The organism is Lysobacter arseniciresistens ZS79 (genome assembly GCF_000768335.1).
Lineage (GTDB): Bacteria > Pseudomonadota > Gammaproteobacteria > Xanthomonadales > Xanthomonadaceae > Novilysobacter > Novilysobacter arseniciresistens.
Genome location: NZ_AVPT01000016.1, coordinates 1 through 57,671 on the forward strand (window position 1 = coordinate 1; position 57,671 = coordinate 57,671).

Below are 57,671 nucleotides of genomic sequence, written 5' to 3' on the forward strand. Positions count from 1 at the left end.
TGTTTTTTACATGAATCCCTGCCGACCCTCTATCCGTGTCTCGATACGGTGAACAGAACTGCTCGATGGGCACCCAATGTTCTTCCTGGCCAGGATGAACATACGCTTGGCAGTCATCTACAAGAAGAACAAGCGGCCATTGCACGCGCGGGATGACGCGAAGGTCCTTGGCAGGGCCACTCCAGTCAACATACTCCAGATCAGCGAACCAGGCTGGAACAAAACATTCATTGAGAAGCCCGCGAGCGATGTGTCGGAACAGAGGCTCGCGAACGGTCGTGAATATCACAATTCGGGGAAATAGCGCACGACATTCCGTGAGGAAGTCGGTCAAGCCGGGACGGGGAATTTGACTGACTGCGTTCGAAATCAAAGTCCCTTCCAGATCCAATGCAAGCACCGGGTGGGGGCTGCTCTGCGCGACTTCCGCTGATCGGTTCATCATGGTGTCTGCTCCGGATCGGTGCTGGGGTCCGCTCACTGCATGACGCATCGGTGGGGCCTACTCGGGCCACCCCAGCCGGATGTCATACGTCAGAGGGCCTTGAGAACAGCTAGCGGCCCACTCCGGGTAGGAAGCCGGATCCACTAAGTGAGGCCCCATCCTTGTCGGATATGAGGCGTCAGACATTCCCCCGAGCTGCTCGATTGTCGGAAAGTGCCTAGCGATCGACACAGCCCGCCGGCGCAGAGCGACCGGAAGCGACCGGTCACGAGCCACTTCGATAAGAAAGCCCCCCGCCCAGACGAGGGCTCGGGTACGTTCATCCGGCATCGTCATTCCGTTCTCCTTGAGCTCCGACTCATCAGGTCCGAAGTGAGCTTGCAGTTCCGCGGTCTCACGCAGCGAGATCGGAGTTGCTCTAGGAGCGAAAAACGCATCGAACGAGCGCGCAAGGCTAGGCTAGTCCGCGGGGGCAGTCACCCCGTTTTCGAAGGCGACTTGGCGCTTCTTGTTCGAGCGGGCGCTGTTCTAGAGGCTTTACGCGGCGTGGCCTTCGCTCGCTTCATCGCTGATTCCAGCGCTGCCGGCAGGTCCCGGAGGTGTACAAGCTGTGCTTCCAGCGCCTCGGCCTTGGCTCGCTGGGCTGCTGCGTCACGTCTTGCGTCGGTCGCCTCGGCGTGGAGCTTATCCAGCTGTTGTCGATGGTCAGCCTGCGAGGCAGCTCTCTCCCGAAGCTCTACGGCGAGTTGTCGTTTTAACTCCCGAGCCTCCTGTCGCGCCCCATCCACCTCCCGATGTGCGCGATCTTCCACTGCCTGGACATGACGGGTGAGGCTATCCCGCTCGGACGACATCTGTTCGTGGAGTGTCTGGGCCCGAACTTCCGCGGTGCGTCGCTCGTCTTCGGCACTGCGTGCCCTCGCGACGGCTGCTTCCAGTTGTCCTTTCAGTGTCTCGATCTGGACTTCCAGCTGGCCGACCTGCCGCTCCAGCTCGGACGCCCGTGCGATCGACACGTTGCGCGCTTGCAAGGCGTCAGCCCGCTGCGAACGCAGGGAGACCGCTTCTTCCGCGAAGGTATCCCGCTCCTGCTGCAGCGTCGCGCGATCTGCTTCCAAGACCTCACGCTGAGCAGCGAGCGCGGCCTCAGCTGCGATTTGCGCATGCTCGAGCGATAGCGCCCACCACCTGCCCGCCAACGCCGCAACTGCTTCAGGCGCGGCCGGAAGGTCCAGACGCAGTTCATGATCTTGGAGGCGCGATCCCAAGGCTTTCCACCACGTGTCCAGCCAACGGACTACGGTGTTCGGAGACCCTGTGCCCAAGTGCGCACGGATGCGTTCCACAGTGGGACGTTCACCCGAAGCGACGAGCGCGTCAGCCGCGGAATGAACGTCTTTTTCGCTGATCCCTCGAGCCATTCCCGGGTCTCCTTCTGACCGCCCTGCCCTGCAGTTGACGTACTGGCGATAAGTGATGATTATCACTAGTACACGCGCTGTTTCATAACTTACATTACATAGTATGAAACGAAATACCACACTTCCGGCCAACGCAGCTACGACCACCAGCCTGGTCCTGCCAGAACAATTGGCCCAGAACGCCGCCAATGCGGTACGCGAGCTGCTGGCCGAAGCTGCTGCCGAAAACACCACCCGCAGCTACGCGACGGCCCTGCGCTACTGGGCTGGCTGGCACCAGGGCCGCTACGGGGTCGAATTGACGCTACCCGTCAGCGAAGCCGTGGTGATTCAGTTCCTTGTCGATCACATCCAGCGCAAGCACAAGACCGGCCTGGTCAGCGAGCTGCCGCCGGCGCTGGATCAAGCACTGGTGGAAGCTGGTCTCAAGGCCAAGATCGGCGCGCTCAAGCTGTCTACCGTGACCCAGCGCGTAGCCGTGCTCTCCACGGCCCATAAGCTCAAGCGCCTAGACAACCCTTGTGAGTTGCCTAGCGTCAGGTTGCTGCTCAGTCGGGCCCGCCGTGCTGCGGTCAAGCGCGGCGAGCGAGCAACTAAGAAGACTGCGATCACCCGCGCTGAGCTCGAAGCCATGTTGGCGACCTGCGACGACAGCCTAGAAGGCCTCCGTGACCGCGCCCTACTCTGCTTTGGATTCGCCAGTGGCGGACGCCGCCGCAGCGAGATCGCTGCGGCCGACATGCGCGATCTGCGCAAGGCGGGTGAAGGCAGCTACATCTACCGTCTGGAATACTCAAAGACGCAGCAGGCGGGAGTAACGGCGGACTCAACACCTGACAAGCCGATCCTGGGGCGCAGCGCCGAGGCGTTGGCGGCGTGGCTCGAGGCCGCAGGAATCGAGGACGGGGCGATCTTTCGGCGGATCTGGAAGAACCGGGTCGGCCCTGCCCTCCTCCCGGGCTCAGTAGCGACCATTGTGAAGCGCCGGGCTCGGCTAGCGGGTCTTGAGGGGGACTTTGGGGCGCACAGTCTGAGATCGGGGTTCGTGACCGAGGCCGGCAAACAGGGGGTTCCGCTGCCATCGGTGATGGCGATGACCGAGCATCGTTCCGTGGCGAGCGTGATTGGGTACTTTCAAGCAGGTGCCGTAGAGGACAATCCGGCTGGCCGTCTTCTTAAATAGCGCCATCGGGAACCTATGGGTCTCGGACCGCTGTCATCCAGCTCGCAAACCAAACTCGGGGCACAACAACCCTCTTCAATAATCCATGGAAGACCATGAGCAAAGACGGAAGCGTTCACATTCAAGGACATTATGCACTCCAGCCGGATAGTCCCATCGCGCTGAAATCAGCCCTCTCCGTGCGCTACGAAAAGCATGATCCAACCTCACTCGACGTTGAGATATTGTTTCTCGGAGACGAAACTGAACGTAAAGAAGCTTACTCTGCAACCAGAGCCATCGATGTCAACCTGCTGAAGCTTCACCCAATGAATAAGGGGGAGGACTCCATTAACCTGCTTGGGATCGCAGGATGGCAGTCAAGCCTGACGAGCATGACGCTGGAGGTCAGCGCCATTGAAGTAGGCATCGATCGCGAAGCTGCGAACCGCCCTATCCAGGTTCACTTCTCAGTTGGGCTCCAGCCGAGCGGCATCCTCAAAAGCTACGGCTCGGTTGAGTTTCACTACAACGGAGACATCACTACCAAACGCGGTGAAGAAGGGGCGATCTTAGTGGAAACAAGTCTCGGGCAGATTGAGGCGATGGCTTCCTATGATTACCTAGATGGCGCTGCATTCGGAGACAAAGTTGTGCATCGGGTCGAGCGAGCTCGACTGTCCGGCATGGTCGAAATCCGAGCTGGTGAAACGCTGAGGTCACTGCACGACCGTCTGCAGGAAGAAATCCTCACGATTTGTGCCGCGCTCTCGCTCTGCTATAGGCAACCTGTTGACGCGTACGAGATCGAGTACCTTTTGCGGGAGTCTGAGAGCGACCGATTTGAGCGCGCGATCTATAGGCGAAAGTGGCACAAGAGTCGGGCGAGGCATAAGGATAACGAGCTTATCCACTCCACCAATCTTCAGAATGGCGGACTCTCGAAACTCGTCCAGGCGTTAAGAACGCATCCTGAGTCCAAGTCGCTTGATCGAGGAATAGGGTTTCTCACGCATTCCTACGTTAGCTTTTTGGAAACAGGATACTTCATGGCCTTTTCTGCGATGGAAACTATTGTCAATGCCGTTTCCAAGGATTCGCAAGGCGCGCCAATAAGCTCCTCCGCCTGGAAGAAGGTTCAGAAGTCATTACGAGCGACATTTGTCGAACTCACGAAGCAAGGGCTCATTTCCTCCGAAGCCGCCAAGCAAATGAGTGACAAGATTCCCGAGATTCGCCGGGCGTCGCTTGCATCCAGAATCGATATGGCAGTCAAGTTGTACTCGGTCAAAACATCAGATCTGTGGACAGCCGAAGGCTTTGTTGAGGGGATGAAGAGAGCAAGTGAGTTCAGAAATGGACTGTTCCATGCCGCCGATACTTCCGATGGCGGCCTCATGAGCGTTGACCTGACAAGGATCAGGACATTCACTGAGAGACTCCTTCTTTCCGCACTTTCCTGGCCTGAAGAGCGCAGATGGGTGTGGAGGGACGATAGTCTTCACCGGATCATTCAGCCTGCGGACCCGAGCATCGGAAGCGAGGAGTCTTCGTAAGCCGATTGCGGGCTGCGATCGATAGGCTCAAGGACGATAGTCAGCGCGTCTTCTGTGTAGAGGGGGCTACATGGCAAGCATTTATTCGGAGTATCACCGCTTCCTGGCGTACTTGGCGCAGCGGCCCGTTCACGATGATGTGCGCCGGCTTGCACACCTAGTGCTCGATCATTTGCAGCCACTGGCCGAAGTCGGTGCTGTCCGCCGCGGGCGATCCACGCGCCTGGCGCCATTGGCCATCAGGCATCTGTCGCAGATGCCTGTCGCCTACGACGGGGATGCGCTCGGCCCCGAGAACCGGCCTGTGCTCGGGAGACTGCACCAACTCGAAGTCGGTCCGTTTCGCGGTTTCATGCGACAGGAGACGTTCGACCTCAGCCATGACATCACCCTGGTCTACGGTGCCAACGGCACCGGAAAGAGCAGCTTCTGCGAGGCCTTGGAAATGGCTATGCTCGGCTCAATCAGCGAAGCACAGGTCAAGCGGGTCGACCAGCGGACTTACTGCAACAACGTGCGCTTGCGCCGCCACTCCGCTCCGATATTGTCGTCCAAAGCCGCTGATGAGGTGTTGGTCGTCGAGCCCGACGAAGCCGAGTACCGCTTCTGCTTCATCGAGAAGAACCGCCTAGACGACTTCGCCCGCATCGCCGCGCGGACACCGGGCGATCAGCGTCAACTCATCGCCACCCTGTTCGGCGTTGACCAATTCAGCGAGTTCGTGCGCGGCTTCAATCCATCGCTCGATCAGGATCTGATGCTTGCCGGCGTGCAGGCGGCGCATCTGGCGCAGCGTCGCCTTCAGCTGGCGAACTCCGAGCAGACGATCGCAGTCCACCCACAGAAGATCGCAGCGGTCGAGGAGCAAGAGCGAGCACTGGCGCAGCTTATATCGCCTGGCGCGACATACCAGGCCTGCGTGGACTGGCTGCTCGGTACGCCGCAGCAACAGGGTCGGCTGCCGTATGTCCAGGCACAGCTGGACGCTAACCCGCCCGCTCTTCACGAAGTGACCCAAGCCCGACTACAGACGTTGCTGGCGGAGGCCTACCGCGTCCAGGGACAGTGGCAGGAGTCCTCCGCGCAACTAGCCGCCCGCGCCGGCGAGGTGTCGTATGCGAAGCTCTACGAGGCAGTGCTGGGCCTGGCCGACGGAGCGACTGCTTGTCCCGCCTGTGGAACCGGACTGGCCGCTGTGACGCAGAACCCGTTCGACAGGGCGCGCACGGGCCTGGACGAGCTCGCGCAACTGGCTGCACTCCAACAGCAGGAGAACGGGCTTCGGACGCAGTTGAGCGAGGCGGTCCGAGAGTTGTGGGACGAGATGCGCCGCGTGCTGGCGGCGGCTGCAATCGCCTGTCCTGCCGAACTGCAGGCCGCTGAGCTGCCGCTCCTCCATCCCACCGCAGCGGGCAACTGGCTCGGCGAGTGGGTCGATGGGGACCGGCGCGCATGGCACGCCGTTCTGCGTATCGCCGAGACCATCGAAGGTTTCGATGCGCTGGCTCGTGACGTGCATGCGACGCGCGGCGAGTTGGCTCAGGAGCGGAATCGACTGCAGCAGCACCAGCTGGAAATTGAACGGTTGCGGACCATGCGCGCTACGGCTGATCAGGACCTGACTGCCGCCCATCAGATGGTGGCTCAGTTCGACGATGCGAACCACGACCTGATCAAAGCCGTCGCGGCCGAAGTGCCGGAGGTGGCCCACCATCAGCGAATCAAGGCGGCCTACGACGGTTTTCTGCCCGAGATCCAAGCCTACCTGGCCGCTCTGCCGGGTGTACTGCTGCAGGGGCTGGGCGAACAGGCCCGTCATTTGTACAACGCGTTTAACCGGGCCGATCCAGCGGGCGATCTTCTGCACTCACTGTGGCTGCCGGTCGCAGAGAACGGCAAGATCGAGGTAGAGTTCGCCGCCGAGCCAGGCGTGCGCTACGACGCTCTGATCGTCTTCAGCGAAGGGCACATCAAGTGCCTAGGTCTGGCGATTTTGCTCGCCAAGAACATCGAGCAGGGCTGTCCAGTCGTCATCTTCGATGACGTTGTCAACGCGATCGACGACGACCATCGTGATGGTATCTGGCGCACATTCTTCGAGGACGGTTTGCTCGACGACAAGCAAATCATCCTCACCTCGCACGCCGAGGAATTCCTGCACCGTATCCAGCAGGAGTTGGGCGTGCGGCGCGCCGCAGCCATCAAACGCTACAAGTTCCTCCCGCATCAGGGAGAGCACGAACTGCGCGTCGACAGCGACCCGCCGACGAAGAACTACGTTCTGCTGGCCCAACAGGCATTGGCGGCCGACGAGAAGCGCGAGGCACTGCGCCAAGCCCGACCGGCACTGGAGAGCTTGACTGACCGCCTTTGGACTTGGCTGGGCCGGCGGGCGGATGGTCGGATCGACATCAAGCTGGGTGGGCCCCGGTCGCCATGGGAGTTGAACAACAAGTGCAGCAAATTGCGATCGGCGGTCAATCGAATCGCGGCACAGTATGTCGGTGCGCCCGAGGCGGTCGCCGCGCTCGATGCCTTGCTCAATATCAGTGGCGCTAGCATCGAGTGGTCTTACCTCAACAGCGGCGTGCACGACGCCCAGCGTGACCATGAGTTTGACCGCGCCACTGTGCGCACAATAGTCGAAGCAATCACCGCACTTGACGACGCACTAGAAATGCTGCAGAACCGCTGAGCAGGCGCCTCCAAAAATGTAAGCAGAGGGCCGGAAGTACATCTTCCATACCCTCGATAGATCCATCTAATCAGATAACTCTGACGCTCCGTTGCACAAGCCCGGGTCCACAGAGGCGACCTCCATAGAGTCTAGTAAGCTTTGAATGCAATCGCGTCGGCCAAATTCGGACCGTTATTGGAACCCACAACGCGGCCGTAGCCTGACGCGTTGCAACGCTGCGACGCACAGCGAGTGCTTACAAAAAAAACTAATGTGGGCACAGGAATGCCAACAATATTCCATCCACACCCGGCCGCCGCTCAAATCGTTCGTCCTAAGCGCTTCAAGATCTTTCCCCATTCAGCCTCGTCGTAGCCGGTATCGCTCTTGGCGACGTTAAGAAGCTTGTCCCGAATCTCGGCCTCAATAGGGCAAGTTTGATGGACTAATTTGAGGCGTCCTACGTCTATGACGCTGTAACTTTCGTCAGGTTTGTACTCCACACGGTTCGGATACTTAAGAGCGACGTGCCCGCGTGGTGTCATCTCTTCCACAAGCCATCTCAAACTGAGGGCTTCGGACTCAGAGCGTCCCAATTTATTCAGCTCGCTTAGGAACTGCCGCGAGAATCTCTCAGTCTCGCCATGCAGTTGCATGTATGCGTAGAGTGCCCCTTGAATGTACGGCGTGCGCCAGTCAGGGAGGGTGCAAATCTCCTCTGGCTCTGCATGTAAGTCGCAGGAGTAGAGCGTGGGCGTCCCGGTCCTTCCGTCGAGCACCTCGGAGGCGACAATAATCATCAGCGCCTGGATTTCGGATCCAAGATGAACTCCAGGGCGAAACGTGCCGATGTTCGAGGTGGCGGAACCGTGCCATAGCTTAATCATTGACACCACCATTAAGCATGTGGAGAGAAATTCTGTGGTTGTCAGGCTCCACGGGGACTCGTTCTTATCGACGACTAGGATCTAGACCCTTAATCGCCGCGTCTAGCTCATGAAGGCGCCTAGCTTCGTACTCAACAACCAGTTGCACGCACTTCCCTGGCGTTGGATAGCGAGCGAACAGTCTGGCTGCCCAGCCATTTGCCTGAGCCGATGCCTCGGTCACGCGGCCGTCAAAGTGCCGCCCGAACGCGAGGATAGGCACCTTACACAGGGTGGCAATGGTTGACGTGTGCTGGTAGACGAACCTGTCCGGGAAGAGGCGGTCAAAGTGATCGCCAACGTCTCGAGGGGCCATCTTGCTAGGCAGTTCATCTCTTACTGGTTCGTACGTAAAGCGAAGGACCTGATAGGGGCGTTGGTCCACTTTAAATGCGTTGATAGCGAGCGCAATGACGATTTCATTCGTCTCTTCAATCTGCACTATAGGCCGCATAAGGCCGACGTGACGTCCATTGAGAGCTTGGACACGAAAGTAGTCTATATCTAGGAGCACGCGTGAGGCGATCGCCTTAAGGGGGCTCTTACCTGACAATGCCGTCGTGGCGGTGTCCCAGTCTCGTCTCGAAACCTCAATCGAAGCGGCATCAACATGCGCCGACAAGTCGATGACGTTTCCACTCATAGAGTCGCTTCCTGGCTACTGGGTCAATTTTGCGCTCACAAGTCCACCGTACTCGCTGCGCGACAATAGCATTGTACTCTTGAAGTTGCCATTTTCTTTATCCTCATCGTATTTCAGTGCGCTACGGGTAGCCGACCACAGCTTAGGTGGGCAAGCGAGTCAAGTGGTTGTAAAGCTATGCCTGTTAAGGGCACTGACCAACTGGCGCCACAACTGGTATGGCGCGAATTGCGAGGCCGGATGTACAGCTACAAATAGCTTAGCTGAGCAACATTGCTGTGTTTGCTTCACGGGCTCGGGGATTCTTGATGCACCATTCAGTGCACGACATTTCTACCGTTCTACGAGAACCGCCACTCGGGGGAGTTGTCTGGTCTGCTGTGTGGAGGATATTGCTCACGCCAGATCGAGGACCGCATACGCCGAAAGCGGACATCCGCCCTACCCTCGATAAATCCATCTAATCCTCTTGTTCGCATCCTAGTCCGCTTTGCTGCCGCACCCTTCGATCGCACAATTTTTGCAGGGCAAACCAGCCGGAAGGGTAGTGGGCCAACTCTGATCAAATCCGGATACCCACGCCGCGCAATTTCACCGCGCCCTACTCGCTGCAACCCGATCTGCGAACCTGAGCATACAAAAGTACTCAAGGCTCCCACCACCATCCGGAACTATACACGTCTTTTAGGTCGTTCGCCGGAGCTTCATTCCACGTGCGGGCTTCCCACATTAGTTCACGCTGTACGCCTCCGTACTTCGCATCATCAAGGACGATGTCAAAAACGTCCTTCGTCATGATTGTCTGATGACGGTCTCGCACATTTGCCAATTTGGCTGCAATGTTAGGCGCTCTGCCTATCCAAACCAAGTCGTTGTGCGAGCGAATTCCGGAACGCACGACAAGCACTTCGCTCCTATCAATGCCGACCCCATGATTGATTTCGAAACCCCCTGCAGCTAACGCCGGGTACTTCGCGTGGAAAACCGGCCGGAGCAGCTTCTTAACAAGCCAGTTGATCTTCAATCCACAAGTCGCCGCATTGGTGTGCCTCGGGCCTTCAATGAAGACTCCCATGACCCGATCGCCATCGAAACTCCGGATATGCCCACTATGGGCGCGAATGAGCCGACAGCAGCCACCCAGAAAGGCTTTTACGATCTTCGCAGCCACGCGACTATCGAAACTCATTGCGAGCTTTGTCGATTCGGCCAAGTCTGCGTAGAGCATCACCGCCTCAAGCTTCACGCCACCTCCGGCAAGAGCGACCGTGTCTGTGGTGGGAACTACAGTGCCGTCCCGAATGCCCCAGGCTTCATCGACAATTGCATTGGTATTGCGGCGCAGTTCATCCAACAGCGCCATTTCAAGCCCCCTTGACTGGCGGAAATGCCAGAAGCGCCACGGCCCATGGAACGACCGATGCGAGTAGCCAACGGTAGGCAATTTTCAGCGACTGGAATTTGTTGCTCAAGATGCAGGAGTTTCGCCACGCTTGATGTAGGAGAGCACGGCTGAGCTCGGCCTCGGTTTGCTTTCCAAATCGCTCCACATAATCGGCAGGATGGAGCTTGGCGATCTCCCCGAAATACACGAGGGACCCGACACCTCCGTCGGTGTCTGGAAAGGAGCCCCGATAGAGACATCTCAAGCTCATGGCCGTCAGGGCGAGATAGATCAAAGCTATCACCACCTGTTGGCTTGTGAACTGCCCCACCGCTGGCGCCCGAGCAAATGCAACGCCAAGCATCGCGACGTTCAATCCAAGTAGTGCGGCAAGTAGCGCATCAACGCGTGGAAAGAAGCCGAGAACTAGCCCCAACTGATACTGCGCCGCCTGCACTTGTTCTTGAGTTGCCCTTTCGCCTTGATTCATCGCCTCCCCCAGCGGATCTCTAGACTCATTGATGCTACAGGGCGGTCCAGGGACCGGACCGGATGCTCCCCGGTAGTGCTCGCGCTTGGGATGCGCCCACCGCCTTCCCGGCTATCCAGATGATGACATTCTTGAGATCCTCAAGATGCCAGCGCGACCGATACCGAAGATGCTCCCCGGGTCGCAAGCGGCCCTTCCCTACCCCCGATAAACATCCCTAACCGCCCTGCTGCGGGGCGGTCGCTTTCACCGCAGAGCCGGCATTAGGCAGAACGCGCTCGGGAGAAGCGGTCGTCTTCAGACAAGGGGCCAGTTGAGCAAGCCAGACGCGCGCCTCGTCGAGATCGAGGTTGGAGCTCGCGTAAGCCTCACGCAGCAGCTTGGGCGAAAGCAGTTCATCCCATTTCTGTCTCGCCAAGTTGCCGGCGTTAGCCAGTAATTCATCGGTTGTTGGGGCGACGGCCCCACCCCTTTCTAGAGCATCCCGAGCGACTGGAGCAGCCGCGTCGAGATTTCCTGAAGCTGCTTCTCATCAACGACGCCATTACCCAGGAACAGGTCGCCAATGAGACGGCTTGGAGCCAGACCAAGACCACGCCCCACGCGTTCACATTTCAGCTGGTCTGGGGCGGGGCCGGGATGCTCGCGCGGGCCTTGGTCAACGCACACGAGCAGCCCAGCACTGCGTCGCCAGCTTCGACCTCAACTTACCACGTGTGACCCTGCTGCCCCCGCTCAACGCGCACTTGGCATAGCCGACTTGCAACAGGTGCGATAGGGCGTTCGGCGGTTTGCCGCCCAACGCTTCCTGGCTGCTGACCAGCAGCCGCCTACTCTAGCGACTGCACCCGGACGGCTCGGTCTACCGGGAGCCGATAACGGTCTCCGTGATCGGAGCTGCACGCCAAGACTCATCCCGCGTTGGGCTCCGCGTAGGGCGGCTCTGCGTGAACGTACACAGCGGTGACCTAAGTTACTGCCAACCCGCAGTCATCTGATCGCCTACACCAAATAAAATGATCAGGGCCGCCAGCGGATGTGGACACCGTCACCAGACGAGCTGGACGGCTGCGCCAAACAAACTGGTCAGTGCGGCAAGCAGCGATCAGTCTCGTGGCAGCCTTTGAGTGGTGGCGAGTCCCCACTGCGGAACTCCAGGCAAGATGGAGATGGTCAGCAATGGAGAGGTTTCGTGAATTCACTTGATCCGCTGCAGACACGGATCCGCGCCGTACTGTTCGATGTGTACGGAACGCTAGTGCATATCCAGAATCCTAAGAGCCCCTATCGGCAGCTGCTCAAGGTCGCGCTAGAACGACAGCCCATTAGCAAGGAGCAAAGCGCTCGCGACATCATGTGTCGGGCACTTGGGCTTACCGAGGCTGCCGGGTTCTACGGGGTGGAGCTATCGGAGATTCAACAGTGTCGGTTGGAGCTGGACCTGGACGAAGAGATCCGCAGCCTTAGGCTGTACCCCGAGGTTCCCGAGGTGTTACGCACCCTGCGTGCACGCGGGTACCGCGTTGGGCTTTGCTCCAATCTCGCCTTGCCGTACGTGCTGCCTGTCGTTCATCTACTCGAAGGAATGTTCGATGCTGCGATCTGGAGTTGCGAGGTCGGTGCGATAAAGCCGGATCCAGAGATATATGCCATGGCCACCCTGCGCCTGGGCTTCGAGCCGGCCGCGGTGCTGATGGTCGGGGACAACTATCAAGCCGATGTCGAGGGGCCACGCTTGGCAGGATTGCACGCCCTCCACCTTGATCGGCGAAACGGCGGCGGCGATCTCGGTTCGTTGGAGGGTCTGTTGGACCGCTTGACTTGAGGTCAGCTCCGTCAAACAGACTCGTCACCGCGGCGCTTTTCACGCTCGTGCGGGCACGCGATGCCGGAGTCGATCGGCCGCGCCTCCGCTTCTGAGCGCGAGCGGTCAATGGGGTATAGCGGTCGCGCACAGGGAGCCTACGTCGGTATTTGGGCGAACATGCGCTGAGCCTAAGCTGTGTCCCTCGGCGGGAATACGCCTTCGCGGTCATGTCGAGGCAATGAGATCGAGGCCAAGGCCGCGATCGCGACGAGTCCGGCGGACACCGCCAGGCAGGCAGCTAATCCAAAGCGCTGGAAAACCCAGCCCGACAACACCGTGCCCAGCAGCCGGCCCATGGCGTTGGCCATGTAGTAGAAGCCGACATCGAGCGAGACGCCGTCCTCGGCGGCGTAGCTGACAATGAGATAGCTGTGCAGCGAGGAGTTGATCGCGAACAGCACACCGAACACGGTCAGTCCCGCGATCAGCACCAGTTGCGGCGAATGCCCCTGGATCAACAGCATGGCCATCGCGGCGGGCACCAGCGCGAGCACGCTCGCCCAACCCAGCGCGGAGCGGCCATCGGGCACCTTGCCGCTTCGGCGGCCAGTCACGTACGGCGCCAGCGACTGCACCACGCCATAGCCGATCACCCAAGCCGCGAGAAAGCCGCCGACCTGCCAGAAATCCCAACCCAAGGACGTAGCCAGGAACACCGGCAGAGCGACCACGAACCAGACATCGCGGGCGCCGAACAGGAACATGCGCGCGGCCGACAGCTGGTTGATCGCGCGGCTCTTGGAGAAGATGTCGCGGAACTTCGGCTTGGCTTTCGCCTTGCCCAGGTCGCGCTTGAGCAGCACCAGGCTCAGCAGCCATACCACCGCCAGACCGGCTGCCATGATCGCGATCGCCGGCGCGAAGCCGACGGCGGTAAGCAGCGCACCGCCCAGGAAGAAGCCCACGCCCTTGAGCGCGTTTTTCGAGCCGGTCAGCGCAGCGACCCAGCGGTACAGTGCCCCTTGTTGATCGTTGGGCACCAGCAGCTTGATGCTGCTCTTGGCGCTCATCTTGTTGAGGTCCTTGGCGATGCCCGACAGTGCCTGCGCGGCCATTACCCACGGCACCAGCAGCCATGCGGTCGGCACCAGCAGCATCGACAAGGCCAGCACCTGCAGGGCCAGGCCGATGTTCATGGTGCGGTTGAGCCCGACGTGCGCACCGAGCCAGCCGCCAACGAGATTGGTGATCACCCCGAAGATCTCGTAGAACAGGAACAGCATCGCTACCTGCAGCGGACTGTAGCCAAGCTGGTGGAAATGCAGCACCACCAGCATGCGCAAGGCGCCGTCGGTCAGGGTGAATGCCCAGTAGTTGCCGGTGATCAGCAGGTACTGGCGCACATCCGGGGAGAGGCGCGCGAGCATGGTCACCGATCCGCGCCGCCGACCAATCGCACCAGTTCGGCGGTGCGGTTCACGTAGCCCCACTCGTTGTCGTACCAGGCGTAGATCTTGACCTGGGTACCGTTGACGACGAGCGTGGACAGCGCGTCAATGGTGCTGGAGCGCGGGTCCGTCTGATAGTCAATCGAGACCAGCGGCCGCGTTTCAAAACCGAGGATGCCGGCCAGTTCGCCTTCCGCGGCCGCCTTCAGCATTGCGTTCACTTCCTCGACGGTGGTCGGGCGTTCGACCTCGAACACGCAGTCGGTCAGCGAGGCGTTCGTCAGCGGCACGCGCACCGCGTGGCCATCGAGCCGTCCCTTCAGCTCGGGGAAGATCTCCGCGATCGCAGTGGCCGAACCGGTGGAGGTTGGGATCAAGCTCGCCCCGCACGAGCGCGCCCGGCGCAGATCCTTGTGCGGCGCGTCGACGATGGTCTGGGTATTGGTCAGGCTGTGGATCGTGGTCAGGCTGCCGTGGCGGATACCGAGGCCCTCATGAATCACCTTGACCACCGGCGCCAGGCAATTGGTCGTGCACGAGGCGGCCGAGACGATGCGGTGCTTGCTCGGATCGAACCGATCCTGGTTGACGCCCATGACGATGTCGAGCGTCCCGGCCGCCTTGATCGGCGCGGTCACCACCACGCGCTTCACGCCCTGGTCGAGATATGGCTGCAGCACGTCCGGCTTGCGGAACTTGCCCGAGGCTTCGATCACCACGTCGCAGCTGGACCAATCGGTGGCGGCCAGCTCCTTATTGTGCGTCAACGGAATGCGTCGGCCCTCGATCACGAGCGCATCGCCCTCGGCTTCAATCGTCCGGTCCCAGCGGCCGTGCACCGAGTCGAAGTTCAGCAGGTGCGCGAGGGTAGCCGGCTCGCCGGCCGGGTCATTGATCTGGACGAACTCGATGTCCGGCTCATTCCACGCGGCGCGCAGGGTGAGACGACCCATGCGGCCGAAGCCGTTGATGCCAACGCGAATGGTCATGTGCTCGATCTCCCAAAAGGTGTGGTGTGCGGTGGCGTTACGTAGCGGAAGGGGTTTGGTCGATCTGCTCCACCCGGGTCTTCATCGACAAGCGATCCCAGGCTTCGGGGCGTAACGCCAGCAGCAGGGAAATACGCTGCTGCAGCATCTGCAGCGCGAGGCTGAAAGCCTTGCGGATCTGCTCGGACGTGCCGGTCGCGGCGGCCGGATCCGGGATGCTCCAATGAGCGGTGACCGGGTGTCCGGGCCAGGTCGGGCAGGTCTCGCCAGCCGCGCGATCGCAGACGGTGATGATCAGGTCCATTTCAGGGGCGCCGGCGCCGGCGAACTCATCCCAGCTCTTGCTGCGAAGGTTTGCGGTCGCCAGCCCAGCGTTTTCGAGCACCTGCAGCGTCAGGGGGTGTGCCTGACCTTCCGGATGGCTGCCAGCGCTGAACGCCTGCAGCCGCTCACGCCCCAAGGCGTTGGCCAGCGCTTCGGCCATCAGGCTGCGGGCGGAGTTGCCGGTGCAGATGAACAACACGTTGTAGCGGTCTTTCATGATCGACGCCTCACGGGTTTAGCAGTTGGGGCTTCAGCCGCGTACCAGCCCTTGCTGGCGTTGATGAGATGACTCGCTCATCGTCGTCGGCCTCGACCACGCGGTCTCAGGGGCAAGGGAGTGGATTGGTAGATGGCTCGCGCTTCTGTCCAAGCTGCTCGATGCAGCTCTTTGCTGCCACGCTGTCCAAAGTCTCAAGAGGCAGGGCCAGCAGTTGGGAGATGCGCTGTTGCAGCGTCTTAAGCGCGGCCGTGAACGCTTCCTGGATTTGCTCAGGCGTGCCGTCCACCCTCGCGGGGTCGGGAATGCTCCAGTGCACACGTACCGGGTGCCCCGGCCACGTGGGACAGGCCTCACCCGCGGCCTGGTCGCAGACGGTAATGATCAAGTCCATCTTCCGGGCGCTGGAATGGGCGAATTCTTCCCAGCTCTTGCTGCGCAGATTCGTGGTCGGCAACCCCGCGCGCTCAAGCACCTGTGCCGTTACCGGATGCACCTGGCCCGCCGGGTGGCTGCCGGCGCTAAAGGCACGCAGGCGCTCTACCGCCATGGCGTTGACTAGCGCTTCACCCATGAGACTGCGAGCGGAATTGGCTGTGCATAGGAACAACACGTAGTAACGGTTCTTCATGACGAACGCCTCAGGTCAGAGCGGAGCAAACGACCTGTCGTGCGGCTGGGAAATCGCAGCGGTCGCGCCATCACGCAAGACTCAGCCGTATCACCAACGCCGCCAGGGTTACGAGCAGCACCGGGAGCGTCAGCACGACACCAACCCTGAAGTAATAGCCCCAAGTGATCTTGATGTTCTTGCGTGCCAGCACGTGCAACCACAGCAACGTGGCCAGACTCCCGATCGGGGTGAATTTCGGACCCAGATCGCTACCGATGACGTTGGCGTAGATCATCGCCTCGCGCACCGCGCCGTCGGCCTGACTGGCGTCGATGGACAGCGCGCCAACCAGCACCGTGGGCATGTTGTTCATGACCGATGACAGGAATGCTGTCAGCAGGCCGGTCCCGAGTGTCGCTCCCCAGAGGCCGTAGCCGGCAAAAACGTCCAGCAATTTCGCCAGATGGTCGGTCAGGCCCTCGTTGCGCAGGCCATAGACCACCAGGTACATGCCGAGCGAGAACACCACGATCTGCCACGGCGCTTCCCGGATGACCTTGCGGGTTGAGATCACGTGCCCGTTCGCCGCCACCCCAAGGAGCACCAGCGCGCCGGCGCCGGCCACCGCGCTGATGGGGACGCCAATCCTCTCCAGCCCGAAGAATCCCACCAGCAGGAGCGCCAACACCGCCCAGCCTGCGTTGAAGGTGGTGCGGTCGACGATCGCCGAGCGCGGGTCCTTCAACTGGGTCACGTCGTAATTGCCGGGAATGTCGCGGCGGAAGAACCACATCAGCACGATCAGCGTCGCGGCAACGGAGACGAGGTTGACCGGCACCATGACCGAGGCGTATTCGGCAAAGCCGATGTCGAAGTAGTCCGCCGAGACGATGTTGACCAGGTTGGATACGACCAGCGGCAGGCTGGCGGTGTCGGCGATGAACCCGGCCGCCATCACGAACGCCAGCGTCGCCGCTGGAGTGAACCTGAGCGCCAGCAGCATGGCGATCACGATCGGCGTCAGGATCAGCGCGGCGCCATCGTTGGCGAACAGCGCCGCAACGGCTGCCCCGAGCAGTACGAGGTAGACAAACAGCCTGCGCCCGCTGCCCTTGCCCCAGCGCGCCACGTGCAGTGCCGCCCACTCGAAGAACCCGGCTTCATCCAGCACCAGGCTGATGATGATCACCGCGACGAAGGTGAAGGTGGCGTTCCAGACGAAGCCCCAGACCGTGGGAATCTGCCCCAACTCCACGACGCCGGTCAGCAATGCCAATGCGGCACCCAGCATGGCGCTCCACCCGACCCCGAGGCCTTTGGGCTGCCAGATGACCAGGACGATGGTTGCGATGAAGATCAGCAGCGCAAGCAGCATGGTTCAGACCTTGCTCGCTTTCTTCGCACGCTTGGGGGCGGGGCGGGAGACAGGAAGACAGCGACTCTGGTCGCCCCCGCAGCAGTTGTGCGTCAGGAACTCAATGAGGTCATTCATGGCGTCGAAATCGGCGCGATAGCAGATGTGGCGGCCGCGGGGCTCGCTTTGGATCAGGCCGGCGGCGGTGAGTTCCTTGAGGTGAAACGACAAGGTCGCCCCGGGCAGCGACAGCACGTCGGCAATCTCGCCGGGCATGCGCCCCTCCGGGCCGGCCTCAACCAGCAGGCGAAAGACGGAAAGCCGCGTGGGTTGCCCCAAGGCGGCCAAGGCGGTGGTTGCGTTCTTGAGTTCCATGTTTCTAGAATAATGGAATGAAAGCGAACGAAGCAACCGCAATGACAACACCCGAGCTGGCCAACCTGGCTCCAGCGGCCGTGGACATCCCCGCCCACGACAAGCTCGGCGCGGACGGCGCCACGCACCCGCCGCGGATCCTGATCCTGTACGGCTCGCTGCGCCCACAGTCCTACAGCCGCAAGCTCGCGCTGGAAGCCGAGCGCCTGCTGCGCCACTTCGGCGCCGAAACCCGGGTGTTCGACCCGCGCGAGCTACCGATGGTGGACAGCGTGGGTGCGGACCACCCCAAGGTGCAGCAGCTGCACGAGTGGTCGCAGTGGTCCGAAGGTCAGGTCTGGGTCAGCCCGGAGCGCCACGGCACGTTGACGGCGGTGTTCAAGAACCAGATCGACTGGCTGCCACTGGAGCAGGCCGGCGTACGCCCCACCCAGGGCAGGACCCTGGCAGTTATGCAGGTGTGCGGCGGCTCGCAGTCGTTCAACGTGGTCAACGCGTTGCGTCAGCTCGGCCGCTGGATGCGCATGGTCACCATCCCCAACCAGTCCTCGGTGCCGAAGGCGTGGCAGGAGTTCGACGACGACGGGCGGATGAAGCCGTCGCCGTACTACGACCGGGTGGTCGACGTGATGGAGGAACTGGTCAAGTTCACCCTGCTGGTGCGCGATCGCAGCGAGTATCTGACCAGCCGCTACAGCGAGCGCAAGGGCGATCTGGCCGCAGCCACGCTGGCGGACGCCTCCGGGGCGGTCACCGCCCCTTCGGTTACGGCGATCGCGCCGGCAGCGGCATCGCCGGCGAGCACACCGGGTAGCGACGTCGCTCGGCCTGCCCGAGCCGCCTGCTGTGGGACCACTTCCACCTGCAACTGAGGAACCGACCGTGAACGCCACGATCTATCACAACCCGAACTGCGGCACCTCGCGCAACACGCTGGCGCTGATCCGCCATGCCGGCATCGAGCCCACGATCATCGAGTACCTGCGGGATCCGCCCACATGCGAGCGCCTGATCGAGCTGATCGCGGCCGCGGGCCTGAGCGTGCGCGATGCCCTGCGGCAGAAAGGCACGCCATACGACGAGCTTGGGCTCAACGATCCGGCCTTGTCGGACGAGAAACTGCTGGATGCCATGTTGGCCAAGCCGATCCTGATCAACCGGCCCTAATCGAGTAGCCCCGTTTTGGCTCCGCCTAGCCGTAAGCCGGCCCGCAGGGGCGGCATCGGCGCTTCGCTCAGATTCGGGAGCGTCTCCTCCCTTGAAGCCATGCGCAGGTCTCGGAGCGATGGTTGACATTGCCACAGTGGGAATCCTTACCGTGCGAGTTCCAGAAGTACCAGGAGACTCGCATGCAATTCCGCGTTCCCCAGATGAGCTGCGGTGGATGCCTGAGCACCGTGACCGCGGCGCTGCTGGCCGTAGACTCGACTGCCCGGATCGAAGCTGATCTTTCGTCCAAGCGGGTGAGCGTTGAATCTGATGTCGGCCGGGACCGCCTCGATGCCGCTCTTCGGAGCGCTGGGTACCCACCCGCCGACACCGACAACGCCGAGGACTAGAACTGATGAGTAAGCCCAAGCTGTGGATTGGCGCGGCGACTGCCATAGCCGTCACCGGCGCACTCGCGGCGGCGCTTGCGTGGCCAACTCCTGATGGTCCGGCCTCGCAGCAAGAGTCGAGCAACGCCATCGATGCCCTGCCTCTGCTGGTGGTGAGCAAGAGCCCCACCTGTGGATGCTGTGGTTCATGGGTGGAACACATGAAGAAGACGGGCTTCCCTGTGGAGGTCCATGACACCGAGAATGTCCACGCGGTCAAGGAACGGGTTGGTGTGCCTTTCGGAAAGGGTTCCTGCCATACCGCGGAGGTCGCCGGCTATTTCGTCGAGGGCCATGTGCCCGCTGAAGATGTGATTCGGCTTCTCGCGTCCAAGCCCGCAGCGAAGGGCCTGACCGTGCCGGGCATGCCGGCCGGTTCACCCGGAATGGAGATGCCGGATGGAAGCGTGCAGCGGTATACCGTTGAGCTGGTGGGCGCCGACGGCACCACAACGGCGTTCTCGGTACACGGCGGCTGAGAAGAGGAGCGTGTCAGTCCGGCAGTGGACTGACGCACCCAACACACGGATCGGCGGTTCGGGTTCGAGGCCTGATGGCCAAGCCTGACGAGGAGGATGCATGCACCACCACGAGCACCAACATCAACCGGCGCTTTCCGGGACGACCGTAGACCCGGTCTGCGGGATGTCCGTCGACCCCTCCAGTACTCCCCACCACGCGGAACATCAGGGACACACGTACCACTTCTGTTCGGCCGGCTGCCGCGCGAAATTCGTCGCCGCCCCCGCCAAGTACCTGTCGCCGCAAGCGGCTGCCGTGGACGCGGCGCCTGCTCTTGCAGGAGCGATGTACACCTGCCCGATGCATCCGCAGATCCGCCAGGACCACCCCGGGACGTGCCCCATCTGCGGCATGGCGCTGGAGCCGGAGATGCCGAGTCTGGAGGATGAGGAGAACCCCGAACTGGTCGACTTCTCCCGGCGCTTCTGGTGGACGCTGCCGCTGACTCTGATCGTGCTGGTACTGGCGATGTTCGGCCACTACTTCGACGCGTGGATAGCCACCGAAGTGCGGACGTGGGTCGAGCTGGTCCTGACGGTTCCCATCGTTCTGTGGGCGGGCTGGCCCTTCTTTGTGCGCTGCGTCCAGTCCGTACGCAATCGCAGCCCCAACATGTGGACGCTGATCGGGATCGGCGTCGGTGCTGCATTCGGCTACAGCGTGGTGGCCACGCTCGCGCCGGGTCTGTTCCCCGACTCGTTCCGGGAGCACGGCCGCGTGGGTGTCTACTTCGAGGCGGCGGCGGTCATCATCTCGCTGACGTTGCTGGGCCAGATGCTGGAACTGCGCGCGCGCTCCAGGACCTCGGCGGCGATCAAGGCGCTGCTCGGGCTGGCGCCGAAGACCGCGCGCCGATTGCGCGATGACGGCACCGAGGAGGACATCGAGCTCAGCCATGTCCACGTCGGTGACCGTTTGCGGGTGCGCCCCGGTGAAAAGGTCCCGGTGGATGGCACGGTGCTGGAGGGGCGTTCCAATGTCGACGAGTCCATGCTCACCGGCGAGCCAGTCCCAGTCGAGAAGGCCAATGGCGCCTCGGTGATCGGTGCAACGCTCAACGGCAACGGCAGCCTGGTCATCCGCGCGGAGAAGATCGGCTCGGAAACGGTGCTCTCACAGATCGTCCAGCTGGTCGCGCAGGCGCAGCGCTCGCGCGCGCCGATGCAGCGCATGGCCGACAAGGTCGCGTTCTGGTTCGTGCTGGCGGTGCTGGGCATCGCGGTGGCGACCTTCCTGGTGTGGGGGCTGTTGGGCCCCGAACCGTCCTGGACATACGCCGTACTCAATGCCGTGTCGGTGCTTATCATTGCCTGTCCGTGTGCGCTCGGGCTGGCCACCCCGATGTCGATCATGGTCGCCACCGGGCGCGCCGCCAGTGCAGGCGTGTTGTTTCGCGACGCCGAGGCAATCGAGAACTTCCGCCGGATCGACACCCTCATCGTCGACAAGACCGGTACGTTGACCGAAGGTCGCCCCGCTTTCAGGCAGGCGGTGGGCATAAACGGGTTCATCGAGGAAGAGGTGCTCAGGCTCGCGGCCAGTCTGGACCAGGGTAGCGAACACCCGCTCGCGGACGCGATCGTCGCGGAAGCCCGGCGCCGCGGCCTGCAACTGGAAACGCCGGACAGCTTCGAGTCCTCGACCGGCATCGGTGTGCGCGGCGAGGCTGCAGGCCACCGTCTCGCGATCGGCAATACCGAGCTGATGACGGAGCTCCGGGTCGACCCGGCACCGTTGCGTGAGGACGCGGAGCAACTGCGCCGCGACGGCGCCAGCGTGATGTTCCTTGCAGTCGACGGGACACTTGCCGGTCTTATTGCGGTTGCCGATCCGATCAAGGACTCGACTGCCGATGCCATCGCCACCTTGCACGAGGCCGGCCTGCGCATCGTCATGGCCACCGGCGACGGGGTCACGACGGCCAATGCGGTGGCGCGACAGCTGGGGATCGATGAAGTCCACGGCGAGGTGCGTCCGAAGGACAAGGTCGATCTCGTCAACCGACTCAAGGCTGACGGCCACAAGGTGGCGATGGCCGGAGACGGCATCAACGACGCACCAGCCTTGGCGGGTGCCGATATCGGCATCGCCATGGGCACCGGCACCGATGTGGCGATGTCGAGTGCCCAGGTCACGCTGGTCAAGGGTGACCTTCGTGGGATTGCGCGGGCGCGGACAATCTCCAGCGCCACCGTGGGCAACATGAAGCAGAACCTGGCGTTCGCCTTCCTCTACAACGCGCTGGGCGTGCCAATTGCTGCCGGCGTGCTGTACCCCGCGACCGGGCTGCTGTTGAGCCCCATGATTGCCGCCCTGGCGATGAGCCTGAGTTCGGTCTCGGTCGTCGCCAATGCCTTGCGGCTGGGCGGGACGGGGTTCGGGTCTAGGTCCGCTGGCAAGTGACCCCTATGATCCAGATCAATCCAGCACTTCCTCAAAAGTCGTAGAATCGCCTCAGTCATGAACGCCTTCCGTCGCCGCACGCGCTTCCGTCTATCGCTTCTCGCGATAGTGGCGCTGCTGTGGTCGCAACTGGCGTTTGCGGCACACCCGGGATGCGTGGAAGCCCTGGACGCTGTGTTGGCGACTACGTCCGTGGTCGAAACGGCGGCACAGGCCTGTGAACACGACGCCCCTCCCGAGCAGGATCCGGTCTGCCACGCGCACTGCAACCAGGGTGAGTCGAGCAGCGATACCGCCCGGGTGCCGCCAGTGCCGCCACTGCTTGGATTGCCAGCGGTCCCCGAGCTGGTCCTGAGTGCCAACCATGCAGCCGCCATGGATGCGGGCGCTGTCGAGCGTCCGCTTCCCGTCGTCAAACGACGACCCACCGCCCATCCGGCGGAGCTCCTGCTGATTTGATGCCCAACCACCACCACGCCGTGCCCACGGGTGCGGCGCGGTGGTGCGTGTGGCTGCGCCGAACGTGCGCGGCATGTCCCCTCTGTTCACAGATTCGGTGCTTGGCGCCGGTCTATTCGGGCATTCGACATGGCATTGAAGACGCTTCTGCGGCGGGGCTGTGCCCCGTCTGTTCCATCCCCCACGCCAGCTTCTCGGTCCCCTGGATTGATCGCGGCATTGCTTGTGCTCTGCGCTTTGGCTGCGCCCGCCATGGCGCAGTCGGTGCCCGGCGAAGACGTGGCCTCCGTCCACGCCTGGCTGCGTGATAACAACCCCGAGTTGCGCGCACTACAGGCGGAAACCGAGGCCGCGCGGGCCCGGATCCAACCCGCCGGTGCCCTGCCCGATCCCAGCGCCTCGATCAGCTTCCGCAACCTCGATCCGGATCGCCCCTGGCAGCTTCCGGGCGACGGCGGCGAGGTCGACTACTCGCTTCGCCAGCGCGTGCCGCTCTGGGGCAAGCGTGGGCTGGCCCGCACCATTGCCCGGCAGAGTGCCGAGGCAGTCGCCCTGGACCGGGACGCGGTTCTTCGTGAGCTGATCGCCGAGGCGGAGACGGCCTATGTGCGCTATTGGCACGCCGACCAGGCCATCGCGGTGCTGGACCGCCGCCTCGACTTGCTGCGGCAGGTCGAAGAGATGGCCGGGGTCCGCTACGCGTTGGGCATGGCGGCCCAGCAGGACTCCATTCGCGCCCAGGTCGAGCAGACCGTCATGCAGCGCGAGCGCATCCAACGCCTGGCCGAAAAGCGTGAAGCGATGGCTGCGCTCAATGGCTTGCTTGGCCGTCCCGCCGATGCCCCGCTCGCGCCTCCCGCTCAGCGGCCGGTCCTGGCCATCCGTTCCGGTGACCTGGGCGACGCGTTAAACGTCCTCGACAGCAGCGCCCATCCAGCTGTCCTGGCGCAACAGGCGCGTGCACAGGCGGCGCGGACCAACGTCGAGTTGCAGCGCCGCAACCGTTACCCCGACGTGACCTTCGGCGTCGGCGCCATGCAGCGCGAAGACGGGCTGGAAAGCATGGAGGTGATGCTGGAGGTGGAAATTCCCTTCCAGCAGACGGCCCGACGCGAACGGGAGCGGGAGTCGCGGCTGCTCGAGCAGGCTGCACTCGCGCGCATGGATGCGACACGCCAGGCGCTAGCCAGCCAAGTCACCACAGCCTGGGCGCAATGGCGCAGTGCGCAAGACCGCCGTGAGATCACCGAACAGACGCTGCTACCGCAGGCGGATGCCGCCTTCCAGTCCGCACTCGCCAGCTACCAGGTCGGCGAAGTGGACTTCGGCACCCTGCTGGAAGCGCTCAACCAATGGCAAGGCGCCGACCTGGATCGTGTGGATGCCCTGCGTGACGAACTGCTGGCCGCCGCCGCCGTGCGCGCCATCGAAGGAGAGACACCATGACCCGCAACCAGACTGTGTCGCTGGCAATCGCCGCCGTGCTCGCGGCACTTGCCGCCGGCTGGATGGTCGGCCGCGCCGGCCACGATGAAGCCGCCCCGGCGGCGGCAGATGCGCCGACCGCCGAGCGCAGGGTGCTGTATTACCGCAACCCGATGGGCCTGCCGGACACCTCGCCAGTACCGAAAAAGGACCCGATGGGGATGGATTACATCCCCGTCTATGCGAGTGACGAACCTGTCTCGGACGCCGGAACAGTCGCGCTCTCGCCCGGCAAGATCCAGACGTTGGGCGTGCGGACCGAGCCGGTCCGGCGTTCGCAGCTGGCAAGCCTCGTGCGTGCCAGCGGAACCGTGGAGATCGACGAAACCCGGCAGTATGCGATTGCGCCGCGCTTTGAGGGCTGGGTCGAACACCTGTACGCGAATCAGACCGGGATGCAGGTCAGCGCCGGCCAACCATTGATGGCGGTGTACAGCCCCCAACTTGCTGCGGCCCGACAGGAGTTCCGACTGGCCGACGCGGCCGCACGCCGGCTCGCACAATCCGATCCCGCCAGCGCCGCATCGATGGAGCGCCTGCGGGAGGCAGCACGCACACGCCTGCAGAACTGGGAGATCAGTGGCGCACAACTTGGGGGCCAAGGCGGCAGCGACAACATGGTCCTGACCTCCCCCGCCAATGCGGTAGTCATCGAAAAGCCCATCATCCAGGGCGCCCGGTTCCAGCCGGGCGAGACAATCCTGCGACTGGCCGACCTGTCGACCGTCTGGATCATGGCCAAGGTGCCAGCGATGCAGGCGGCCGACATCGCCGTTGGCCAGCCGGCGCGGTTCGAGACCGAGACCCTGCCCGGTCAGAGCTTCGCAGGAGAAGTGACCTTCGTGCAGCCGGTGGTGGACGCTGCCTCGCGTACGGTCGATGTTCGAGTTGCCCTGCCCAACCCGACCGGCGACCTTCGCCCCAACCTGTTCGGCACAGTCCTGCTGGAGCAGCCGTCGCGGCAACCGGTGCTGAGCGTCCCTCGATCGGCCGTGCTGGACAGCGGCGCCCGCCAGACTGTGCTGGTCCAGACCGGACCGGGGCGCTTTGCGCCGCGCGAGGTGACCATCGGGCGCCGTGCGGGTGACCGGATCGAGATCCTTGATGGCGTCGCCGAGGGCGAAGAGGTGGTGGTATCCGCCAACTTCCTCATCGATGCCGAGAGCAACCTCAAGGCGGCGCTGGAAGGATTTGGAGCGGCATCCGAAGAAACCGGCGCTACTGGCCCGTCCGCGCCGTCGGAGGCCCCGCATGCCAGCCATGAAACGCGATCCGCCGATCCGCATGCCGGCCATTCCCCGGTACCGGTAACACCGCCCGTTGCAGACGATGGCGGAGCAAGCCCGCACGAGGGCCACTGACATGCTCGGTCGAATCATCGAGTGGTCTGTCCACAATGTCTTTCTCGTCCTGGTGATGGCGCTGGCAGTGCTCGCCGGTGGCGTATACGCAATCATCAACACGCCCCTGGACGCGCAGCCCGACCTGTCAGACGTTCAGGTCATCGTGTTCACGGAGGTGCCGGGCCAAGCCCCACAGGTGGTGGAGGACCAGGTCACCTACCCGCTCACCAGCGCGCTGTTGACGGTGCCCGAGTCCAAGGTGGTCCGCGGCTTCTCGTTCTTCGGAGCCTCGTTTGTTTACGTGATCTTCGAGGACGGCACGGATCTGTACTGGGCGCGATCGCGGGTCCTGGAGAACCTCAGCGTCGCCTCGAAGAACCTGCCGGATGGTGTCACGCCGACGCTGGGGCCCGATGCCACCGGCGTTGGCTGGGTCTACCAGTACGTGCTCAAAAGTGGGAAGCATTCGCTCGACGAGCTGCGCGCGATGCAGGACTGGTACGTGCGCTATCAGCTGACGACGGCACCCGGCGTGGCCGAAGTCGCCAGCGTCGGCGGCTTTGTCCGACAGTACTCGGTCACCGTGGACCCGGTTCGCCTGCGAGAGTTCGGAATTCCGCTCTCACGGGTTTCCCAGGTCATCGCGGAAAGCAACCGCGACGTGGGCGGCCGCGTGATCGAGATGGCCGAAACGGAGTACATGGTGCGCGGACGTGGCTATCTGCGTGGCATCGCCGACATCGAGGACTTGGTGCTACGCGCCGACGGCGGCGCGCCAGTGCTGATCGGTGACATCGCCCGGGTAGAGCTAGTGCCCGAGGAACGGCGCGGCCTGGCCGACCTTGATGGCCAAGGCGACGTGGTCGCCGGCATCGCGGTAGCCCGTTACGGAGAGAACGCGCTGTCGGTCATCGGTGGACTCAAGGAGAAGATCGCAGAGATCGCCGGTGGCCTACCCGAGGGCGTGAGCATCCAGGCCGTCTACGATCGGTCGGACCTGATCGAGCGGGCCATCAAGACGCTGCGCAACACGCTGCTGGAGGAGAGTCTCATCGTCGCCTTGGTGTGCCTGGTGTTCCTGTTCCACGCACGCAGCGCGCTGGTGGCGATCGTGATGCTGCCGATCGGCGTGCTGATCGCCGTCATCGCCATGCGTTTGCTGGGCATGAACTCCAACATCATGAGCCTGGGCGGCATCGCGATTGCGATCGGCGCGATGGTGGACGCGGCGATCGTGATGATCGAGAACGCGCACAAACACATCGAGCGCGATGACGGTACCCGCAGCCGCGCACAGCTGATCATCGACGCCTGCCGTGAGGTTGGACCGGCGCTGTTCTTCAGCTTGATGATCATCACCGTCTCGTTCCTGCCGGTGTTCGCGCTGGAGGCGCAGGAGGGCCGGATGTTCCAGCCGCTCGCCTTCACCAAGACATTCGCCATGGCCGGCGCAGCGCTGTTGTCGATCACCCTGGTGCCCGTGCTCATGCTGCTGTTCGTGCGCGGCAAGATCGTGCCCGAACAAAAGAATCCGGTGAACCGGTTCCTGATCGCCGCCTACCGTCCGATCATCAACGTGGTGCTGCGGCACAAGCTCGCAACGATCGCCTTGGCGTTGGTCGCGCTGCTGGCCACCATGTGGCCGGCATCCAGGCTGGGCAGCGAGTTCATGCCTACGCTCAACGAGGGCACCTTGTTGTACATGCCAGCGTCACTGCCCGGCATGTCGGTGACCAAGGCTTCGGAGCTGTTGCAGCAGCAGGATCGCATTATCAAGACCTTCCCAGAGGTCGAGTCGGTGTTTGGAAAGGCGGGGCGCGCCCTGACCGCCACTGATCCCGCGCCGCTGGAGATGTTCGAGACGGTGATCAACCTCAAGCCCGAGGACCAGTGGCGCGAGGGCATGACCACCGACAAGCTGATCGCGGAGATGGACGCGGCGCTGAAGTTCCCCGGCGTCGCCAACTCCTGGACCATGCCGATCAAGGCTCGCACCGACATGCTCGCCACCGGCATCCGCACGCCGGTGGGCATCAAGGTCTTTGGTAGCAACCTCGCCGAGTTAGAGAAGGTCGCGCTGGAGATCGAGGCCGCGGTACGCACGGTGCCAGGCACCACCAGCGCCTTCGCCGAGCGCCTTACCGGCGGCTTCTACCTGGATATCGCCCCCGATCTGGCCCGGCTCGCCCAGTACGGCGTCACCGTCGGCGAGGTCCAGGACATCGTGTCCGCCGCACTCGGCGGCAAGCGGGTGACCACCCTGCTGGACGGGCGTGAGCGCTTCGGGGTCATAGTGCGCTACCCGCGTGACCTGCGGGACGACCCCCACCGGATTGCCACTCAGGTGCTAGTCCCCACCCCGGGGGGTGCCCAGGTACCGTTGGGCGAGGTGGCCGCCGTGCAAGTCCGCAAGGGCGCGCCCAGCATTCGCACCGAGAACGCGATGCTGGCCGCCTACATCTACGTGGACACGCGCGAAAGCGACATCGGCAGCTTCGTGGAGCAGGCACAAGAAGCGGTGGCACGGGATGTCACCTTCCCGCCCGGGTACTACGCGAGCTGGAGCGGCCAGTTCGAATACATGCAACGGGCCGCGGCGAAGATGAAGGTGGTGATCCCGGTAACCCTGGCGATCATCTTCCTGCTGCTGTACCTCAACTTCCGGCGGGTGACCGAATCGCTGATCGTGATGCTATCGGTGCCGTTCGCACTGGTGGGGGGTGTCTGGCTGATGTGGTTGCTCGACTACAACGTCAGCGTCGCGGTCGCGGTCGGGTTCATCGCCTTGGCGGGCGTGGCTGCGGAAACGGGCGTGGTGATGTTGATCTACCTCGACCACGCGCTGGAGGCCCGGGCGCGACGCCGGCAGGCGGAGGGTGGCACGCTCACCGACCGCGACCTGCAGGAAGCAATTATCGAGGGTGCGGTGGAACGCGTGCGGCCGAAGATGATGACCGTGGTAGCGATCATGGCCGGCCTGCTGCCGATCATGTGGAGCACTGGCACCGGTTCGGAAGTCATGCGCCGCATCGCCGCCCCGATGGTGGGTGGAATGGTGTCGTCGACCGTGCTGACACTGGCCGTCATCCCTGCGATCTACGCACTGATCAAGCGCCACCAGCTGGTGTCCCGTCGCCACTGAAGCCGTTGTCGGTCCTCGACTGAGGATCACCGAGCGGCTGCCATTCACTCCCAACATGAGAGGAACACCCGTATGAAACTGCTCGCTCCCCTGCTGACTGTTGCACTCCTGGCCGCCTGCTCACAGGACGCCAACAACGCTGAGCCCGCGACCGCACTGGCCGGGGCACCTGACGCGCAATCGATGGACATGTCCGAGGCCGAGCACCAGGCCATGGGCATGGGCCGCACCACGGATGAGGCCACCGGCACGTCGGCCTCGGCGACCGGCACTGTGGAATCCGTCGATGCGGAAGCCGGGAAGATCGTGATTGCACACGGTACGGTCGACGCGCTGGGCTGGCCTGCCATGACCATGGGCTTCTCGGCAACGCCCGAGCAGATCCAGGCCGTACAGCCCGGCCAGAGGGTCGATTTCGAGTTCCTGTCACAGGGCTCGAAGAACACCGTCACGGGCATCACGCCCGCGCATTGATGTAGAAAGTCCGATCGATTCGGATGCCCCTCACCGAGTGAGTGGCTGGAAGCGCACTGTGAAACGACAATTCCGGTTGTCGCTGATCAGCGACGCACGTCATTCACCTCAGCGGCTTTCAAGTTCCTGGATCAACACTTTCATTTCTTCGATCTCCCGACGCTGCGAGTCGATAATCTCGTCGGCCAGTTCTCTCGTCCGCGGGTCCGTGATCTGTGCACGCTCGCTCGTCAGGATTGCGATGGAGTGGTGCGGAATCATCGCCTTCATCCAGGAAACATCGTCCACGGTCGTCTGGCTGCGCGCGAGAAAAAGCGCTCCTGCAAACACCACGACGGAGGCACAGTAAATGGCGAGATTGATCTTGCGGTCCTTGTACATGTGTCGCATGTAAACGAGCATCACTACGGCCATGGTCGCACCCATGACCAGCGCCATGTACGCGCGGGTTTCGCTCCAAAAAACGTGGTTCAACTGATAGGCGGTGAGATACATCAGTCCGAACATGATCACCGTCGCCGTAGCGATCATCGCGGCGAATCGAGCGTAGGAACCTTCCATTGTTTTCTCCTGGCAGTGGTAGCGGGCGTGTGCAGTGTTGATGACGGTATTGACGCTGCTGGTTCTGCCAGCGCTTACCGCATGATCCATCGCAACAATAATGCTGCGAATAGCACTTCGGAATCCGCTCGGGTATCGCCTACCGCGTGGCGGGAACTGCCCGTTTGACGGGCAGCCCCCGTGGCCACGGCGTGCTCAGGCGGCCATGCGCTGGCAGCTGTCAGCACAGCGGCGGCAGATGTCGACGCAGCGCTGCATCTCGGCGTCGTCGCCCATGCTGGCGCAGGACTCCGCGCACCGGCGACAAACCTCCGCGCAGGCTCCGCAGATGACGGAATGCACCTGCGACCCGCGCAGCATCGCGTCGGCACTGGTGGCGCAGATATCCGCGCACACCGCCATCAAAGCGATGTGCTGTGGATCGGCGTGTTTGCCGCCCTTGGTGAGGCAGTAGTTGATGGTCTCCAGGCAAATGGCATGACACTGCTGGCAGTTGTCGATGCACTCGTTTATGGCTGGATCGCGGTGTTCAGCGGAATGGTGAGTCATTGGAGTTACCTCTTTTGATCTGCAGGCGATCATCGGCGCGCCTGCTTCACCGCCCCATTCCCCCTACCTTGGATTCAATGTGGCGCCTTTGGCTCAAGCACCCCGCTTCGGGCGCGAAGACCAGTGGATGTGGACGATGCGCCAGCCCTCTGGCGAGTCCGCCAGCACCATGGTCTCGGTGCTCAACAGCGTCACCGGTTTGCCGTCCTTGCTCGCATGCAGCTCGCTCTCGCTCGCGACCCAGGCCGTGTTTCCGTCGACGCGCGCCTTGCGGCGCATCAGCGCGCTGTGCACGCCCGACAGGAACTTGGCGTCGGACTTGGCGTGATGGCCCAGGTACTCATCTCGGCTACGCTCGGCACCGCCGGCCTCAAGGATGATCACGTCCGGCGCCAACATTGACTCGACGGCGGCGAAGTCGCCGGCAGCCAGTGCCTTGCCGAAGGCCTCGACCACGGCCACGGGTGCCTGCGTAGCGGCCGGCACATCGATGGCCGCGACCTCGGCGGTCGCGGCGTGATGGGCGTGCTCGGAAGCGCTGGACGCGTCCTGCGCATTTGCGACAGGCAGGGTCAGGCCAAACAGCAGTGCGGTGGCGAGCGTCGGGATTGCGTTCTTCATATGTTGTTCCTGTTGAGGTCAGTGCTGGTGGTCGTGGCCGTCGTGCGATTCGGGCGCGGCGGATTCGGTTGAGGGCGTGGCCGATCCCGGGGATGCGTCTTCGTGGCCGCCGTCGGTGCGCGCAGCCGGTGCCGGATGTGATTCAACCGTTCCGTCCGCATGACGGTGGGTCACAGTGGCGGGCTCAGCTGGACTCGGAGTGCCGTGGTGGTCCGCCGTACCTACAGGATGAGCGTGGCCATCTGCGGGTAAACCCGCCTGCGCGTCTGCCTCGCTGTCGGCGCCTGCTTCGTGGTGATCGGGCGTAACGCCTTCCGCATGGGCGTGGCCACCCGTCTCGCCGCCGCCATGGTCATGGCCGTCGCTGCTCGCCACCAGCGCCTGGTACCGCGCGGCATCCATCTTCGGCAGTTTCTGCAGGAAGGCAGCCATGTTCCAGATGTACTCCTCGCCCATGCTTTCGCCCCACGCGGGCATACCGCTGGCCTTGATGCCGTGCTTGATGGCCCAGAACGCGACCGAAGCTTCGACAGTGGTTTTCGAAAGGTTGGGGGGTGACGGGTTCAAGCCCCGGCTCAACTCGGTCTCGCCCATGCCAGGGGCGAGATGGCATCCCGTGCACATGGCGTCGTAGTTGCCGGCTCCTTGCCGGATGCGCTCCATCTCTCCCAGGTCACCCGGGGGCTGCAGGTCGCGCGCGCGAACCGCAATGGAACGCTCGCGCACGGTCTCCAGAAACGCGTGCACTGGCTGCGTGTGCTGGTCGTCGGCGCCCACGTTGTAGATGCCCGACCAGGCAAAGCCGGCGGTCAACGCGGCAACCAGCAGAAAAACGGCAGCGCTGCCGATAATCCAGGATTTCGCTTTCATGAATGGTGCTCCCCCTGTCAGAACCAGATGCGCACACCCGCAACCACGCGGGTGTCGTCGATGTCATCGCCTTCGGCACGCCAAAGATCGGCCGTGCCGCCGTAGGCGCGCTCGTGCACCACGCCGATGTATGGCGCGAATTGCCGCGTGAACTCGTAGCGCAGGCGCACGCCTGCCTCGACGGTGCTCAGGCCTGAGCCGATGCCCCGGCGCGAGTCGTCCTCTCCCCAGACTTCCGCCTCCGCGAGCCATTGCGCGATCAACCGGTTGGTCAGAAGCATCTCGTACTCGGCTTCCACGCCAATGCCGGTTTGACCACCCTGACCCACGTAAGCGGTGGCGCTGACTTCGAACTTGTACGGCGCCACGCCCATCACCCCGACCGCCGCGAAGGTCTGTGAGGGGTCTTCCCCGAAATCGTGACGGATGCCGATCACCGCATCCCACCAGCGCGCTATCGCGCGGCCGTAGAACACCTCGACATCGCCGGACTCGACACTACCGTCGATCGCTTCGCCTTCGCTGCGAACCCACAGCCGGTTGAGGTCGGTGCCGACCCACCCGAGCGTCTCCCATGCCAGGGCATCTCCGTCATCGGCGTCCCAGGTTTCGAGCCGGTCCAACAGAAAATAGGAGTGGATGCTTTTATCGTGCACGGCATGACCGGCGACGTCCGGAAAGGCGGCCGCGCGGTCGCTCCGAGTCACTGGAGGGATCGGTTCAAGCGGCGCGGCTGTTGAGGGCAGGTCGTGCCCCATTGCCGCATGATCCATCTCTTGCATCCCGGAGTGGTCCATTCCGTCCATGGAGGAGTGATCCATCCCCTGCATCGACCCATGGTCCATGTCCGAGTGGTCCATGCCGGTGTGGCCTGCAGGCTCCTCCCTCGCTTCTTCCGCTGCAGTGTCCTGCCGATCCGGCACCGCATGCGCGGAGTGGTCGACCGGCGCACTTGCCGGGGTCGCGGGCATGGCGTGCCCCATGGCGGCGTGATCCGCCTCGGAAGCCGGCTGATCAGGTTCCGCCGGGTCTGGGATCGGCATGACGTGGCCCGCATGCGGATCGTCGGAGACAGGTTCGGCCGCGGTGGCGGGCGTGTGGTCGGAGTGATCGTTGTCCTGCGCCAGCGTCGGCGCCGAAGCGGTGGCCAGCGCGAGTGCCAACGCCAGTGCGTGCAGATGCGGAGTGTTGGAAGTCATGTTGTTCACTCCTCCACCCGCACTTCGCGGAACATGCCCGCTTCCATGTGGTACAGCAGGTGGCAGTGGTAAGCCCAGCGGCCGAGGGCATCGGCGCGTACGCGATAGGCGCGCTTGCTACCGGGCGGCATGTCGATGGTGTGCTTGCGCACCATGAAGTTGCCCTGCTCGTCTTCCAGATCACTCCACATCCCGTGCAGGTGGATCGGGTGGGTCATCATGGTGTCGTTGACCAGCACGATCCGCATGCGCTCGCCGTAGTTGAGACGCAACGGCTCGGCATCGGAGAACTTCTCGCCGTCGAACGACCAGGCGAAACGTTCCATGTGGCCGGTCAGGTGCAGCTCGACAGTGCGACCGGGCTCACGTCCGTCGGGGTCGCTGAACGTGCTGCGCAGGTCAGCGTAGGTCAGCACGCGGCGGCCGTTGTCCCGCAGGCCGATGCCTGGGTCGTCGAGCTTGGGCACCGGGTTCATGGTCTGCATGTCGACCAGCGGGTTGTCCTCGCTGGCAGGATGCTGCTGCATGCCGGCCGCCCCATGGTCCATCGTCGCCATCGGCCCGGGAGCCATCGAGGATGTACCGTGCTGGCTGTGATCCATGCCGGCGTGGCCGGCCGCAGAAGCAGGAACGGAGTGCTGCATGCCTGCCATCGCACCGCCGGACATCGCCGACATGTCGTGGCCGCCGTGCCCCATCATTCCGTGGCCCATGTCGTCCATCGTCAGGAGCGGCTTCGGGTCAACCCGCGGTACGGGCGCGCGCAATCCTTCACGGGTGGCGAGGGTGCCGGCCACGAAGCCGGTGCGGCCCAGATCCTGGGCGAAGATGGTGAAGGCGTCCTGGCCCGAAGGCTCGACAATCACGTCGAAGGTCTCGGCGGTGGCGATGCGGAACTCGTCGACGCTCACCGGGTGCACGTACTGGCCGTCTGCGGCGACGACCGTCATCTTCAACCCAGGGATGCGCACGTCGAAATGGGTCATCGACGAGCCGTTGATGAAACGCAGTCGTACCTTCTCGCCGGAGCGGAACAGTCCCGTCCAGTTACCCAGCGACGTCGTGCCGTTCATCAGGAACGTGTAGGTGTTGCCGTTGACGTCCGACAGATCGGTCGGCGTCATCCGCATCTCGCCCCACATCTTGCGGTTCTGGATCGTCGCCGCCAGGCCGTGGTCCTGCACATCGTCGAAGAAGTCCCCGACGGTCTGCTTGGCGAAGTTGTCGTAGTCCGACATCTTCTTCAGTCGGGCGAACAGCGCGGTCGGGTCCAGATCGGTCCAGTCGGTGAGAAGGACCACGTAGTCGCGGTCATAGTGGAACGGCTCGGGTGCCAACGGGTCGATGATCAATGCGCCGTAAAGCCCCGCCTGTTCCTGGAACGCGGAATGGCTGTGGTACCAGTAGGTACCGCCTTGCCGGACATCGAACCGGTAGTGGTAGGTCTCGCCGCGGTCGATGCCGTCGAAGCTGAGGCCTGGCACGCCGTCCATGTTGGCCGGCAACAGGATGCCGTGCCAATGGATCGAGGTGGAGTGTCCATGGATCGAGTTGGGCGGCAGCCGGTTGCTGACGAACAGGTCGACGGTCGTGCCCTCCCTCCAGCGCAGGATCGGTGCCGGAACGGTGCCGTTGACCGTGATCGCCGGGCGGGTGAGCCCGGTGAAGTTCATCGGCGTCTCGCCGATGTTCAGATCGAACCGGGTACCCGTGAGCACATTGGGGTTGCCGGGTCCGTTGAGGGCGGGTTGGCCGGCACCCCAACCGCGGTTCGGCCAAAGACCCAAACCCGCTACGGCACCGCCTGCGGCGAGTCCCTGGATGAAACGGCGGCGCGACGCCAGAACCGGCGGCACGGGAACGTGAGGCGAGGAAGACATGGTGACTCCAGATCGACAGATTGACCCCGGCACACAGGCAACGGGATGGCCGTCACGCGCGCGCGACGGTCGGCGGGCTCAAAGGCCCTGCGGTCAATCAGGCAATCGGAGGTCGGATGGGATGAGGTAGAGCCGGTTGGGCGTGGGCCAACGAGAGTCGGCGCACGCTGGTCGCGTGGAGGAACGCTGCGTCGGCTACGACCGGCATCGTCAGTGTTACCACCAGGTGTTGGACGCAGGCGCAGACACACTGCCCGGCGTCGCAACAGTCGGGCTCACCTGATCCATTCGCCGCCGGTGTGCCCGGAGCGGGACTCGAGTCGTGACCGTGGTGTGCCATCCCGGCATTCGTGACGTCGGCTCCGGTGTGGCAAGGCGCCGACGTGCCGTCGTGGTTGACAGTCGCCGTGCGGGCATCGCCGGATTTCGCGTGCGAGCCATGCAACTCCATCGTCGTCGACGCAGCCGCATACCCTGCGCCGTTCAAGACGAGGGTCAGGCTGAGCAGGACACGTAGCAGGATGGCGGGCAAGATGCGCATGCGGCGGCTACTTTAGCCCGGACTCTGGGGTGTTGGGTAAAGCAGGCGTGAAGCGCTCGACCCGCCGTTGACGCACAGCTGTACGGCCATTCGCGGCTCTGCGGTTCTCGCGCCCCCTCCTACGCCGTACCTGACCGCCAACTGCCAGATTGCGCCAGTGTGCAGAGGTCGATCTACTGCCACGCATGCCAACTTTGCACACCGACTGGCGCCTTGCGTGCGGAACGTCCCTCCCTACCCCCGATAACGGCCCCTTTTCGCCAGTTCAGACCAGCGGGTGACACCCTTGCTCCGTCAACTCGTCGATGGCGGGCAAGTCGACACCGATCTGCCCGCGGGCCAACGTGACCTCATGTTCTCCAACCAATCGGAAGCTGCAGCAGGCATGTGGGCGAGGACTCGACTCCATCCACTCCGTCCCCAGTCCCTCACTGGTAGAAAGTTCTCCATATAAGCGCCGCGAATAGCCTGCGCCGCAATCAGAACGCACGATCGCCTAAGCGGTGCAGACGTACTTCTGCAGAACACCCGGATATCAGGAGAACCGCCGGAGCACACCTTCCGTACAGGTCCAAAGCAGACGTTAACGCAACCGTTCCAGGCGTCCTGAGGTAGGCCAAGCACAACTAGCGGGTCTTCATATTTGGCGGTCCAGCTACTAGCTAGACAGCACAGGACATCCTCCCATACTTCCCTATCCATATAGCCGTCCGGATAGCCGATAATTTCCGCCAGCTTAGACGGACCAGTGCCGCCCGCCCACGCACTCAATTGCGAAAACGCAAGTGCTCGCATCAACTGTTCATCGACGCTGCTCCACGCTGCAGCCACAGAGTCTCTTACTTGCTCCGGACGCAGCAGCAACTTGGCATGCCGTTTCCGCTCCGAAGCAGGCAGGTCAGACCACTGCCACCCCACAGCTGGAACTTCTATGAGTGGAAGTTCATGAAAAGCGCAGACGGTGTTGGTTGCATAGGTCCACAGCTTGGACCGAGACTGTCTCGACGCCTTGCCGTGCTCCGCGAGACAGGCCACGCAAGCATGAATCCTACACGCGGGCGCGAGATGCCACGGCCCTAAAGGCTTGCCAAGCTCGGATAATATATCTTTTGGTATATATGTTACTTTAGATACGACATCGACCCAGTCTGGGTGCTCAGGAAAGTCAGGGTCCTCCATTAGAGCGACTGCGACAGAGGTACTGAATCTAATTATCGAAGCAGAAAATTGCGGTATCGTTGTATGGCGATGATGCCGCCAAGCCGCCAGATAAGAAGATAGACACTCCAGAGGCTCGGGGTCGCGGAGAGGTTTATGCAACGACCGATCAAGCCCTGTCATTGGTAGCCTCGTATTTCTCTGCAAGGATCCTCGTCATTACCTTTTCGAGGATACCTCTATCAATTGATTCCTCGCCACAAAGAATTGCTTCCCGTGCTGCTTCTCTAATTACCGTAACGATGGTCGCTGGATGCCCTCCACACTTGGACACCAGCTGAACCAGAATTTCCTTATCTGCAAGATTGGAGGGCTTGAGTAGAGGCAATCTAGACTCGAGCGTTGCGACAAAGTCGCGAGTGCTTTGCGATACTTTCCACTTACCCATCGGATGACATCTAAACCGATGTTTAAGCTGATCATCGGCTGCGACGCAGACGCGTGCTGACTGCGTTCCCGCGCTCAATATACTCAGCGGAATATTCACCATGTCTCGCAAAGTAACCATGCACTCTTCCATACCCTTTCGAGCAAGAAGCAGGTTATGCAACTCATCAATTACCAAGACGCGGGTGTTCGCGACCTTCAGTGCCATGACCATCTGATCATATAGAACATCTTTTCGATCGTATTGCGAAAACGGGTAGTCCAATGCGCGAAGCACTCTAATGAAGAATGGTCGCATATCGGTCGCACTAGGAAGATCTACGGAAACCACAGGCATTTCAGCAGACGCCTCGGGGGCGGCAAACCTCCGCACAACTTCGTTCAGTATCATGCTTTTGCCGCAGCCAGACTCTCCAAAGATGAGCATGCATTTTGGGCGCCTTGACGGATTCTGCTGAACCATCCAAGCCACTTCCGAGATAAGGAACTCCGAATAGCCATAAGGCACATACTGATCAGCAAGAGCGTAGGCAATCCTTTTCTCCGCTCGACCGGCTGCGACCCCTTCGATCCTCTCATCGAGATGTGCCCAATTCATACCGGCCCCTCGCTCCATATTCGTGGAGGTGTCGATAACTGCTCATCCAACTCAGAAGAGATCTCCCATGATCCCTCGGGTGCCTTGGGTGTTCTTAGTGCTTGTGATTCCGCACTCACAAGGCGCTGCGACTGTTCGACCATTTCCTTCCGCCGCGCTGCGCGCGTCGCTGCTTGAGAGTACGCTCGAGCTCGCCGATTTTCCTGAACTAGCGCGACTCTCTGCTGAGTTGAGAAAAGCGACGGATTATTATCGTTCCTTGCCTTGCGAACGGCTTCGAGTTCAGCCTTTGACACCCTCTCCTTTCCTGGCTCTGTGTACCTTACCTCTATATACTCCGTACCCGCACCAACATCAATATACGCCTTTCCCAAGGCCCGCGGGTCATAGTAGACCATCCTCTTTACCCCCGGCTGTACATAAACCCTCGCCTCCGAACTAAAATAAGTTTCGTTGAACAGGCGCACCCCATCATGGTTGATAACTCTCTGTTCACTCGGCAGAAAGGAAATGAAAAACTCGGTCGGATTGTTAACGATTGCGCGAGGCTCGGAGGCCTCGGCCTGGGCTGAACGCCAGGCCTGCAGGGGAGATATTCCGAGGGTAGAATGCCGTGTGAGGTGATAGCGCATCAGTATCTGGCGGGTTAGCCAAGCTTCTGCCTCCGCAAGAGTCATGTGGGCGGACTCTCGTCTGTCTCGTTCCCCGCGCAACTTTTTTGGATCACTCCCACTCGCCCCTGGCTCTTGCGAACACCAGGTTTGGACGGTACCGATGAACCGCTCAATAATTCCGCCATCTTCCTTCTTATTTCTATAATAAACTTCTATTCCCCATTTTCTACACGCAGCTTCAAATTTCGGTGATTTGAATTCCGCAGCCTTGTCGACCCGCAACCGCTTCATGAGGCCGTAGAACGGCCAATCCAAGGCGCTTAAACCTCTTTCGCTCAGCCAGATATTTTTAGGAAGTACCGCGTGGGTTAGAGACAAAGCGACCGTAAGCGCGCTTGGAGGCTCAAACCCCAAATTGAAACCAAGCACCACTCGACTGAACGTATCAACGACAGCCGTCAAGTAGGCTCGCCCGATACAAACGCGTTCTTGGGTGCTCACAACAAATATGTCGAGCGGGGAGTGGTCTACCTCGACATCCTGGAGGGGTGCAACCACGGGAATCTTGCCGGGCATGGGAGTTACCCGTTCGCGCGCTCGCCGAATGCCGTGTTTTCGCCGGAGAGTGAGTTCAGGGCCTATAGTTGCAATACGTTGGCGCACCGTCCTTTGACAGGGCGCAGGCAGCCCAAGCTGCACACAGTCGGCCTCTGTTTCCTCGAAGATAGTTTTTATGGTAAGCGGGAGCTTTGCCCTAACCGCGAGTTTGATCTGCCTTTCGAGTATCTGCTCAACTTCGCTATGGAGAAACTTTGCGCCCGGTTGCCGCCCGCGACGGTGGCGGATGAGCGTGGTGAAGTGCGGAGCTCGACGAAGCCTTTCAAGGGCCGAAAATACCTGGGTTCGTTGTACTCCCAAAGCTTTGGACAGGTCCGGGAGCTCTGCCTTAGGTAGTTGACGGTCAATGTACTGACTCAGCAACGCGAAGTGACGCATCGCTCGGGCGATCTCTAGATCGGAGACTTTGTTCAGGTCGCCATGGAACGCATGCGGCCCCGGGGCGACCCCCTCCGGCGCGATACGTACTACGTCGCCCGACCTCACATCGCGCGCGGATAACGTTCCAAACTCGTCAACGCCTTCTATCGAGTACACATGGTCGTCGAGCTCAATGAGCGAACCGATCGCATACGAAGTTACAGGCGGTGTCAGACTATCGGCCGCCATAGAAGTAGCCCCGCTATCCGTGGCTGTGTGCTAAGCATACCCCCGCCACCGGACGCGCCAAGCACCTAAATTCCGGATTACTCGATCGATTCGAAATTGCTTCGATGTTTATTCGTCGCACGGCACTAGCTATATCGTAAGTTGTTGATTACACAGGACAAAAATCCAGTCCGGAAGTTAAGCGCGCTTCGAGACACGCTTCGTATACCGCATCGCCCAAGGCCTCAAGCTGCTTCAGGGTCAGCCGGGCCTCGCCGGACTCGGCCTTGGCACGGCGGGACTTGGCGGCTTCGCACTTGCGGGCGTCGCGCCGGCCGCTGATCGCGACGCCGCCGCCGGTCGCGCGACGGTGGCGTTCAGCGAGCTTGCGAAGATAGGCGGAGTTAGCGCGCTCGCGGGCTTTGCGTGCCTGGAGGTCCGCCGGTGTCGTCGCCATCGGTTCAACATTCCACGACTTCCCGACGGTCTGCCCGGCGCCGCACTCGAACGACTGGTAGGTGACCACGCCCGCAGCATCGACACATTTGTGGATGGTCTGCGCCCCTGCCGGTGCGGCGGCCAACAGCAGCGCTGCGATCAGTTCCTTCTTCATGACTCTCCTGCCTCCCGTATCCGGCCCCAAGGCTGCCCGCGAGGCCGGGCTGGGGACATCGGAAAAGCACGCCGGTAGCCATCAGGAAAGTCCGGCTTCGCGCGTGGGTGATGCGCCGCCGGCGTTTACGGCGGTAGGCAGCCGTTCTAGGCTCGGATCCGGAACGCTCGCAGGAACGCCCATGAAACTCCCGCTGATCGCCGTCGTCGGCTGCCTGGCCACCGTCACCGCCACCGCGGCCCACGCCCAGACCCCGCCGGGCGACGTCGCCGCGCTGCACGACATCGCCGTCGCACCCTCCCCGGCCCGCATCGAAGCCGACATCCGCACCCTCGTCGGCTTCGGCACCCGCCACACGCTGTCGGAGACGGAATCCGACACCCGCGGCATCGGCGCCGCGCGGCGCTGGATCAAGGCGGAGTTCGAACGCATCTCCAAGGACTGCGGCGGCTGCCTGGAAGTGCTGACCGTCAGCGACACCGTGTCCGGCCAGACCCGCATCCCGGAACCGGTCGAGGTGGTCAGCGTGATCGCGATCCAGCGCGGCAAGGCCGACCCGGACCGCGTGGTGATGATGAGCGGCGACATCGACTCGCGCGTCTCCGACGTCATGGACTTCACCTCCGACTCGCCGGGTGCCAACGACAACGCCTCGGGCATCGCCGGCACGCTGGAGGCCGCGCGTGTGCTGTCCAGACACGACTTCAACGGCACCATCGTCTACGCCGCGCTCGCCGGCGAGGAGCAGGGCCTGTTCGGCGGCAAGATCCTCGCCGATTACGCACGGAAGCACGATTGGCGGATCGAGGCGGTGCTCAACAACGACATGATCGGCAACATCGCCGGCATCAACGGAGTGGTCGACAACACCACCGCGCGGGTGTTCTCCGAGGGCACCCGCGTCAACGAGACGCCCGAGGAAGCCCGTGCCCGGCGCTTCACCGGCGGCGAGGTCGACTCGCCCTCGCGCAACCTCGCCCGCTACATCGACCGCATGGCCGACCTGTACGTGCCCAACCTCGACGTGATGATGGTCTACCGGCTCGACCGTTTCGGCCGCGGCGGCCACCACCGCCCGTTCAACGACATCGGCGCGCCGGCCGTGCGCGTCATGGAGACCAACGAACACTACGACCGCCAGCACCAGGACCTGCGCACTGAAGGTGGCGTGGTCTACGGCGACACGATCGACGGCGTCGACTTCGCCTACGCGGCCAAGCTGACCGCGCTCAATGCCGTCAGCCTCGCCGGCATGGCGTGGGCGCCGCCGCCGCCGGCCGGGGTCGAGATCGAGGGTGCGGTCAGCCCCGACACCACGCTGCGCTGGACGCGCCCGCCGGCCGCGCAGGCACCGGGGCTGGCCGGCTACCGCATCCACTGGCGCCTGACCACCGAACCGCAATGGACCCACAGCCGCTACGTCGGCAACGTCGACGGGTACACGCTGGAGAACGTCGTCATCGACAACTACTTCTTCGGCGTGTCCGCGGTGGGCAGCAACGGCGCCGAGAGCCCGGTGGTATTTCCGGGTGCAGCGGGCAGTTTCGGCGGGTATTCCGCAGCGCGCTGATCAGAACGAAATCGGTACCCGCGCGGTCAGCGTCATGTCGGGCGTGTCGCGGGTGACGCCGACACCGAGCGCCACGTTGAGGGTGTAGCGGTCGCTGAAGCGGTAGGACGCGCCCAGCAGCAGCGTGCCGAGGGTGATACGCACGGCGCCGGGGGCGTCGGCGCCGTTCTGCTGGGTCTTGCCGATGAAACTCGTGTCGTAGCCGATGCTGATCGAGGCTTTCTCGTTGAGCGCGAGGCCCATGCCGAAGTTGAAGCCCCAGATGTCGCCGGCCTCGACTTGGGGGCGTGCCCGGATAAGGGTGAAATTGGGTCACAGCGGCTCTGCATCCGTATGACACCTCAGAAAAATCGCGTTCGCGGCTCGCGGTTGGTCTTGCTCACCATCGTTCGTTAAGCTCAAAGCCACCCTCTCTGACGGTTGGTGGTTATGGCGAACCTCGAGCGCACCGCATACCCGCGGTTTCCTCGTGTGATAACGACACGCGACCTGCTCCGGCATTACACCCCCGATGTGGACGAAGTGGAATGGGCTTCGGGCTTCGCCCGCAGCGATACGGGCCGTTTGGGTCTGATCGTGCTGCTCAAGACGTTTCAGCAGCTGCATTACTTTCCCGCATTGGAGAACGTGCCGGCTGAGATCATCAGTCATATTCGGACGGTGTTGAATCTGAAGCCAGCCACGGTGGCTGACTATCGGGGCTCCAAGACCCTCTATCGGCATTTCGCTGCCGTTCGTACATACGTCGACGTTCAACGCTACTACGGCAAGGAAGCGCAGCGCATCGCGGTGCGTGCCGCGTATGAAGCATCCGAAGTGATGGATCAGCGCGTTGACGTCATCAACGCTTCGATCGAGGAACTGATCTTTCGCCGGTACGAGCTGCCGGCGTTCTCCACCCTAGATCGGATCGCCGAAGCCGCTGCCGTGACAGCGCAAGAGCGTCTGTATGAGAGCATCAGCGCAGGCCTGACGAGCGAACGCCGGGAATTTCTGGACAGTCTATTGTCCACCGACTTCGCCCAGCGGCAGTCCGCTTTCCAGGCGATCAAGGCAATCCCAAAACGGGCAACCAAGAAGCACCTTGAAGCCGTTCTCGATCAGTTGGCTTGGCTGAAGACACTAGGCGACGTGGATGATTCACTCCGTGGCGCTCCCGTGAACAAGATCCGGCACCTCGCGCACCAAGCGGCTCTGCTCGACGCGGATGACCTCAAGCGCACAGCCCCTAGCCGGCGATATGCTCTGATGCTCGCACTGATTCATCGCATGCGGGTCCGTGCACGCGACGATCTTGCTGAAATGTTCATTCGTCGCGTGAGCACGCTGCACAAGCGCGCCAAAGAGGAACTCACCGCGATTCAGATGCACCAACGCGCGATGGCCGAACAGCTCGTCGCCAAACTGGACGACGTCCTGGCGATCCTCGTGGAGGAAAAGGAAGATCCACCCGCAGGCCGCCGCATTCGGGCCTTACTGGCGCCGGACGGCAGTTTGGAACGTTTGCGCGATGACTGCGCGGCGATTCGTCTATCAGGCGGAAGCAATCACCTGCCACTGCTCTGGCGATTCTTCGCCAGCCATCGTGCGGCGCTGATGCGACTTGCGCGCACGCTTGATTTCGTCTCGGCAACGCAGAACCAATCACTCATGGACGCGTTGGCCGTCGTGCTGGCAAACGAAGGTCGCAAGGCCGAGTGGGTTTCCAACTCTGTGGATCTCCGATTTTGCTCGGAACGGTGGCGCAAGCTTATCGTTCGTCCCGACGACGACGGCCCGCCAGTCAATCGCCGTTATCTCGAAATGTGCGTTTTCTCGCACTTGGCCAGCGAGCTCAAGTCCGGCGATACCTGCGTGGTGGGATCGGAGGCTTTCGCCGACGTCCGAGAGCACTTGCTGCCATGGGCCGAGTGCGAAGCGCGCCTCGCGGATTTTTGCGCCAAGGTCGATATCCCACCCTCAGCGGCGGCTTGCGTCAGCGAGCTGAAACAACGGTTGACCGACACCGCTGCACGCATCGATGCCGCGTTCCCCGATCTCAAGGGGGATGTGGCAATCGGTGACGACGGCGGGCCGGTGTTGCGCCGCGTCCAGGCGCGGGATATCCCCGCGTCGGCGATTGCCCTGCAGAGTGCTCTTGGCCGCGAACTCCCGACACGCAACCTCCTGGATATCCTGGCCAACATCGAGCACTGGACGCACTTTACGCGGCACTTTGGCCCGATTTCGGGACACGAACCGAAGATCAAGCAAGCCACCGAACGTTACTTGCAAACGATCTTCGCCATGGGATGCAACTTGGGGCCAAACCAGGCGGCGCGCCATTTCGTCGGCGAGGTCAGCCCGCATATGATTTCGCGTGCCAACCGCCGGCACGTCACGGTCGAGAAGCTCGAGGCCGCTACCCGTGAACTGGCTGAGCTCTATCTACGCCTTGATCTTCCGCGGGTTTGGGGTGACGGCAAGAGCGTGGCGGCCGATGGCACACAATACGACTTCTACGATCAGAACCTTTTGGCGGGCTATCACTTCCGGTACCGCAAGATGGGTGCCGTGGCCTACCGACATGTCGCGAATAACTACATCGCCACATTTCGGCACTTTATCCCGCCCGGTATCTGGGAGGCCGTCTATGTCATCGAAGGCCTGATGCAGGCCAAGCTTTCGATCGAACCTGACACCGTGTATTCGGACACGCAGGGCCAGTCGGCTACGGTGTTTGCGTTCACGTACCTGCTCGGTATCAACCTGCTGCCCCGGATTCGCAACTGGAAGGACCTCGATTTTTTCCGCGCCGACAAGCAGACAAGATATGCGCATATCGATTCGCTCTTTCATGGCGCGATCGACTGGACGTTGATCGAGACCCACTGGAAGGACCTCCTGCAGATCGCCATCTCGATCCAGGCGGGCAAAATCGCATCCCCGATGCTCCTGCGCCGGCTGGGCGCGAGCAGTCAACGCAACCGCCTTTTTCTTGCGGCTCAGGAACTGGGGCGCGCCCACCGAACCGTCTTTCTGTTGAACTGGATCGGCAGTTCGCCCTTACGTCAAGAGGTGACGGCTGAGACAAACAAGATCGAGTCGTACAACGGCTTCGCGAAGTTCTTTTCGTTCGGCGGCGACGTGATCGCTGAGAATGATCCGGATGAGCAACAGAAGCGTCTTCGCTATAACGATTTGATTGCTTCGGCCGTGATCTTGCAAAACACAGTGGACATGATGCGTGCACTTCAGAAGCTCGCTGATGATGGTGTCGCGGTGTCGGGACACGATGTTGCCTTTTTCTCGCCCTATCTGACCGGCGGCGTCAAGCGTTTTGGTGACTATCGCCTTGACCTGAAGCGACCCCCAGAGCCGTGGATTCGTGATCGTCTGTTCAAAGATGCCGCGAAAGCCGCTCGTGCGACGACGATAGCAACGGAGCAAGGTGATGACCCAACGAACGAATAGAACGGGGCTGGCCGACGCCACCCCGCCCCTCGGTGGCGTCGACGCGATAGGACTCCAACAATTGCGTACGACCTTTGACACGACGCAGCTGCTGCGTGCGGTCGATGATCTCGACACCATTTGCGCGCTCGTCGCCGATCCGGACGAATTACGCACCGATCTTCTACGACTGCATGGGATGGCGCACGCCCTGATCAACGGGGGAGCCATATCGACAACGAGCGTCGATGAAACGATCGCCGAGTTGGCGGTGGACATCGAGGCCGAACTGGATGACATGAGCGCGTTGCTCTTGGCCATCCGGCAACGAATTCGGCCGCTTCTGGCGTTGATACGTGATGATGGCTAATGGGTGGCGCAGGCCACCTCTCCCGCCAGGGATTTTTCGCAGCGGGCCGTGACCTTTGCCGCGTGCTGCACGAGATGCGGGATGGCCATCGCGTCGATGACGAACATCGCATGAACCGTTGAAAAAGTTGTGTCGGATGGCTGCGTCATGACGAATCGCCGCCGGACTGGAGAGGTGGTGCAGAGCCGGGCGCCGGAAGCACAAGGGACGACGTGATCTGCGGCGACAGGCTCGCCTCGATCCGATGGCGCGCGAACGGGTCCGCGCCATCGAGGTATCGCATCGCCGATTTCACGTCTTTCCAGCCGACGTATTCCATCAAGGTCTTGATGTCCCAGCCGTTTGCATCCGCCCACGCGGCGAAGCCACGTCGCAGCGAGTGTCCGCTGTAGTCGTCCGGTGATGGCAGACCGGCTTGGGCGAAGGCACGCCGCAGCAACCGAATGAGGCTGTTGGCGTGCAGCGGCTCGGTATGAATTCCAGCCCAGCGGTCGATCCGCCGGAACAGCGGCCCTTCGGTGAGCGCGGCCAACGCGATCCAGTCTCCGGTGGCCGCGACGGGGCAGCAGCGCGACAATGCAGGTACGTTGAATGATCGGCCCTCGTTTTGCCGGTCGCCTTTGCTGCGCGGCAGGAAACAGGTCATGCCTTGACCGGGAATGATGCGGACATGCTCCACTTGCAAGCGGAGCAATTCGTCGCCGCGGAATCCGCGCCAAAAACCGAGCGACACGAGCGCGCGGTCGCGCAGATGCCGCAATTGTCCCGCATAGTCGCCCCGGCTCTGCGCGATGCCTGCCGCGCCTTCGAGCCACGTCAGCACTTGGGCGAGATGGCCCAATAGCAGAGGTTCGGCGCGCTTCTCGATCGTGGGGTGCAGCATCTGGATGCCCTTGAGTACCTTGCGCACGACTGGCGCCCGGGTTGGATCGGCAAAGCCGTGCTCGACGTGCCATTGGGCCAAAGCGGCCAAGCGCTGCTTGAGCGTATTGGTAGCGAGCCGACCGGCATGGTCGGCCAGATAGTGGGCGATGCTGTCCGCTGTCGCCGGCAGGTGGCCGCCCCATTCGACCTCGAAGTGGCGCATCGCGGACTGGTAGCTGCGACGGGTGTTCTCGCGGGTGGCGGCATCAAGGTAGCGGTCGAGTGTCGTCATGCGCGCTTCGGGTCTTTCTACTTGGTGTTCTGACGCGCATCGCAGGAGGCGATCAAGCTCAGCCCGCCCTTGCGTTTGATATCGGCCTGATTTCGATCCGGTTGCGGTGCAATATCCGTCATGTCGTCGGGTCGCCGGCCACTTCGATATGCATCATCAGTCCGCCGCCGCCGTCGGTCTCCGTGTTGTTGTTGGTGGTGTGGTGCGAGATGTGGCAATGGATCATCCACTTGCCGGGCTTGAGTGCTTTCCAGATGACGTCGTAACGCTGGCCGGGGCCGATGTTGATCGTGTCGGCCCTGAAGCGGGCGGCCGGCGCCAGGGTTTCGCCGTCGCGTGCAACGACCTCGAATGGCCCGCCGTGGATATGCATCGGGTGGATGAAGCCGCTGTTGGAACCGATGAAACGTACTTTTACCGTCTCGCCCACTTTCATGTGGATGGTGTCGGTCGATGGGTATGCGCGGCCGTTGATGGTGAAGTAGTTGGGCATGCCGCCTTCCATCGGCATCGCCGGATAGGTGATGCCCTCGCGCATCAGCCATTCCTGCAACTGGATCGTGTACTCGTGGTCGGCTGCGAGCGTGGAGTCGGCGATGCGCGGCTCGATCAGCATCGCGCCGTAAAGTCCCAGCGCCTGCTGCCGATCGACGTGGTCGTGGGAGTGATAGAAATACGTGCCCGACTGGACCACGGTGAACTCGTACCGGTAAATGTCGCCGTTCTCGATCGGTTCTTGAGTGACATGCGCCGGACCGTCCATCACATTGGGCAGGATCAGCCCATGCCAGTGCACAGTAGTCGTTTCGGGCAGCCGGTTGGTCACGTTGATTCGCACCCGATCGCCTTCGCGAAAGCGCAACGTCGGGCCTGGCACCTGGCCATTGAAGGCATAAGCGTTGACGTGGATGTTTGGCAGTATCTGCCAGCGGATCACCGATGTCTCCAGATCGAACACCTTGACGCCATTTTCCAGGCGCGGCTGGAGCTCCCGGCCGCCGCGGACTTTCAGTCCATACGTTTGCGTGACATCGCGCGGATCGACCGCAGCCATGTCGAGCATTGCCGCGGCCGGCGTGTCGTTGTCCATGATCATCCCCGGCGGCATGATCGCGCCGCCCACATCGTGCGCGCTCAAGGTGAGGTTGTAGAACGCTGCCGGAAACGTCATGCCCAGCAGAAGCATCAGCGCGGTGAAGGTGGTGACGGCGAACAGTTGCGGCCGGGTGACATCCGACTTCATCGCGTCACCTGGCGTATTGCCTGATCCGCCGTGGGAGGCGTGACTATCTTCGCCGGCCTGTTTGGCTGGCGCCTTGGAGGCCATGCGCGAGCCGGCGCTCTTGCCCATCGCCGAGTGATCCATTCCGGGCATCGGCGCTGTCTCTGCGCTGTCACCGCCCGTCGAGCCGGGACTGGGCTGCGCTCCGCGCTTTCCAGCGTTCGCCCCCGCTTTTGTGGACGGGGCTTTCGTGGCATTTCCTTCTTCATTTTCCTTCCGCTCGGTCATCAACCCATGCTTCATGCCACGCGCCACCATCCAGACATTAACGGGATAGGCGACCGCAAAGCCGGCGATCACGCCGATCGACATCACCATCCAGAACAGCGGTTCGCCCGGCCACATGGCGCGCATGTCGCGGCCCATCATCAACGCAACCATGACCGGTGCCATGCCCGCCATCATGCAGTTCATCGAGATCAGCTCGGGCAGGAAGCTGCGGCGCACATTCTGCAGATACGTGCCGCCCATCATCCGACGCATGAACAACGCCTGGAAAATCAGCAGGCCGAACAGGAAACCAGCCACGTATTCGATGATCAGGTCCTGCCACATCGGCAGGCCGATGAGCGCAACGATCACCGCGGCCACGATGATGCCGGTAGCGTCGCCCGCGACGCAGTGGACGGTGGAACCGACGCCCTGTTTCCACAGCGGTCTGATGAATGCCTCGTGTTCCCCGGGCCGCGGTTCCTTGTCAGCCATGACATACAACAGCAGTCCTATCGGACCCATGTACAGCGTGACCAGCACGAACCCCCACTTCATCACCGCAGGCTCCGGGTTGCCAGTGAACTGGTCCCATGCGACGTAGGCAGCGGACAGCACGGCCAATACAAGCCAGACGTGCACGAAAATATCGAAAGGCTGAATCAGCATGCCGTTGTCCTTTGAATTGCCGTTGATGCCGCGCGGCTAGTGGCGATGTCCGTGCCCATCACCGTGTTCTTTATCGCTCCCGCCTACCTCATCGCATGCAGGCCGCGACTGGACGAACACGCCATCGCTATAGACCAGCTCGCCGCCGAGCCAACCTTGCAAGGCCGCGAGGGCCACCGTCAACATCGCCGCGTCGAGATACAGCATCGGTACGCTGCGATCACCGTCGAAAAGCATCCAACGCCAGAACGCCAGAGCCAGTATCGCCACCAGCAGGGCGAAGCCGACGAGTCTATGCCGGTGCACCCGATGGTGGACCTCCTCGCTCAAGCCGGTTCTGTGCGCCCGGTACATGTCGAATAGCCCGGCCGCGACCGCGGCCAGCGCACTGATTGCAGCGCCGAGCAACGTCCACCAGCCGGTGCTGCCCAGCGATTCGATGCGAGTGACGTAGGCCGCGCCATCGGCCGACACAGAGAACACCAGCAACGCGATCGGGAAGTGGACCAGCATGGGATGGATGGGCTTCATGACGGACCGTCCCGGTGGCTACAGTTCCAATCACTGTACCGCCCAGTTTCAACAAATGCAGCCAACACGATCTTCTTTGGAGAAGATCATGTGGTCCGTTCGAATCATGGTCCGGAGCGATCGGAAAACGAGGATGTGCCGGCATACCTCCGATGACCAGCCATCAACGCGAATCGCCTGCGTCCTCTCGCGTGCTGACCGGCACGACACGCCAGACAACATTGCCGACATCGTCGGCGACCAGCAGGGCGCCGGTCTTGTCGACCACCACGCCGACCGGACGCCCGAAGGCATGCCCGTCCTCACCGACGAATCCGGTCAATACATCCTCAGGTGCACCTGCAGGTCTTCCATTGGAGAAAGGCACGAACACCACCTTGTAACCGCTGGGCGGTCGCCGGTTCCATGAGCCGTGCATGCCGACGAAGGCGCCACCGCGATACCGCGGCGCCAACAGCGACGCATCGTAGAAAGTCAACCCCAACGGAGCCACGTGCGAGCCGAGCGCATAGTCCGGCACGATGGCCCGTGCCACGAGGTCGGGCTGTTGCGGCTGGACTTCCTGATCGACATGCGGGCCGTAGTAACTGTAGGGCCAGCCGTAGAAACCGCCTTCGCGTACCGACGTCAGATAATCCGGCACCAAGTCGCTGCCGAGTTCGTCGCGCTCGTTGACTACCGTCCACAGCGCACCTGTCAGCGGGTGCCAGGCGATGCCGACCGGATTGCGTAGCCCGGAGGCGAACACCCGCTTCGTTCGTGCCGCAGGGTCGATCTCAAGGATCGCGGCGCGGTCCACTTCCACCGCCATCCCGTTGTCGGCCGCGTTGCTGTTGGACCCGACACCGACATACAGCCGGGAATCATCGCGGCTGGCGAGCAGGCTCTTGGTCCAGTGATGGTTGAACCGGCCGCGGCCGGGCAGTTCGATCACCTCTTCGGGCACGGCCGCAATGGCGATGTCCCCTGCGCGGTACGGAACCTTGACCAGGGCATCGGCATTGGCGACGTACAGGGTATCGCCGACCAGCGCCATGCCGAACGGCGAACTCAAGTCTTGCAGGAACACGCTGCTGGTTTCGGCTACCCCGTCACCATCGGCATCGCGCAGCAGCGTAATGCGGTTGGCGCTGGGGACCCCGGCACCGGCACGCTTCATGACCTGCTTCATCACGGCGCCTTTCAGACCGGTGACGCCGCTCTTGCCGGGACCATTGGTTTCCGCCACCAGCACATCGCCGTTGGGCAGCACGTACAGCCAGCGCGGGTAATCCAGGCCGCCGGCGAACCGGGTGACCGTGAATCCCGGCGCCGGTGTCGGCATTGCGCCGCTCGGCCAGCCTTCGGCCGGGGCGATGTCCACGGTCGGAATCAGGGTACGGTTCGGAAGCGGCAAGGTCGGGTTGGGCCCGATGCCGGCGATGGTTGCCAGCTTTGCGGATTCCAGACACCCCGCCAGGCCGAGCAGCACCGGGATGATCAATGCGGTTATTCGACCGGGTGAGGAACGAAACGTTTCCACGGAATTGTTCTTCACGGAATCCTCCACCAGTCTTCCCGGCCGCGCGTAAGGCTGAGCGGGATCGTGTGATTGGTGTGTGGAGGGCCTGACACTTGGACTGGAGACCAGCTTTCGGCTAGTCCTTCGGGCCTCAATGGCCTGTGAGGTCCAACGCCTTATGAATTGTCGGCCGCTAAGCAGGGCCGGATTGGCCTGCCGGAACCTTTAACATTCACGGCCAAAGAAAAGGCTATCCTTAGTCGATGACCGCTTTCTCCATCCTGCTGAGGCTGTTGCTGAGCATCACCCTGATCCTCAATGGATCCGGGGCAGCGATGGCGCATGCCGGCATGACCATGGCGCACGCCCAACATGGGGCAGAGGCCGCGAGCACCCATGATCAACCAGCCAGGGTGCACATTCAGGCTTCAGCGGCCCCGGATTGCCATCACATGCGGGCCATGCCCCCGGCGAAGGCCGACGCTCCATTGGCTTTGACCTCGGCCTCCGATACGACAGATGGTTCGACGAACTGCTGCCAGTCCGCCGATTGCCGCAGCGGCTGCACCCAGCATTGCGCTGCCGCCATCGCCATCGCAGCCATCCAGGATGCCCTCATCCCCCGTACCGGCCTCCTGCGCCCGATACAGACCGGCCATGTTGCGCCGGCTCTGCCGCACCTGATCCGACCTCCGATCGGCTAAGCCTCTCCAGCGCCTTGTCAGGCGCATGTTCCATGTTCCTGTCCGCCGCGATGTATGCTCTCGTGCGTCGGCCGTAGGCCATGGACTTTTCGGCTCGGGTTCTCGCCCGACGCCATCTGGATGCTGAATTGGAGTCTTTGATGTCAACCGAATCTTCCGGCTTTGGGGCGGGTTTGTCGCGCCGTCGCTTCGTCCAGGGACTGGCGGTCGGCGGTGCCGTCGCCGGCCTGGGCTTGTGGTCCAAGCCGTCCTGGGCACTCAAATCGCCCGGCCAAACCGAGGTGCTCTCGGGCACCGACTTTCGCCTGACCATCGGCGAGACGCCGATGAACTTCACCGGCAACACGCGCACGGCGATCACCGTCAACGGATCGATCCCGGCGCCGATCCTGCGCTGGCGCGAAGGTGACACCGTCAATCTGTATGTCTCCAACGCACTGCCGCCGAATTCGATCCATGGCCACGACACCTCGATCCACTGGCACGGCATCCTGCTGCCGCCGAACATGGACGGCGTGCCTGGCATCAGTTTCGACGGCATCCGCCGCGGCGAGACGTACCACTACCGCTTCGACGTGCGCCAGGGCGGCACCTACTGGTATCACAGCCATTCCGCTTTCCAGGAGCAGGCCGGCCTCTACGGCTCGATCATCATCGACCCGCTCGAGCCCGAGCCGTTCTCTTATGACCGCGACTACGTGGTGATGCTGTCGGACTGGACCGACCTGGATCCGGCCGCGCTGTTTGCGCGACTGAAGAAGATGTCGGGCTACGACAACTATTACAAGCGCACGGTAGGCGACTTCTTCCGCGATGTCCGGACCGACGGCCTCGACGCCACCATCGAGGACCGCAAGGCATGGGGCAGGATGCGCATGACGCCGACTGACATGTCGGACGTCAACGCCCACACCTATACCTACCTGATGAACGGCACCTCGGCGTTGGGCAACTGGACCGGGCTGTTCCGTTCCGGCGAAAAGGTGCGGCTGCGCTTCATCAACGGCTCGGCGATGACGTACTTCGACGTGCGCATCCCCGGTCTGAAGATGACCGTGGTCGCCGCCGACGGCCAGTACGTGCATCCGGTGACGGTCGACGAGTTCCGCATCGCAGTGGCCGAGACCTTCGATGTGATCGTCGAACCCTCCGGCCAGGACGCTTTCACCATTTTCGCCCAGGACATGGGTCGCACCGGCTACGTCAACGGCACGCTGGCCGTGCGCGAGGGCTTGCGCGCGCCGGTGCCCGCGGTCGATCCGCGCCCGATCATGACTATGGCCGACATGGGCCACGGCGGAATGGGCGGGGGCCACGATATGTCGTCGATGTCGGGCGCGTCGATGGCCGGGATGGACCACGGTGCCACGACTGCGAAACCCGCTGCGCAGGACATGAGCGGCATGGACCACAGCGGCCATGACATGTCAGCGATGCAGGGTGGTGCGTCGATGGCCGGCATGGATCACGGTGCCGGCGGCATGCAAGCGCATCCGGCCGGCGAAGCCGGCAACCCGCTCGTCGACATGCAGACGATGACGCCGGTGCCCAAGCTCAACGATCCGGGTATGGGCCTGATGGACAATGGCCGCAAGGTGCTGAGCTACGCGATGCTCAAGAGCGCCTTCGCCGACCCGGACGGCCGCGACCCCAGCCGCGATATCGAACTGCACCTGACCGGGCACATGGAGAAGTTCGCCTGGTCCTTCGATGGACGGAAGATGTCGGACGCCGAACCGATCCGGCTCAACTACGGCGAGCGCATGCGCATCGTGCTGGTCAACGACACGATGATGACCCACCCGATCCACTTGCACGGCATGTGGAGCGACCTCGAGGACGAGCAAGGCAACTTCCTCGTGCGCAAGCACACCATCGACATGCCGCCGGGCAGCAAGCGCAGCTACCGCGTGCGCGCCGACGCGCTGGGCAGCTGGGCCTACCACTGCCATCTGCTCTACCACATGGAAGCCGGAATGATGCGGCAAGTGACGGTGGAGGAATGAGCGCCATGACCTTGCCGCTCTCGACATTGCGCTTGGCAACGATTGCGTTCGCGATCGGTCTGGCGCTGGGATCCGCGCCCGTTTCCGCCCAGGAGATGGACCACTCCAAGATGCAGATGCCGCCGGCGGCCACGCCGCCGCCCGTCAGGAAACCGGCGGTCAAAAAACCCGCGACCAGGAAGCCGGCGGCCAAACCTGCGACGGCGGCGAAGAAGCAGGTGGCCGACCCGCACGCCGGCCACGCCATGCCGGCGCCGGCAGCCGTCACCACGCCAGAGCCCACCGCCGTGGACCATGCGGCGATGGGCCATGACATGCCGATGCCGCAGGAGCCCGCGCAGCCGATGGACCATGCGGCGATGGGCCACGAAGGCATGATCATGGCTCCGACCGAACCGATCACGCCGATTCCGGCGCTGACCGAGGCCGATCGCATCGCTGCGGTGCCGCCGCCGGGCGGACACGCCGTGCACGACAATGCGATCCAGAGCTTCGTGCTGATCGACCGGCTGGAGACTTGGGACGCCGATTCCGGCACCGGCCTTGAGTGGAAAGGGCTGGGATGGGTCGGTACCGACCTCAACCGGCTGTGGGTGCGCAGCGAAGGCGAGCGCGTCGATGGCACCAACGAATCGGCCGATGTCGAAGTGCTGTACGGCCGCAGCTTCGCGCCGTGGTGGGACGTGGTGGCCGGCGTCCGTCAGGACTTCGATCCCGGCTCGTCGCAGACGTTTGCCGCGATCGGCGTGCAGGGCCTGGCGCCGTACAAGTTCGAGGTCGAAGCCACCGCTTACATCGGCCAGTCCGGCCAGACCGGGGCGCGCCTGGAAGCCGAGTACGACACGCTGCTGACCAACCGGCTGATCCTGCAGTGGCAGGTCGAGGCCGAGCTCTACGGCCAGGACGACGCCCGCCGCGGCATCGGCTCGGGCCTGAGCACGGCCGAGGCTGGCCTGCGCCTGCGCTACGAGATCCGCCGCGAGTTCGCGCCTTACATCGGCGTGGCCTGGGAGCGCGCATACGGCGGCACCGCGGACTTTCGCCGTGGCGAGGGCGATGACATCGACGATACCCGTCTCGTGGCGGGCCTGCGCATCTGGTTCTAGGAGATACATCCCATGAGAAAGCACACCCAACACGTCATCACCGTCGCGATCGTCCTGGGCGTCATCGCGATCGGCGCCGCCGCCTTTGCCTGGTCGGGCCTTTACAACATCGCCGCCGACGACCAGCACACCCGCCCGGTCTACGCGATGCTCACGACCTTTCGTGAACGCTCGATCGCCGCGCGAGTCAAGGACCTGCAGCTCCCCGACGTGACCGACCCGGCGCGCATCCGCCAAGGCGCTGGCAACTACAACGCCATGTGCACCGGATGCCACCTTGCACCGGGCATGGAGGAGACGGAACTGAGCAAGGGCCTGTATCCGGCGCCGCCGAACCTGACACAACACGAAGTCGATGCCACGGTCGCGTTCTGGGTCATCAAGCACGGCGTCAAGATGTCGGGCATGCCGGCTTGGGGCAAGAGCATGAGCGATGAGTACATCTGGAACATGGCCGCGTTCCTGCAGCAGTTGCCCGATCTCGACGAAGAGCAGTACAAGGCGCTCGTCGCCACCAGCGGCGGGCACTCGCATGGCGGTGGCGAAACCCAGCCGCATGAGGAGCCCGCAGGTGTGCCGGACGATCACAGTGACATGCCGATGGAAGGCATGCCCATGGACGGGTCCGAGCCGCACGTCGACCCGCCGGGAACTCCACCCCACGACGATGGCGATGCGAGTGGCGCAGGCATGAAGATGGACGAGGCCAAACCACACCCGCATGCCCCAGGCACGCCGGCGCATGACGACCAGGCGGCATCGGCTCCGAAAGCCGCCACCGCCAAGCCGGTCGTTCATCGCCATGCCGACGGCACCGTCGAGTCGCATCCGGTGCCGCCGTCCCCGCAGACCGATGACGGTCATGACCACCAGCATTGATCTTTTCAGGTGCTCAACCCGGGTGCCTTGTGGAGAACTGACATGACCACTCGAGACACCGTGCCGGCGGTGCTGGTCCACGCGTTGGCTACGTCACTGACGGCCTGTGCGCGCACGCCAAAACCGCCCGCACAGGATGTTGCGGCCACGACCGCGGCGTTGCCGCGGATGGTGGTGCACAAGAGCCCCAGTTGCGTGTGCTGCGCCAAGTGGGTCAAGCACCTGCGTGAGGCAGGCTTCAGCGTCGATATCCGCAACGAGGGCAAACTCGAGCCGGTAAAGACCCGCTTGGGCGTGCCCGCCGCACAGCATTCCTGCCACACCGCGCAGGTCCGCGGCTATTTCGTGGAGGGTCATGTGCCGGTCGAGGACATCAAACGGTTGCTGGTCGAGAAACCTTATGCCAGGGGACTTGCACTGGCTGGCATGCCGATGGGTTCGCCGGGCATGGAGAGTCCATCCGGTCGCATCGAACCCTTCACCGTGTCGCTGGTCGGCCATGATGGATCTACCACGCCCTTCGCGCAGCACGGACGGTAGTTCGCAGACGCTATCACTCACTTGGGGGCGCACACGGACGCGCGGGGAATGTCCGTATCCATCCATCGCAAAGGAGATTGACCATGACCCACCATGCCATCCACCGCGACAGCCAGATGCAGGCTTGCATCGACGCCTGCACCGAGTGCCACGCTGTATGCCTGGAAACGATGAACTATTGCCTGTCCCAGGGCGGCCAGCACGCCGCTCCCGAGCACATCGCCCTGCTGTCGGCCTGCGCCGATATCTGTGCGACCAGCGCCGACGCCATGCTGACCGGCGCGAGCGTGTCCCCCGTGATCTGCGGTACCTGCGCCGAGGTCTGCCGCAAATGCGCACAATCGTGCGAACGCATGGGTGACGACGCCCAGATGAAACATTGCGCCGAGGTATGCATGCGCTGCGCCGAGAGCTGCGCGACGATGGTCGCGTAACGTTGTAACCGACTGTCCTGTTGGCCGCGGTCGACAGGACGGTCCTTCAAGGAAACCGCCATGTATCCACCCGCCAATGAAGCTGCCGCGCGTACGACCATCAACGTCGCCCGTGGGCTCGTGCTGCTCGCTGCGCTGGCCCTTCTGGGCGCATGGTTGAGCGAGCTTCGCACTGACAGGCGCTGTTCGGTCTAAGCCAGCAGCATTTGTTCAACGATGCGACGGTGCTCGCACTGCTCAGCATCGCCGTGTTCATCGATGCGTGGTTTCACCTGCGCTTGCCGGGCCGACGCCCCTCCCTGGATAAGTCCCGCTGAACAGATGGTTGCCGCAGACAAGACATGAGCAGGGCTTTCCTATCCCGTTCAGCGGTATGGACGGACCATTACTGTGCAACGCAAACCCGCACATGAATCCCGTCAGCATTCGATCATAGATCAGCATTTCCCCATTCGCGTTCGATCCCATGAGCCGGATTGAACGTCTGCATCCCAGGCTCGATCAATCCCTCAAAGGAGTTTTTCGTATGAAGATGTTTCGATCCGCACTCGCCCTGTCCCTGATGTTCGCCGCTGGCACGGCACTGGCCGCCGGTCACGACCCGCAGACCACCAAACCGGCGTCGAACACCGCGCAGCAGGTGCCTGTGGACCACAGCAAGATGAAGATGGACGGCGCGATGCCCATGGACCACGGCAAGATGGCCGATGCCGAGTTCGTCAAGTTCGACCAGAACAAGGACGGCAAGATTTCCAAGTCCGAGGTTCCAGCCAAGCACGCAATGACGGCTCACTTCGGCATGCTCGACGCCGACAAGGACGGTAGCCTGAGCCAGGCCGAATTCGCCAAACATCACGAGATGTAAGCGGAGCGACATCAGGAGGGCGGCGATCAGCCGCCCTTTTTGATGTGTGGAAGTCTTGTTGCGGTATCCAATCTGTCGGTCACACGCGGGAGCGCCATGGGCGGTACGCAACTGGATTGCCTGATCATCGGTGCCGGCCCGGCCGGGCTGACCGCCGCGTTGTACCTGGCGCGCTATCGCCGCCGGATCGCGGTCGTCGATGCCGGCAACAGCCGCGCCGCATTGATTCCCGCCACGCACAATTACCCGGGCTTTCCCGATGGCATCCCCGGCAGGGATCTGCTGGTACGCCTTCAGGCCCA

At 62.7% G+C, this 57,671-nt stretch carries 51 protein-coding genes and 2 pseudogenes (1 of these 53 running past the window's edge); 25 read left to right on the forward strand and 28 right to left on the reverse strand.

What is annotated here, in order from left to right; translation table 11 throughout:
* The 3 genes from N799_RS14770 to N799_RS14780 all read right to left on the reverse strand — a co-directional run.
* Positions 1-445: NIF family HAD-type phosphatase (locus tag N799_RS14770; protein ID WP_238978873.1), on the reverse strand; the 445-nt coding region annotated here is incomplete at its 3' end.
* Between the two features lie 57 nt (positions 446-502).
* Positions 503-781: a BPSL0761 family protein gene (locus N799_RS16085; protein ID WP_081974887.1), complete on the reverse strand. Its 279-nt coding sequence runs from the start codon at positions 779-781 to the stop codon at positions 503-505.
* Positions 782-921: 140 nt separating this feature from the next.
* Positions 922-1,866 carry a DNA-binding protein gene (locus N799_RS14780; protein WP_081974889.1) on the reverse strand — a complete coding sequence of 315 codons (945 nt, stop codon included), beginning with the start codon at positions 1,864-1,866 and terminating at the stop codon, positions 922-924.
* A 103-nt stretch (positions 1,867-1,969) separates the two neighbouring features.
* Here N799_RS14780 and N799_RS09170 point away from each other — a divergent pair, with 103 nt between their 5' ends.
* From N799_RS09170 to N799_RS09175, 3 genes are all read left to right on the forward strand, one after another.
* Positions 1,970-3,049, forward strand: coding sequence for a tyrosine-type recombinase/integrase (locus tag N799_RS09170; RefSeq protein ID WP_052101411.1), 1,080 nt, complete (start codon positions 1,970-1,972; stop codon positions 3,047-3,049).
* Positions 3,050-3,144: 95 nt separating this feature from the next.
* Positions 3,145-4,584 carry a hypothetical protein gene (locus N799_RS15335; RefSeq protein ID WP_152597883.1) on the forward strand — a complete coding sequence of 480 codons (1,440 nt, stop codon included), beginning with the start codon at positions 3,145-3,147 and terminating at the stop codon, positions 4,582-4,584.
* A gap of 70 nt (positions 4,585-4,654) precedes the next feature.
* A complete protein-coding gene (locus N799_RS09175; protein WP_036211249.1) occupies positions 4,655-7,279 on the forward strand; it encodes an ATP-binding protein in 2,625 nt (874 codons plus the stop codon).
* Positions 7,280-7,581: 302 nt separating this feature from the next.
* Here the strand turns inward: N799_RS09175 and N799_RS15340 are convergent, their stop codons facing one another.
* The 3 genes from N799_RS15340 to N799_RS15345 all read right to left on the reverse strand — a co-directional run bounded on the left by N799_RS15340 (position 7,582) and on the right by N799_RS15345 (position 10,704).
* Positions 7,582-8,148, reverse strand: coding sequence for a hypothetical protein (locus N799_RS15340; RefSeq protein WP_152597884.1), 567 nt, complete (start codon positions 8,146-8,148; stop codon positions 7,582-7,584).
* 1,328 nt (positions 8,149-9,476) lie between these two features.
* Entirely contained in the window at positions 9,477-10,193 is a 717-nt protein-coding gene (locus N799_RS14785) for an adenylate/guanylate cyclase domain-containing protein (RefSeq protein ID WP_081974891.1), read from the reverse strand.
* A gap of 1 nt (position 10,194) precedes the next feature.
* Entirely contained in the window at positions 10,195-10,704 is a 510-nt protein-coding gene (locus N799_RS15345; RefSeq protein ID WP_152597885.1) for a Pycsar system effector family protein, read from the reverse strand.
* Between the two features lie 1,192 nt (positions 10,705-11,896).
* On the opposite strand from N799_RS15345, the gene N799_RS09190 reads away from it, so the two are divergent.
* Positions 11,897-12,529, forward strand: a complete 633-nt coding sequence (locus N799_RS09190; protein ID WP_160279963.1) for an HAD family hydrolase — start codon at positions 11,897-11,899, stop codon at positions 12,527-12,529.
* Positions 12,530-12,699: 170 nt separating this feature from the next.
* On the opposite strand, the gene arsJ is transcribed toward N799_RS09190, so the two are convergent.
* The 6 genes from arsJ to N799_RS09220 form a co-directional block, all read right to left on the reverse strand.
* Positions 12,700-13,938 (reverse strand): organoarsenical effux MFS transporter ArsJ, encoded by a 1,239-nt coding sequence (gene arsJ, locus N799_RS09195; RefSeq protein ID WP_036211258.1) that lies wholly within the window; start codon positions 13,936-13,938, stop codon positions 12,700-12,702.
* A 2-nt stretch (positions 13,939-13,940) separates the two neighbouring features.
* Positions 13,941-14,948: an ArsJ-associated glyceraldehyde-3-phosphate dehydrogenase gene (locus N799_RS09200; RefSeq protein WP_036211261.1), complete on the reverse strand. Its 1,008-nt coding sequence runs from the start codon at positions 14,946-14,948 to the stop codon at positions 13,941-13,943.
* A 37-nt stretch (positions 14,949-14,985) separates the two neighbouring features.
* The gene (locus N799_RS09205; RefSeq protein WP_036211265.1) at positions 14,986-15,489 is read right to left on the reverse strand and encodes an arsenate reductase ArsC; all 504 of its coding nucleotides are present in this window, start codon (positions 15,487-15,489) and stop codon (positions 14,986-14,988) included.
* Positions 15,490-15,595: 106 nt separating this feature from the next.
* On the reverse strand, positions 15,596-16,120 hold the full coding sequence (locus tag N799_RS09210; RefSeq protein ID WP_036211268.1) for an arsenate reductase ArsC: 525 nt from the start codon (positions 16,118-16,120) through the stop codon (positions 15,596-15,598).
* Positions 16,121-16,190: 70 nt separating this feature from the next.
* On the reverse strand, positions 16,191-17,477 hold the full coding sequence (locus N799_RS09215; RefSeq protein WP_036211272.1) for an arsenic transporter: 1,287 nt from the start codon (positions 17,475-17,477) through the stop codon (positions 16,191-16,193).
* Between the two features lie 3 nt (positions 17,478-17,480).
* The gene (locus N799_RS09220) at positions 17,481-17,831 is read right to left on the reverse strand and encodes an ArsR/SmtB family transcription factor (RefSeq protein ID WP_036211276.1); all 351 of its coding nucleotides are present in this window, start codon (positions 17,829-17,831) and stop codon (positions 17,481-17,483) included.
* Positions 17,832-17,848: 17 nt separating this feature from the next.
* On the opposite strand from N799_RS09220, the gene arsH reads away from it, so the two are divergent.
* The 10 genes and pseudogenes from arsH to N799_RS15980 all read left to right on the forward strand — a co-directional run bounded on the left by arsH (position 17,849) and on the right by N799_RS15980 (position 29,257).
* Complete coding sequence (gene arsH, locus N799_RS09225) at positions 17,849-18,703, forward strand: arsenical resistance protein ArsH (protein ID WP_425476983.1); 855 nt, start codon at positions 17,849-17,851, stop codon at positions 18,701-18,703.
* Between the two features lie 10 nt (positions 18,704-18,713).
* Positions 18,714-18,995 (forward strand): annotated as a pseudogene (arsC, locus tag N799_RS09230) (arsenate reductase (glutaredoxin)); the annotation flags it as partial.
* A 185-nt stretch (positions 18,996-19,180) separates the two neighbouring features.
* The gene (locus N799_RS09235; RefSeq protein ID WP_036211281.1) at positions 19,181-19,390 is read left to right on the forward strand and encodes a heavy-metal-associated domain-containing protein; all 210 of its coding nucleotides are present in this window, start codon (positions 19,181-19,183) and stop codon (positions 19,388-19,390) included.
* Positions 19,391-19,395: 5 nt separating this feature from the next.
* Entirely contained in the window at positions 19,396-19,908 is a 513-nt protein-coding gene (locus N799_RS09240) for a DUF411 domain-containing protein (protein WP_203225043.1), read from the forward strand.
* A 100-nt stretch (positions 19,909-20,008) separates the two neighbouring features.
* Positions 20,009-22,354, forward strand: a complete 2,346-nt coding sequence (locus N799_RS09245) for a heavy metal translocating P-type ATPase (protein ID WP_081974897.1) — start codon at positions 20,009-20,011, stop codon at positions 22,352-22,354.
* Between the two features lie 57 nt (positions 22,355-22,411).
* Positions 22,412-22,813: a hypothetical protein gene (locus N799_RS15350; RefSeq protein WP_152597888.1), complete on the forward strand. Its 402-nt coding sequence runs from the start codon at positions 22,412-22,414 to the stop codon at positions 22,811-22,813.
* Positions 22,814-23,020: 207 nt separating this feature from the next.
* A complete protein-coding gene (locus N799_RS09250; protein ID WP_036211284.1) occupies positions 23,021-24,259 on the forward strand; it encodes a TolC family protein in 1,239 nt (412 codons plus the stop codon).
* A complete protein-coding gene (locus N799_RS09255; RefSeq protein ID WP_081974901.1) occupies positions 24,256-25,659 on the forward strand; it encodes an efflux RND transporter periplasmic adaptor subunit in 1,404 nt (467 codons plus the stop codon). Before N799_RS09250 ends, N799_RS09255 begins: the two co-directional genes overlap by 4 nt.
* Before the next feature lies 1 nt (position 25,660).
* Positions 25,661-28,783, forward strand: coding sequence for an efflux RND transporter permease subunit (locus tag N799_RS09260; protein WP_036211287.1), 3,123 nt, complete (start codon positions 25,661-25,663; stop codon positions 28,781-28,783).
* A 72-nt stretch (positions 28,784-28,855) separates the two neighbouring features.
* Entirely contained in the window at positions 28,856-29,257 is a 402-nt protein-coding gene (locus N799_RS15980; RefSeq protein ID WP_036211290.1) for a copper-binding protein, read from the forward strand.
* A 108-nt stretch (positions 29,258-29,365) separates the two neighbouring features.
* Here the strand turns inward: N799_RS15980 and N799_RS09270 are convergent, their stop codons facing one another.
* The 10 genes from N799_RS09270 to N799_RS09300 form a co-directional block, all read right to left on the reverse strand.
* Positions 29,366-29,818, reverse strand: coding sequence for a DUF305 domain-containing protein (locus N799_RS09270; protein WP_036211293.1), 453 nt, complete (start codon positions 29,816-29,818; stop codon positions 29,366-29,368).
* Positions 29,819-30,013: 195 nt separating this feature from the next.
* Positions 30,014-30,367 carry a four-helix bundle copper-binding protein gene (locus N799_RS09275; protein WP_036211296.1) on the reverse strand — a complete coding sequence of 118 codons (354 nt, stop codon included), beginning with the start codon at positions 30,365-30,367 and terminating at the stop codon, positions 30,014-30,016.
* 93 nt (positions 30,368-30,460) lie between these two features.
* Positions 30,461-30,988 (reverse strand): YybH family protein, encoded by a 528-nt coding sequence (locus N799_RS09280; RefSeq protein ID WP_036211299.1) that lies wholly within the window; start codon positions 30,986-30,988, stop codon positions 30,461-30,463.
* Positions 30,989-31,006: 18 nt separating this feature from the next.
* A complete protein-coding gene (locus N799_RS09285) occupies positions 31,007-31,858 on the reverse strand; it encodes a c-type cytochrome (protein ID WP_036211302.1) in 852 nt (283 codons plus the stop codon).
* Positions 31,859-31,875: 17 nt separating this feature from the next.
* Positions 31,876-33,057, reverse strand: coding sequence for a copper resistance protein B (locus N799_RS09290; RefSeq protein WP_036211305.1), 1,182 nt, complete (start codon positions 33,055-33,057; stop codon positions 31,876-31,878).
* A 5-nt stretch (positions 33,058-33,062) separates the two neighbouring features.
* Complete coding sequence (locus N799_RS09295; RefSeq protein WP_036211308.1) at positions 33,063-34,937, reverse strand: copper resistance system multicopper oxidase; 1,875 nt, start codon at positions 34,935-34,937, stop codon at positions 33,063-33,065.
* A gap of 97 nt (positions 34,938-35,034) precedes the next feature.
* Positions 35,035-35,478 (reverse strand): CopL family metal-binding regulatory protein, encoded by a 444-nt coding sequence (locus N799_RS16130; protein WP_152597889.1) that lies wholly within the window; start codon positions 35,476-35,478, stop codon positions 35,035-35,037.
* A 1,327-nt stretch (positions 35,479-36,805) separates the two neighbouring features.
* The gene (locus N799_RS14800; RefSeq protein ID WP_160279964.1) at positions 36,806-37,681 is read right to left on the reverse strand and encodes a TniB family NTP-binding protein; all 876 of its coding nucleotides are present in this window, start codon (positions 37,679-37,681) and stop codon (positions 36,806-36,808) included.
* Entirely contained in the window at positions 37,678-39,522 is a 1,845-nt protein-coding gene (locus N799_RS14805) for a Mu transposase C-terminal domain-containing protein (protein WP_081974905.1), read from the reverse strand. The genes N799_RS14800 and N799_RS14805 overlap by 4 nt, the downstream gene beginning before the upstream one ends.
* Positions 39,523-39,670: 148 nt before the next feature.
* The gene (locus N799_RS09300) at positions 39,671-40,114 is read right to left on the reverse strand and encodes a DUF4124 domain-containing protein (RefSeq protein WP_036211311.1); all 444 of its coding nucleotides are present in this window, start codon (positions 40,112-40,114) and stop codon (positions 39,671-39,673) included.
* Positions 40,115-40,295: 181 nt separating this feature from the next.
* On the opposite strand from N799_RS09300, the gene N799_RS09305 reads away from it, so the two are divergent.
* A complete protein-coding gene (locus N799_RS09305) occupies positions 40,296-41,684 on the forward strand; it encodes a M28 family metallopeptidase (protein ID WP_036211314.1) in 1,389 nt (462 codons plus the stop codon).
* On the opposite strand, the gene N799_RS09310 is transcribed toward N799_RS09305, so the two are convergent.
* On the reverse strand, positions 41,685-41,927 hold the full coding sequence (locus N799_RS09310) for a hypothetical protein (RefSeq protein ID WP_036211317.1): 243 nt from the start codon (positions 41,925-41,927) through the stop codon (positions 41,685-41,687).
* 186 nt (positions 41,928-42,113) lie between these two features.
* On the opposite strand from N799_RS09310, the gene N799_RS09315 reads away from it, so the two are divergent.
* Together N799_RS09315 and tnpC are read left to right on the forward strand one after the other, a co-directional pair.
* Positions 42,114-45,137 (forward strand): Tn3 family transposase, encoded by a 3,024-nt coding sequence (locus N799_RS09315; RefSeq protein WP_036211359.1) that lies wholly within the window; start codon positions 42,114-42,116, stop codon positions 45,135-45,137.
* Positions 45,118-45,486, forward strand: coding sequence for a Tn3 family transposase post-transcriptional regulator TnpC (gene tnpC, locus N799_RS09320; RefSeq protein ID WP_152597890.1), 369 nt, complete (start codon positions 45,118-45,120; stop codon positions 45,484-45,486). Before N799_RS09315 ends, tnpC begins: the two co-directional genes overlap by 20 nt.
* On the opposite strand, the gene N799_RS15660 is transcribed toward tnpC, so the two are convergent.
* The 5 genes and pseudogenes from N799_RS15660 to N799_RS09340 form a co-directional block, all read right to left on the reverse strand.
* Positions 45,483-45,635 carry a hypothetical protein gene (locus N799_RS15660; RefSeq protein WP_160279965.1) on the reverse strand — a complete coding sequence of 51 codons (153 nt, stop codon included), beginning with the start codon at positions 45,633-45,635 and terminating at the stop codon, positions 45,483-45,485. The genes tnpC and N799_RS15660 overlap by 4 nt on opposite strands.
* A 26-nt stretch (positions 45,636-45,661) precedes the next feature.
* Positions 45,662-46,642: pseudogene (locus N799_RS09325) on the reverse strand (site-specific integrase); the annotation flags it as partial.
* Positions 46,643-46,760: 118 nt separating this feature from the next.
* Positions 46,761-48,803 carry a multicopper oxidase domain-containing protein gene (locus N799_RS09330; protein ID WP_036211320.1) on the reverse strand — a complete coding sequence of 681 codons (2,043 nt, stop codon included), beginning with the start codon at positions 48,801-48,803 and terminating at the stop codon, positions 46,761-46,763.
* A 36-nt stretch (positions 48,804-48,839) separates the two neighbouring features.
* Entirely contained in the window at positions 48,840-49,334 is a 495-nt protein-coding gene (locus N799_RS09335; RefSeq protein WP_081974906.1) for a DUF2231 domain-containing protein, read from the reverse strand.
* A gap of 163 nt (positions 49,335-49,497) precedes the next feature.
* Positions 49,498-50,826 carry a PQQ-dependent sugar dehydrogenase gene (locus tag N799_RS09340; RefSeq protein WP_036211370.1) on the reverse strand — a complete coding sequence of 443 codons (1,329 nt, stop codon included), beginning with the start codon at positions 50,824-50,826 and terminating at the stop codon, positions 49,498-49,500.
* Positions 50,827-51,098: 272 nt separating this feature from the next.
* Here N799_RS09340 and N799_RS09345 point away from each other — a divergent pair, with 272 nt between their 5' ends.
* From N799_RS09345 to N799_RS09380, 8 genes are all read left to right on the forward strand, one after another.
* Positions 51,099-51,539: a CopL family metal-binding regulatory protein gene (locus N799_RS09345; protein WP_036211323.1), complete on the forward strand. Its 441-nt coding sequence runs from the start codon at positions 51,099-51,101 to the stop codon at positions 51,537-51,539.
* 140 nt (positions 51,540-51,679) lie between these two features.
* Positions 51,680-53,545 carry a copper resistance system multicopper oxidase gene (locus N799_RS09350; protein WP_036211325.1) on the forward strand — a complete coding sequence of 622 codons (1,866 nt, stop codon included), beginning with the start codon at positions 51,680-51,682 and terminating at the stop codon, positions 53,543-53,545.
* Positions 53,546-53,550: 5 nt separating this feature from the next.
* Positions 53,551-54,651 (forward strand): copper resistance protein B, encoded by a 1,101-nt coding sequence (locus N799_RS09355; RefSeq protein WP_052101418.1) that lies wholly within the window; start codon positions 53,551-53,553, stop codon positions 54,649-54,651.
* Positions 54,652-54,663: 12 nt separating this feature from the next.
* Positions 54,664-55,530, forward strand: coding sequence for a c-type cytochrome (locus tag N799_RS09360; protein WP_036211328.1), 867 nt, complete (start codon positions 54,664-54,666; stop codon positions 55,528-55,530).
* Positions 55,531-55,698: 168 nt separating this feature from the next.
* Complete coding sequence (locus N799_RS09365; protein ID WP_036211331.1) at positions 55,699-56,070, forward strand: DUF411 domain-containing protein; 372 nt, start codon at positions 55,699-55,701, stop codon at positions 56,068-56,070.
* An 83-nt stretch (positions 56,071-56,153) separates the two neighbouring features.
* The gene (locus N799_RS09370; RefSeq protein WP_036211334.1) at positions 56,154-56,504 is read left to right on the forward strand and encodes a four-helix bundle copper-binding protein; all 351 of its coding nucleotides are present in this window, start codon (positions 56,154-56,156) and stop codon (positions 56,502-56,504) included.
* Positions 56,505-56,970: 466 nt separating this feature from the next.
* Positions 56,971-57,369, forward strand: coding sequence for an EF-hand domain-containing protein (locus tag N799_RS15985; protein WP_238978879.1), 399 nt, complete (start codon positions 56,971-56,973; stop codon positions 57,367-57,369).
* Positions 57,370-57,465: 96 nt separating this feature from the next.
* Positions 57,466-57,671, forward strand: partial view of an NAD(P)/FAD-dependent oxidoreductase gene (locus N799_RS09380; protein ID WP_052101416.1) — the 5' end (the start) only. It continues 649 nt past the right edge of the window; only the first 206 of its 855 coding nucleotides appear in the window; the start codon lies at positions 57,466-57,468; its stop codon lies off the right edge, out of view.

Excerpts from the sequence above, each read along its gene's own strand:
- N799_RS16085 (WP_081974887.1), bottom strand. The coding sequence starts at position 781 with ATGACGATGCCGGATGAACGTACCCGAGCCCTCGTCTGGGCGGGGGGC.
- N799_RS14780 (WP_081974889.1), bottom strand. The coding sequence starts at position 1,866 with ATGGCTCGAGGGATCAGCGAAAAAGACGTTCATTCCGCGGCTGACGCG.
- N799_RS09170 (WP_052101411.1), top strand. The coding sequence starts at position 1,970 with ATGAAACGAAATACCACACTTCCGGCCAACGCAGCTACGACCACCAGC.
- N799_RS15335 (WP_152597883.1), top strand. The coding sequence starts at position 3,145 with ATGAGCAAAGACGGAAGCGTTCACATTCAAGGACATTATGCACTCCAG.
- N799_RS09175 (WP_036211249.1), top strand. The coding sequence starts at position 4,655 with ATGGCAAGCATTTATTCGGAGTATCACCGCTTCCTGGCGTACTTGGCG.
- N799_RS15340 (WP_152597884.1), bottom strand. The coding sequence starts at position 8,148 with ATGATTAAGCTATGGCACGGTTCCGCCACCTCGAACATCGGCACGTTT.
- N799_RS14785 (WP_081974891.1), bottom strand. The coding sequence starts at position 10,193 with ATGGCGCTGTTGGATGAACTGCGCCGCAATACCAATGCAATTGTCGAT.
- N799_RS15345 (WP_152597885.1), bottom strand. The coding sequence starts at position 10,704 with ATGAATCAAGGCGAAAGGGCAACTCAAGAACAAGTGCAGGCGGCGCAG.
- arsJ (WP_036211258.1), bottom strand. The coding sequence starts at position 13,938 with ATGCTCGCGCGCCTCTCCCCGGATGTGCGCCAGTACCTGCTGATCACC.
- N799_RS09200 (WP_036211261.1), bottom strand. The coding sequence starts at position 14,948 with ATGACCATTCGCGTTGGCATCAACGGCTTCGGCCGCATGGGTCGTCTC.
- N799_RS09205 (WP_036211265.1), bottom strand. The coding sequence starts at position 15,489 with ATGAAAGACCGCTACAACGTGTTGTTCATCTGCACCGGCAACTCCGCC.
- N799_RS09210 (WP_036211268.1), bottom strand. The coding sequence starts at position 16,120 with ATGAAGAACCGTTACTACGTGTTGTTCCTATGCACAGCCAATTCCGCT.
- N799_RS09215 (WP_036211272.1), bottom strand. The coding sequence starts at position 17,477 with ATGCTGCTTGCGCTGCTGATCTTCATCGCAACCATCGTCCTGGTCATC.
- N799_RS09220 (WP_036211276.1), bottom strand. The coding sequence starts at position 17,831 with ATGGAACTCAAGAACGCAACCACCGCCTTGGCCGCCTTGGGGCAACCC.
- arsH (WP_425476983.1), top strand. The coding sequence starts at position 17,849 with ATGAAAGCGAACGAAGCAACCGCAATGACAACACCCGAGCTGGCCAAC.
- N799_RS09235 (WP_036211281.1), top strand. The coding sequence starts at position 19,181 with ATGCAATTCCGCGTTCCCCAGATGAGCTGCGGTGGATGCCTGAGCACC.
- N799_RS09240 (WP_203225043.1), top strand. The coding sequence starts at position 19,396 with ATGAGTAAGCCCAAGCTGTGGATTGGCGCGGCGACTGCCATAGCCGTC.
- N799_RS09245 (WP_081974897.1), top strand. The coding sequence starts at position 20,009 with ATGCACCACCACGAGCACCAACATCAACCGGCGCTTTCCGGGACGACC.
- N799_RS15350 (WP_152597888.1), top strand. The coding sequence starts at position 22,412 with ATGAACGCCTTCCGTCGCCGCACGCGCTTCCGTCTATCGCTTCTCGCG.
- N799_RS09255 (WP_081974901.1), top strand. The coding sequence starts at position 24,256 with ATGACCCGCAACCAGACTGTGTCGCTGGCAATCGCCGCCGTGCTCGCG.
- N799_RS09260 (WP_036211287.1), top strand. The coding sequence starts at position 25,661 with ATGCTCGGTCGAATCATCGAGTGGTCTGTCCACAATGTCTTTCTCGTC.
- N799_RS15980 (WP_036211290.1), top strand. The coding sequence starts at position 28,856 with ATGAAACTGCTCGCTCCCCTGCTGACTGTTGCACTCCTGGCCGCCTGC.
- N799_RS09270 (WP_036211293.1), bottom strand. The coding sequence starts at position 29,818 with ATGGAAGGTTCCTACGCTCGATTCGCCGCGATGATCGCTACGGCGACG.
- N799_RS09275 (WP_036211296.1), bottom strand. The coding sequence starts at position 30,367 with ATGACTCACCATTCCGCTGAACACCGCGATCCAGCCATAAACGAGTGC.
- N799_RS09280 (WP_036211299.1), bottom strand. The coding sequence starts at position 30,988 with ATGAAGAACGCAATCCCGACGCTCGCCACCGCACTGCTGTTTGGCCTG.
- N799_RS09285 (WP_036211302.1), bottom strand. The coding sequence starts at position 31,858 with ATGAAAGCGAAATCCTGGATTATCGGCAGCGCTGCCGTTTTTCTGCTG.
- N799_RS09290 (WP_036211305.1), bottom strand. The coding sequence starts at position 33,057 with ATGACTTCCAACACTCCGCATCTGCACGCACTGGCGTTGGCACTCGCG.
- N799_RS09295 (WP_036211308.1), bottom strand. The coding sequence starts at position 34,937 with ATGTCTTCCTCGCCTCACGTTCCCGTGCCGCCGGTTCTGGCGTCGCGC.
- N799_RS16130 (WP_152597889.1), bottom strand. The coding sequence starts at position 35,478 with ATGCGCATCTTGCCCGCCATCCTGCTACGTGTCCTGCTCAGCCTGACC.
- N799_RS14800 (WP_160279964.1), bottom strand. The coding sequence starts at position 37,681 with ATGAATTGGGCACATCTCGATGAGAGGATCGAAGGGGTCGCAGCCGGT.
- N799_RS14805 (WP_081974905.1), bottom strand. The coding sequence starts at position 39,522 with ATGGCGGCCGATAGTCTGACACCGCCTGTAACTTCGTATGCGATCGGT.
- N799_RS09300 (WP_036211311.1), bottom strand. The coding sequence starts at position 40,114 with ATGAAGAAGGAACTGATCGCAGCGCTGCTGTTGGCCGCCGCACCGGCA.
- N799_RS09305 (WP_036211314.1), top strand. The coding sequence starts at position 40,296 with ATGAAACTCCCGCTGATCGCCGTCGTCGGCTGCCTGGCCACCGTCACC.
- N799_RS09310 (WP_036211317.1), bottom strand. The coding sequence starts at position 41,927 with ATGGGCCTCGCGCTCAACGAGAAAGCCTCGATCAGCATCGGCTACGAC.
- N799_RS09315 (WP_036211359.1), top strand. The coding sequence starts at position 42,114 with ATGGCGAACCTCGAGCGCACCGCATACCCGCGGTTTCCTCGTGTGATA.
- tnpC (WP_152597890.1), top strand. The coding sequence starts at position 45,118 with ATGACCCAACGAACGAATAGAACGGGGCTGGCCGACGCCACCCCGCCC.
- N799_RS15660 (WP_160279965.1), bottom strand. The coding sequence starts at position 45,635 with ATGACGCAGCCATCCGACACAACTTTTTCAACGGTTCATGCGATGTTC.
- N799_RS09330 (WP_036211320.1), bottom strand. The coding sequence starts at position 48,803 with ATGCTGATTCAGCCTTTCGATATTTTCGTGCACGTCTGGCTTGTATTG.
- N799_RS09335 (WP_081974906.1), bottom strand. The coding sequence starts at position 49,334 with ATGAAGCCCATCCATCCCATGCTGGTCCACTTCCCGATCGCGTTGCTG.
- N799_RS09345 (WP_036211323.1), top strand. The coding sequence starts at position 51,099 with ATGACCGCTTTCTCCATCCTGCTGAGGCTGTTGCTGAGCATCACCCTG.
- N799_RS09350 (WP_036211325.1), top strand. The coding sequence starts at position 51,680 with ATGTCAACCGAATCTTCCGGCTTTGGGGCGGGTTTGTCGCGCCGTCGC.
- N799_RS09355 (WP_052101418.1), top strand. The coding sequence starts at position 53,551 with ATGACCTTGCCGCTCTCGACATTGCGCTTGGCAACGATTGCGTTCGCG.
- N799_RS09360 (WP_036211328.1), top strand. The coding sequence starts at position 54,664 with ATGAGAAAGCACACCCAACACGTCATCACCGTCGCGATCGTCCTGGGC.
- N799_RS09365 (WP_036211331.1), top strand. The coding sequence starts at position 55,699 with ATGGTGGTGCACAAGAGCCCCAGTTGCGTGTGCTGCGCCAAGTGGGTC.
- N799_RS09370 (WP_036211334.1), top strand. The coding sequence starts at position 56,154 with ATGACCCACCATGCCATCCACCGCGACAGCCAGATGCAGGCTTGCATC.
- N799_RS15985 (WP_238978879.1), top strand. The coding sequence starts at position 56,971 with ATGAGCCGGATTGAACGTCTGCATCCCAGGCTCGATCAATCCCTCAAA.